The following is a 57,671-nucleotide window of genomic DNA, read 5'->3' as shown; positions in this document are numbered from 1 at the left end:
TCGTCGACGACGACGAAGCCGTTCGCGATTCAATGCGCGCCCTGCTCGAGTCCCACGGCATGATCGTGCGGGATTATGCGTCTGCACGCGCATTTCTGGCCGATGCAGACGACGCGCCGGTTGAATGTTTTCTGCTCGACCTTCACATGCCGGAAATGAGCGGCCTCGATCTCCTCGAAACGCTCCGGTTACGCCATATCGAAACGCCGGTCATCGTCATCACCGGGCGCAGCGACGTGACGCTGAGAGAGCGCGCCAGGCGCGCAGGCGTTCTTGCCTTCCTCGACAAGCCCGTCGATGAGGACGAGCTTATTCTTTCCATTTCGATGGCATTTCCAGACGCAAGGCCCTGATCGCCGGCGATGCAAACAGCTATGCCGCCGTGCCTGCGCTTTCAAAAAGCGCGCTGCTTGCCCGAAGCATCGTTTTCTTCGCCTGGGCGACAGACAGTCCCTGATCCAGCCTCAACCGCCGCCAGCTATCGAAACTCATCAACAGGTCCAGCGCCTCGAAAGTCGGCCCCGCCGGGCATTCCTTCAGGGAAAACACGTCACGCAATATCTTGCGTTGCATCGTGCCAAGACGGGCATGTTCATCGCGCAGGAATTCGGATCGATGCCGGTGGACATCGGCTGCGATCTTGAACGGCATCATTTTTTCAAAGACGCGGGCGCGCCGATCCACCAGTTCAGCCACAAGTTCGCGCCAATCGCCTTTCGGCAAGGGTGCCGCCGCTATCGGCATCAACTCGGTAGCCATCACTTCGGATATTTCGCGATAAAGGCTGTCCATATCGTCGAAATGCCGGAAGACCGTGCGCAAGCCCACATTGGCCTGCGCCGCGACCTCTTCCGCGCTTGGCGAAAGATTGCCCTCGCCTATCTGGCTGAGCATCGCCTCGACGATCCGGCGACGGCTTTCCTCGCCGCGCGCGCGGCGGCCATCCGATGGTTTCTCAGTCTTTTCAATCTGCGCCATTACGCTTCCAGAGCCAGAATTCCCGTGCAGTTATGACGCTTAACAGCAGGAAAGAAAACACCGCTCCATATTGCCCCGGCACAACGACCGGAAGCGGCTTCCAGACAAGGAAGAGGAACAGGCCCAGCGCCATTCCGACCAGATGGATGACCAGAAGCGGGCGCACCATCGCCCTGTGCCGGGCGATGACGTAAAGGTCGAGAATGCCGAGCGTAATTTGCCCCGCGCCGACAGCCGCGATGAAGAAGACGATGGTCTGGCGTGCGGTGGAAAGATCCAGCCCGGCAATCGAAGTCAGCCCGCCATCGGGCGCAAAGAAATGGATCGAGCCGCGCGCGAGATTGATCACTCCAAGCAGGCCGATGGCGAGAATGGCCAGTTTCGACGGGGCGGTTCGATCCATGATGTGTTTCCGTATCGTTGCTAGATTTCGGGACGCAATGTCGAGCGGATGAGAATCTGGCCCGCAAGCCCGGCTTCGCGATCCACGCCCGCTTCCATGACCTCCGGCGAGGTGGCGATGGCGAAAAACTCCGCGGCGGAGGGATATTCGACCATCGCAACGACGTCCCACATGTCTTCGACTTCGCCTATCACCACCCTGTTCAGCTCCGCCGAAATCAGGAAGCGCCCGCCTCTCGCCGTGACGATCGTCTGCATTTTCTCGCCATAGCGCATATAGGCTTCGCGGCCGCTGATCTTTTCCGCGCGGCCATCCTTGTATTCGGCGACATCGCGGAATTTCAGCAGGTTCAGCATGACGATGGGCGAGGGATCTTTCGACCCGGCAAGTTCCATCAGCTTTTCTTGCGTCGGGTAGACGGCAATTTCGTAGTTCATTGCGATTTCTCCCTCAGGATGTTTTGCGGATAAAGCCATCGATCAGGTCGACCAGTTCGCCGGGCTTGTCTTCCTGCAGAAAATGGCCGCCGCCTGCAATTGTCACATGCGCCTGGCCCTTCGCACCGGGGACACGCTCGTGGAAAACGCGCTCGCCGCCCTTGGATACGGGGTCGCCATCGCTGAATGCCGTGAGAACCGGCTTGTCGAAGCGTTCAAGCACTTTCCACGCCGCCTTGTTCTCAGCCACGGAGGCATGTTCCGGCGTGATCGGCACAAGCGTCGGAAACTGCCGCGCGCAGGCCTTGTAGCTTTCGTCGGGAAAGGGCGCGTCATAGGCGGCCTTTTCGGCGGCACTCAATCCACGCACAGTTCCCATACTGACGATTTCGCCGACCGGGAGCACCGACACGCTCTGGCTGAAATCGAGCCATTGCTTGAAGCCTTCGCTCCAGCCCGTGCCGATGGGAAGGCCGGTATTGGCGACGACGATGCGCGCGAAACGTTCGGGGAAAGCGGCAACAAGGCGCAAACCGATCAAACCGCCCCAGTCCTGGCAAAACAGCGTGATGCCGGTGAGGTCCATGGCGAGCAGCCACTCGCTCATCCATTTCACATGGCGCTCATAAGTATAGTCGGATTGTTCGGACGGCTTGTCCGACTTGCCAAAGCCGATGAGATCGGGCGCGACAACGCGATGGCCCTTGCCCGCAAGCCCCGTAATCATGTGGCGATAAAGATATGACCATGACGGTTCGCCATGCATCAGCAGCACGGGCGCTGCATCTCTCGGACCTTCGTCCACCGTGTGAAGACGCAAGAGCTGGCCGCCATCTGCCTTGATTTCGGTCCAATGCGGCGCGAATGGATAGTCGGCAATGCCGGCGAAACGCTCATCGGGCGTTCTCAACACTTTCATAATCACCTCTCCCTGATGCCATGCCCTCTTTCCATGTATTGACACTAATAGTGTCACTATATAGATTTGTGTCAAGAGCGATGGAGGGGATCGAAGATGAGGCAATTCATCCGACGGAGAGCGACTTCTCTTCTGACAGGGCGCGCGCTCCGCAATACGCGCCGTTTCATCCACACGCTGAAGCGCAAGGCGCGCGGCACGCGGCCAACCGTTCATTACTTCCATCAGCCTGACGACCCTTACAGCCATGTTGCTGCGCAGGTGTTGCAGTCATTGCAGCAACGATATGACATCGACCTCGTCCCGTGGATCGTTTCCGCGCCAGACGATGCCGCCGCGCCGGAGCGCGAAAAGCTGCGCCACTACGCATTGAGAGATGCCGCCCGGCTTGCGACTGAATATGGCCTCGAATTTCCCACAGGCGCGACGCTGCCCGATGCGAGCCTCGCTCTGGCTTGCGCGAGAGTTCTTGTGGCGGCACAAGGCGGCAAGAAATTCACCGAGGTAGCACCGGCGGCTGGCAAGGCGCTCTGGGCGCGCGACGTCAAAGCGCTCAACGCGATTGCGACGAGCCAGGGCGAGGCCTCGGCCACCGTCACTCAGGCGGCTACCGCCAATGGCGACAGGCAGCGCAAACGCCTCGGCCATTATCTCAGCGCGATGTTCTATTTCGAGGGCGAGTGGTATTGGGGCGTCGACCGCCTGAACCATCTTGAAGAGCGGCTCGCAAAGCTCGGGCTTGATAAGGCGCCTGCCGGAACCGCGCCCATCGCGCCCTATCGCGACATGAAGCTCGGACCACGCGCCGCCAACGGCGTGCGCCCGGTCATCGAATACTGGTTTTCCTTTCGCAGCCCCTATTCGTGGATTTCCTTTCCGCGCATGCGTCGCCTCGCAACGCATTACGATTGCGAATTGCAGTTGCGGTTCATCCTTCCGATGGTGATGCGCGGCCTTCCCGTGCCACTGGTCAAGCGGCTCTACATTATTCTCGACACGAAGCGAGAGGCGGAGCGTGCGGGGCTGCCATTTGGCACCATCATCGATCCGGTGGGTGCTGGCGCGGCGCGCGCTCTTGCCGTGCTGCATCATGCAATCAGGCTCGGACGCGGCGAGGATTTTGCCGAACTCGGCCTGCGCGCGGCCTTTGCCGATGGCATCGAGATCGCCTCCGACAAGGGAATGTTCGATGTCGCCAGACGGGCCGACCTCGGCGCCGATGGTGTGCGCGCGGCCCTGACCGATGAAAGCTGGCGGGACATTGCCGAAGAAAACCGGGTGGCGCTATTCGATGCAGGCCTATGGGGCGCGCCCTCTTTCCGCGTCAACGGCAGGCCCGCGCATTGGGGGCAGGATCGTTTCTGGGCGCTGGAGCAAGATATTCTCGATGTGATTGACGGCCGCAATGCCTGAAAGGACTGCCTCATGAGCAACTCAAAATCAGGCCTCATCGCTCCGTCGCGACGCCATGTGCTTGGCGGGGGCATTGCCGCATTGGCGGCAACGGCTGCCAGTCGCGCGATCGGCGCGCCTGCCATCGGGAAGGCAAAGCGGCCAAATATTCTCTTTGTAATGACGGATCAGGAGCGCTCGGCAAGCTGCCTGCCGTCCGGCCTCGATCTTCCTGCGCATGACTGGATGCAGGAGCGCGGCACCTTCTTCAGCAAATACAACGTCAATACGACGCCCTGCTCGCCGTCGCGGTCCACCATCTATTTCGGTCGCCACACGCAGCAGACCGGCATGGTTGTGAACGAAGGCGCGCCGCCCTTTCCCAAGCTCAACGGCAAGCTGCGCTCCATCGGCCACCATCTGCGCGATCTCGGCTACTACACCGCCTATAAGGGCAAATGGCATTTGAGCGACATGCCGTATGCGGCGCAGCTCGGCTATGGTCCCTATGCGAAGACCGACAAGTCGCTCGAAGCGTTCAGTTTCAGCGATTACAACATCGACGGCGATCCGCATGGCAAGGTCTGGGACGGCTATCGCTATGACGGCCCGACAGTCAGTTCCGCAATCCAGTGGCTCGACGAAGTGCCGCGCAAGTTGCCGGAGAACCAGCCGTGGTTCCTCGCCGTCAACATCGTCAATCCGCACGACATCTGCTTTTTTGAATCCTGGGACGGCCAGACCGCGACGCGCGGCAATCCCGATGCGCTATCGCCTCTGGCGCCTGCGCCCGCAAGCGACATTTACGACAAGGACTGGAGCCACATTCCGCTGCCCAAGAGCTTTCATCACACGCCGGATGAAAACGAACCTTGGGCGGTGCGTTCCTATCGCGAAGTCTGCGACGTCACCTATGGCAAGCTACCCGATGACGAAGCCATATGGCGCAAGAACCAGAGCTATTATTTCAACTGCATGCGCGACGCGAGCTACAAGATCCGTCGCCTCTTCTCCGCGCTGGAAACGCTGGGCCTCGCCGACAATACCATCGTCGTCTATACCGCCGATCACGGCGAGATGGCGGGCGCGCAACGCCTGCGGCAGAAGGGGCCGGTGATCTTCAAGGAGAACGTCGCCGTTCCGCTCTATATCAGCCACCCCGATGCGCGCACGTCACGCGTGGTCGAAAGCCTCGGCAACACGGTCGATCTTCTGCCGACGCTTTATGAATTTGCAGGCGGCAAGCTCGCCGATCTTCAGGACCCGCTGGGCAAGCTTCCCGGCGTGAGCCTTGCGGCTGCGATCACCGGCGGCAAGACCGAGCGCGATACGCGCGGCGCCTTCTACAATTACGGCGTGCCTTTCTATATCGATCCGCAGATGATCGAAGGCATGATGCGCAATGGCAGCACGCCGGGCATCGCCTCGATGTTCAAGCAGTCGCTGAAGCTCGGCCAGTTCGGCCCGTCGCGAACCAATCGCGGCCTGCATCGCGGCGTCTTTGACGGGCGCTACAAATTCGCGCGCTTCTTCGGTCTGGGCGAGCATCATATTCCCCGCGATTGGGAAACGCTGCTCGCGCATAACGACCTTGCGCTTTACGACACGGAAACCGACCCCGATGAGGTCGACAATCTGGCGCTGAAGCCGGAGGCGCATCGCGACCTCATCATGCGTCTCAACGCCCAGACGACGGCGCTGATCGAGACGGAGGTCGGGCATGATGACGGGCGGGAATTTGTCGGCCCCACATGGCTCTATGAGCTTTGAGGCCGACAGGTTTCCTCTGATTTCCGGTCGCCTTACGCGTCCATCAACAGCACGACCTTGACGCAATCGCCGTGATGCTGCTCGGCGATGGCGCGATTGATTTCGGAAAAGGGATAGGTGCGGATCAGCCTGTCGAAGGGGAAACGCCCGGCCTTATAGAGATCCATCATCTGCGGGATAAAGACATCCGGCTCGCTGTCGCCCTCGATGATGCCTTTGATCGTATGGCCGAAAGTCATCACGGTCGTCATATCGCCCGGCACAGGCGTTCCGGGCGGGCTGATGCCGACGATGCCGAATGTGCCATGCGGCGCAAGGCAGCCCATCGTCGCCTGTTGCAGCGGCGGGATGCCGGTCGTGTCGAAGGCATAGTCGACGCCATGCGGCAGGATCGCACGCAGCGCGGCGATGAGATCCGGTGCCGTAGCAGGATCGATCACATGAGTTGCGCCGAGTTCTATCGCAAGCTTGCGCCGCACCTCATGCGGCTCCAGAACGATGATGGTGGAGCAGCCCTGAATGACCGCACCCATCACCGCGCTCAGACCTACCGCACCGCCGCCAAGTATGAGCAGCGAGCTTCCAGGCTTGCAGGCCAGTGAGCGCATGATGCCGCCCGCGCCCGTCTGCACGCCGCAGCCGAGCGGGCCGACCAGTTCCAGCGGCACGTCATCTGGCACTTTCACGACGTTGCGCTCATAGGTCAGGCAATAGGTTGCGAATGAGGACTGGCCGAAGAAGTTGCTCGCCAATTGTTCGCCGCCGCTGCCGCGCAGCGCCTTGGTGCCATCGGGGCGCATGCCGATATAGTTGAGCATGGGCATGGTGAGGCAATAGGCAGGCTGGCCTTCCTTGCAACGCACGCATTCGCCGCAAGAGCGGAATGAAATCGCCACACGGTCGCCGGGCTTCACCTTGGTGACGGAGACCCCGACCTTGTCGACAATGCCCGATCCCTCATGGCCGAGGACAGCAGGCAGGCCGCCGATCGCGCCGGTCTTTGCAACCATATCCGTGTGACAGAGACCGACGCCCACGACCTTCACGAGAATTTCATCGGCGCGCGGCTCATCAATATCGACAGCCTCGAAGCTGAAATCGGCCTGGCCTTCGCGCGCCACGGCTGCGGTAATTTTCATAAGCGCTCTCTCGTCAAGGAAGGAGATGGGGGATCGGAACCGACAGGATTCCGCAAACACAATATGGCGATCTTAGCCTTGGGCATCGTTCGTCAAAGAAGAATTTCGGCTCAGTGCGAGTGCACCGCGCAAAGATTGTCAGTCCGGTTTTGGCATCGCGTGAAAGGATCTGAAAAGAGACTGGATAGACGTAATGCCTGTATCGACGATCTCGAAGCGCGTCGTGTCTTCCAGCCAGTCGCGAAAAAGACCAAGGCACAAAGATGAAACGACCTGCGCGGCGACGCGCGGCTTCCAGTGTGATGCGAGCGTACCTTCCGCTTCGGCGATTTCGAAAGCGCGGACCAGCCTTTCGAACATGACGGCGTTCGTCTCGCGCTGATGCTGCGGGATATCGATGACAACATCGCATCGCAGCATCGAGATCGTGAAAACACGCTGGCGCTGCGGATCGTCGTGCAGCAACCGAAGACAGCCGACGCATGCCTCTTCCAGCGTGGTCAGCGCGTCTTTCGCATTGTCAGGGGAAATCCCCGCCACGACATCTTCCTGCGGAAAGCGCACCCGTTCGAGCATGGCGTCGAGCACGTCCGGCTTGTTCTTGAAATGCCAATAGACGGCGCCGCGCGTCACATTGGCGGCCTGGGCAATATCCGCAAGCGAAGTGGCCGGAACGCCTTTCGCAAAGAAAACACGCTCCGCCGCGTCGAGGATGTCCTCCCGCGTCCGCTCTGCCTCAGCTTTGGTTCGTCTTGCCATAAGTTCGACTATACCTCCCCGATCGCCCCTTGCATACATTCACGAACGTATGTATATATATCTCGCTCCCGAGGTGCCGGTTGTCAGCTTTCGAACTGACTCCCCCCATCGGCGCTTCGGGAGTTCACAGCTTTAGCGGCCCGGCGGCGCATCAAGCCACCCTTAAATTGCCGGCCTGTTTTTCAGGCCGCGTCAGTCATTGCCGCCGCTACGTCAAGACCCCGACGCCGTATACGGAAAGAGAATTCAATGCGCCCTCACTACAACGTCCTTCAAACGGGCGCCGCCTGCGCTTTCATCCTTTTTGGACTTGCGGCCTGCGGCGAAGGCGAAAGCGAACAGAACTTTCCACCTTCTGAAGTGAGCGTAGTCACGGTCGCGCCGACAGCCGTCACGCTGGTGAATGAATTGCCAGGACGCATCAGCGCAGTACGTGTCGCCGAGGTACGTGCGCGTGTTCCCGGCGTGGTGCTGGAGCGTTTGTTTACCGAAGGTGCGGATGTGAAGGCGGGAGACGTTCTCTACCGCATCAATCCCGCGCCCTTTCAGGCCGACGTCGATAGCGCGAAAGCGGCGCTTGCAAAAGCCGACGCCAATGCCGCCAAGGCGCGCGTTTTCGCACAGCGCTACAAGGACCTTGTCGCGGTCAACGCCGTCAGCAAGCAGGAATATGACGACGCGGCATCGTCGCTGAAGCAGGCGCAAGCCGATGTTGCCTCCGCAAAGGCAAACCTCGAACGCGCTGAACTCAATCTGGGATATGCAACAGTCCGCGCGCCCATTTCAGGCCGCATAGGCCGGGCGCTCGTGACCGAGGGCGCGCTTGTCAGCGCAACCGAAGCGACGCCGCTTGCAACGATCCAGCAACTTCAAATCGTCTATGCGGATTTCACCCAGTCGTCGGCACAATTGATGGCGCTTAAAAAAGCTTTCGCGCAAGACAGGCTGCAAAGCGTTGCGCCGAACGTCGCAAAGGTCACGCTCAAGCTCGATGACGGTTCGGATTACGGGCAGCCCGGTCAGCTTCTCTTTTCCGACGTCTCCGTCGATGAGAGCACCGGCGAGATCATGCTGCGCGCAGCATTTCCAAATCCCGACGAGCAACTTCTTCCCGGCATGTATGTGCGCGTGCGCCTCGAACAGGGCATCGACAAAAAGGCCTTCGTTGTGCCGCAGCAGGCCGTGCAATACGGGCCGAGCGGCACAAGCCATGTGCTGATCGTCGGCGATAAAAACCAGCTCGAGACGCGCCCGGTGAAAGTCGGTCATGCCCAGGGTCACAACTGGGTCATTACCGATGGTTTGCAGACGGGCGAGAAAGTGATCGTCGAGGGATTTCAGCAGGCCGCCATGCCCGGCGCCAGCGTCATTCCCGTGCCGTGGAAGCAAGAAGCCAGCGACGCGCCGGCCGCTCAACCTTCGCAGAGCGAATAAAGGGGTCGTCGGTTCATGCCTAATTTCTTTATCGACAGGCCGATCTTTGCCTGGGTCGTCGCGCTCTTCATCATCATTGCCGGTGTGCTCGCAATTCCGCAATTGCCGGTCGCGCAATATCCGAGCATCGCGCCGCCCTCCGTCAATATCATGACGAGCTATCCGGGCGCGTCAGCCGAGACGCTTTACGAGAGCGTCACGAAGGTCATCGAGAATGAGCTCAATGGCGCCGACGGCTTGATGTATTACGAGTCGCAGAGCGACGCCTATGGCATCGTCCAGATCAATGCGACCTTCGAGCCCGGCACGAACGAGGATCTTGCCGCCGTCGATGTGCAGAACCGCATCAAACGCGTCGAGCCGCGCCTGCCGCAGTCGGTCAGCCAGCAAGGCATTCAGGTCGAGAAGGCAAGCTCGAACTTCCTGCTCGTCGTCAGCCTGATTTCCACCGATGGCAGCTTCGACCAGATCGCACTGGGCGATTATCTGTCGCGCAATGTCATCAACGAAGTGCGCCGCGTTTCCGGCGTCGGCAAAGCGCAGCTTTTTGCGACCGAGCGCGCCATGCGCATCTGGATCGACCCCGACAAGCTCGCTTCGCTGAAACTGTCGGCGCAAGACGTTTCAAACGCCATCGCCACGCAGAATGCGCAGGTCGCGTCAGGCACCATCGGCGCGCAACCGAGCCTGCCGGGCCAGCAGATCGCCGCGACCGTCATCGTGCAAGGTCAGCTCACATCGCCGGAGGAGTTCGGCAATATCATTCTGCGGGCAAATCCGAACGGATCGACCGTGCGGCTGCACGATGTCGCGAAGATCGAAGTCGGCGGCCAGGACTATCAGTTTTCAGCGCGCCTGAACGGCAAGCCGAGCGCGGCAATCGGCGTGCAGCTTGCGCCCAAGGCCAATGCGCTGCAAACAGCCAATGCCATTCGCGCAAAGCTGGATGAGTTGCAGACGAATTTCCCGGCAGGCATCCAGTATGCCATCCCCTATGACACCTCGACCTTCGTCGCGCTGTCCATCAAACAGGTTGTTTACACACTGCTCGAAGCCGTCGCCCTTGTCTTCCTGGTGATGCTGCTTTTCCTGCAAAATATCCGCTACACGCTGATCCCGACCATCGTCGTGCCCATCTCGCTGCTCGGCACATTCGCCGTCATGGGCGCGATGGGTTTCTCGATCAACGTGCTGACGATGTTCGGCATGGTTCTCGTGATCGGCATCATTGTCGACGACGCGATCGTCGTTGTCGAAAATGTCGAACGCATCATGAGCGAGGAAGGATTATCGCCACGCGATGCCACGCGGAAAGCCATGGGGCAGATCACGGGCGCTGTCATCGGCATCACCGTCGTTCTCACATCGGTCTTCATTCCGATGGCTTTCTTCAGCGGCTCTGTCGGCGTGATCTATCAGCAGTTCTCGCTGTCCATGGTCGTCTCCGTTCTGTTCTCCGCCTTCCTAGCGCTCACGCTGACGCCGGCACTTTGCGCCACTCTGCTGAAGCCGGTCGAAGCGGGCCACCATCACGAGAAGACGGGATTTTTCGGCTGGTTCAACAGGGTTTTCAATCGCACCGCAACCAACTATGAAGGCGCTGTCGCCAATGTTCTGGCGCGCACGGGCCGCTACGCATTGGTCTATGTGGCGCTCGTCGCCGTTCTTGGCTTCCTTTATATGCGGCTTCCCACGTCCTTCCTGCCCGTCGAAGATCAGGGCTATCTGATCACCGACGTACAGCTTCCCTCTGAAGCCACCACCGGCAGAACGCTGGACGTCATGAAGCAGCTCGAAGCGCATTTCGAAACGCAGAAGGGCATCGCCAACGTCACCAGCATTCTCGGCTTCAGCTTTTCCGGCACAGGCCAGAATGCGGGACTTTCCTTCGTGACGTTCGACGACTGGTCGGAACGCGGCGCAGATGAATCCGCCGACGCCATCTCCGAAAATGCGAACGGCGCCTTCCAGAAAATCCGTGACGGCGTCGCTTTCGCAATCGTGCCGCCGCCGATACCCGAACTCGGCAATGCGACGGGCTTTTCCTTCCGGCTTCAGGATCGCGGCCAGCTCGGCCACAAGGCGCTGATGGAGGCGCGCAACCAGCTCGTAGGCCTCGCCAATGCAAGCCCCGTCCTGCATCAGGTGCGCGTCGAGGGACTTGAAGATGCGGCGCAACTCGAGCTTCAGATCGACCGGCAGAAAGCCAATGCGCTGGGCGTGAGCTTCGATGCGATCAACAGCGCCTTGTCCCTCTCGATCGGCACGGCCTATGTCAACGATTTCCCCAATAGCGGCCGCATGCAGCGCGTGATCGTGCAGGCGGAAGCCGCACAGCGCATGCAGGCGAACGATCTGCTGAAGCTCCGCGTGCGCAATGCGCGCGGCAAGATGGTGCCCTTCTCGTCCTTCGCGACGACCGCGTGGACGTCCGGCCCCATTCAGCTTGTCGGCTATAATGGCTATCCGACCGTGAAGATCGGCGGCAATGCGGCGTCCGGATACAGCACGGGCGAGGCCATGGCCGAAATGGAAAAGCTGATGACGAAGCTTCCCGTCGGCTTTGGCTATGAATGGACAGGTCAATCGCTGCAGGAAAAACTCTCCGGCGCGCAGGCGCCCGCCCTGCTCGCCCTGTCGATCCTCGCGGTCTTCCTCTGCTTGGCAGCTCTCTATGAAAGCTGGTCGATCCCGCTTGCGGTGTTGCTGGTCATCCCGCTTGGCGTGATCGGCGTCGTCCTCGGCGTCACGCTGCGCGACATGCCCGACGACGTCTATTTCAAGGTCGGGCTCATCACCATCATCGGCCTGTCGGCGAAGAACGCCATTCTGATCATCGAGTTTGCCAAGGACCTGCAGGCTCAGGGCAAAGGCCTTGTCGAGGCGGCGCTCGAGGCGGCGCGCTTGCGCTTCCGTCCGATCATCATGACATCTCTTGCCTTTATCCTCGGCGTCCTGCCGCTGGCGATTGCAAGCGGCGCAAGCTCTGCAAGCCAGCGCGCCATCGGCACCGGCGTGATGGGCGGCATGATCACTGCGACAGTGCTGGCGGTCTTTCTCGTTCCACTCTTCTTCGTGGTGGTCCGGCGCCTATTCTCGCGCAAAGGGGCGCAGTGACATGAACCGCTTATTCCCGATCGTCATTTCCGCCGTTTTGCTCGCGGGCTGCACAATGGCGCCCGACTATGAACGTCCAGCCTCTCCGGTTGCGGCAAGCTGGCCCGACAAGACACCGGATGCGCAAACGCAATCTGCCGCCGATATCGGCTGGAAAAGCTTTTTCGGCGATGCGCGGCTGCAGAAGCTGATCGAACTCGCGCTCGCCAATAATCGCGACTTGCGGATTTCCGTACTCAACATCGAGCAGGCGCGCGCTCAGTACCGGATTCAGAGAGCGGACCTTCTGCCCACTCTGGAAGGAACCGCGAATGCCACGCGCCAGCGCCTGCCGTCGGATCTTTCCGGCACGGGCCAATCAGGCATGGCGGACCAATATAGCGTCGGCCTTGGCGCGACGGCTTTCGAGCTCGATCTGTTCGGTCGCGTCCGCAGCCTGAAGGATTCGGCGCTGTCGCAATATCTCTCAACAGTGGAAGCGAGACGAAGCGCACAGATCAGCCTGATCGGTGAGCTTGCCAATGCCTATCTGGTGGAGAGAGCCGCCGACGAACAACTGGAACTCGTGCGCCGGACGCTTGCGACCCGCGAGACATCCTACGACCTCATCAAGCGGCGTTATGCATCCGGCATCTCGTCGGAACTCGACTTGCGCCAATCGGAAACGCTCGTGCAATCGGCGCGCGCCGATCTCGCCGGTTTTGAGCGCCAGCGCAAACAGGCGCGAAATGCCCTGGAGTTGCTCGTCGGGCAGCCACTGTCCGCCGATCTCCCGAAGGCGCAACCGCTGCACGCCCAGTCGCTGCTGGCAGATATTTCTGCCGGCCTGCCCTCGCAATTGATTGAACGCCGCCCCGACATTCTTGCCGCCGAACAAAAGCTTCAGGCGGAGAACGCAAATATCGGCGCGGCGCGAGCAGCTTTCTTTCCACGCATTTCGCTCACCGGCGCATTCGGCACAGCCAGCACGGAGCTTTCCGGCCTTTTCGGCGCCGGTTCCTCCACCTGGTCCTTCATGCCGCAAATCTCGCTGCCGATTTTCGACATGGGCCGGAATGCGGCGAGCCTCGATGTTGCAGAGGTGCGCAAGAATATCGCGGTCGCCGAATATGAGAAGACGATCCAGAGCGCTTTCCGCGAAGTGGCCGACGGACTTGCGGCCCGCGCCACGCTTGACGGCCAGATCAAGGCGCAGGAAGCCGCGGTCGATGCGTCGCGGCGCAGCTTCGAGCTTTCCGATTATCGCTATCGCAAGGGTATCGACAATTACCTGGCATTGCTCGACGCGCAGCGTTCGCTTTTCAGCGCCGAACAGCTTTTGATCCAGGCGCGTCTGTTGCGACTGACAAGTCTCGTCGATCTCTATCGCGCGCTTGGCGGCGGCTGGCTTGAGCATGACGCGGCGTTGGCCTCCGGCGAAATCCCGCAACCGTGAGCGAGGCCGCGGCCGCCGATAAGCACGCATTGTCACGTCCGGACGGAACTTGTTGATATTCCCGGCAGCCGGTCCTTAAATGGGCATAATGAATGCCTGTTTATGGAGTGGCGCAAAATGAACGCTTCTCAAGTCGCGGGGATTTCACGCCCTGACCTGATCGAGGGTCTGCCCGCCGGATTGACCGCGTATAAGCGCACGCCCGTCTTTGACGAACAGAGCCTGCCTGCCGGGTTGAAGCGCAGCCACAGCACCAAGGCAGGCGTCTGGGGTGTGATCCATATTATCAGCGGCGAACTTCTCTACAGAATAATCGAGCCCTTCAGCGAACGGCGCGTGGACGCCGCCTCGCCAAAGGTCGTTATTCAGCCTCAGGAACTTCACGAAGTCGCTCCACTGGGCGCGGTGCGCTTTTACGTGGAGTTTCACGCGATACGGGATGTTTCATCATGACGAAGGATGTCCAGATCAAGCGGGTATACGAAGCCCCCGACAAGAGCGACGGAACACGCGTGCTCATTGACCGTTTGTGGCCTAGGGGGCTCAAGCGGGAAGACGCAGCGCTCGATGCGTGGATGAAGGACGCCGCGCCGACCAACGAATTGCGGAAATGGTTCAACCACGATCCGGAAAAATGGGCGGAGTTTCAGCGTCGCTATGAAGCCGAATTGCGAGCGAACGAAGAAGCCGTTCGCGCCATATCGGAAAAAGCGGGCAAGTCGCGATTGACGCTTCTCTACAGCGCACATGACGAGAAGCACAATAACGCTGTCGTTCTGGCGCGCCTCATTCGCAAAATGCATTGATCGCGGCAGCGCTTCCTAGAAGCGCGTCCAATTATCTGTATCGCCATTGAGCGCAATGCGCAGGCCTTGCCTTGCGATCTGCGTTGCGGGGCTATCTGAATGCGCCGACGACAGGGCGTAGATCGAAAAGGAAAACTCGGGCGCATTTGGAATACGGTGAAGCCTCCCGGTATCGAGATATGGCTTTGCCGCGCGCGTCCGGAAATAGCCGCTCCCGCCCACCGCCAGAATATATTGCAGCGCCAGCGGACCGAGGCCGACGAACATGCCCGCATCGCGCAAATGCGGAAAGACGATCGCATGATGGGCCTCGAAGTCCGGGCCCCAGTCCACATGGACATAATCCCCGCTGAGCAATTCTGCCGTGTCCGGCGAAGTGCTCACCGCGATCAGCTTTTCTTCCATCAGCAATTCGAACTGAATGCCCGGTCGCTGCGACGGCGCATACATGATGGCGATGTCGAGGACACCCGTTTGCACTTTTTCGATCAGGCGCTCGCCGAGATCGACATGGGTTCGCAGCGCAATTTCCGGTGCCTCGCGCCTCATCCAGATAAGCCAGTTGAGAAGAAGCGGATGGCCGAGACTGACCTCGCCGCCGACCGTGATCATGGCCTCACGCCCGGGGGGCAGCGCCACCTGCTGGCGCGCGCGCTCCCATATCTGAACGAGCGATGCGGCGTAGCGGATGAAGTCATTTCCTGCCGGGGTCAGCCGCGCGCCGCCCTTGTTTCTGACGAACAGGCTGCGCCCGATCTGCTCCTCCAGCGCCTTGATGCGCGCGCTGACCGCCGTCTGCGTGATGTTCAGCCGCTCTGCGGCACGCACGAAGCTTCCCGCCGCCGCCACGTCCAGAAAAGTCTTTGCCAGATCGATATTCATTTAAAACCAAAATATTTGCGTTTAAGCCCGAATAATATTCGTTTGTCGCGTCATAAGCCAAGTGTCACTTTCCAATTGGTGGCGGGACAGACCTCCTAACCCTGTCCGCTATGCCGCATGCCTCATAAATACATTATTTTTTTGTATATAAAGGCAATTCCGCAATCTTCGCGGAAAATTGGGGCATCTAGTCATTTTCGCCGTGATTTGTGCGTGAAGCCGAGAGCAGAGAGCCCATGAACATGTCCGTACCCGCCCTGCCCGGCATTGGCCTGAATGCCCCTGAACTTGCGCAACTCGAAGCCTTGTCGAGGGCCTTGCGGCCCGACCAGATGCTTTGGGCAAGTGGATATCTGGCGGGCATAGCGCATGCGCGCCTCGCTCAGGGCGATGGCAGCATGCTCAGTGCCTTGCCGCCAGCGGCCGCACCTTCAGCCGCCGCACAGGCGACCAGCACGACACTGAGCATTCTCTACGCCAGCGAGACAGGAAATGCGGCTGATGTTGCCCGTCGCGCCGAAGCCCATGCGCGCGGGCTTGGACTGACGGCAAACGCCTTCGACCTCGCAACCTACAAGCCGCGCAATCTGGCGAACGAACAGCTCGTCCTCATCGTGTCGAGCACGCATGGAGAAGGCGAGCCGCCGGAACCGGCCATCGGATTTTTTGAATTCATCGACAGCCGCAAGGCGCCGAAGCTTGAAGGCATCAAGTTCGCTGTGCTCGGCCTTGGCGATTCGACCTATGAATTTTTCTGCGAGGCGGCAAAGCGTCTCGATCGGCGCTTTGAAGAGCTTGGCGCAACGCGCTTTCATGACCGCATCGATTGCGATGTCGATTATGAAGAGCCTGCCGATGCGTGGCTCGATGCTGTGCTCGGAAAATTGAAAGCTGAACAGGCATCCACCGGCGCAGCGTCGAGCCAGCCCGTCGCGCAATTCAGCATCGCGCCTGTTTCCGCGCCCGAACATGACAAGCGCAACCCGCTTTCCGCGTCTGTCGTCGAGAACCTCGTCATCACGGGTCGCGGGTCGAGCAAGGAAACGCGGCATATCGAGTTTTCGCTGGAAGGCTCGAACCTTGTTTACGCGCCGGGCGACGCACTCGGCATTCTGCCCCGGAACGATCCTTCATTGATCGACGAGGTGATGGAGCGCGCGGGCCTGTCCGGCAGCGAACGCATCGCCACCAAGACCGGCGACATCGCCCTGTCCGACGCCCTGTCGCAAGATTATGAAATCACCGCGCTGACGCCTCGCTTTCTCCAGCATTGGGCGGAAATTTCATCCGCCGACGATCTGCGCGCCTTGACGGCTGAAGGGAACCGCAAGGAACTCGCCGCCTATATGCAGGCCAACCACATCATCGATGTCATGCGGCGCTACCCTGTGCAAAACCTCAATGCGAGTGATTTTGTCGGCGCGCTTCGGGGATTGCAGCCGCGCCTCTATTCCATCGCGTCGAGCCAGCTTGCAGCGCCCGATGAAGTCCATATCACCGTGTCGACCGTTCGTTACGAACTGCATGGCACGGAGCGGATGGGCGTTGCCTCTTGCCATCTGGCCGACAGGGTGAGGCCCGACGATATCTTGCCCGTCTATATCCAGCGCAACGACAATTTCAGGCTGCCCAATGATCCCTCGACGCCGATCATCATGATCGGTGCGGGCACGGGCGTTGCGCCCTTCCGCTCTTTCGTGCAGCAGCGCGAAGCGGAAGAAGCCGAGGGCAAGTCCTGGCTCATCTTCGGCGAACGCAATTTCCGCACGGACTTTCTCTACCAGACGGACTGGCAGGGCTGGCTCAAGGACGGCGCTCTCCATCGCATGGATGTCGCGTTTTCGCGCGACCAGGCGGAGAAGCGCTACGTCCAGCATGTCATCGCGGAGAACGGTGCCGATCTCTTCGCCTGGCTCGAAGAGGGCGCGCATTTCTACATGTGCGGCGATGCGGAGAAGCTGGCGCCTGACGTTCATGACGCACTTCTTTCCATCATCGAAGCGCAAGGCGCCGTGACGCGCGAGGGCGCAGAAGAATATCTGCGCAATCTACAGCGCGACGGCCGGTATCAACGCGACGTCTATTGAGGGCCATATCGTGAGTTCCCAGACAAAGACCCCTGAAGTCGACCGCAGCCACGACATTTCGCAGCCGCTGGAAAAACTGCATGACAATGAGCGCCTGAAAGACAGGAGCAATTATCTACGCGGAACGATCGAGGAAAGCCTGCGCGCGCCGCTGACCGGCGCGGTCACGCATGACGACACGAAGCTGATGAAGTTTCACGGCATCTATCAGCAGGACGACCGCGACCTGCGTGACGAGCGCCGCCGCCAGAAGCTCGAACCCGCCTATCAGTTCATGGTGCGTGTCCGCCTTGCAGGCGGCGTGTGCAGCACCGCGCAATGGCTGAAGATCGACGAACTGGCGCGTAATTATGGCGGCTCGACGCTTCGCATGACGACGCGCCAGACGTTTCAGTTTCACGGCATTCTGAAGCCGAACCTGAAGAACACCATCAAGGGCCTCAACGACGCTCTGCTGGATACGATTGCCGCCTGCGGCGACGATACGCGCGGCATCATGTGCTCGGTCAATCCGCATCTCTCCGCGCTGCATGCCGAGATTTACGATCTCGCAAAGCGCACATCGAACCACGTCATTCCCAAGACGCGCGCCTATCACGAGATCTGGCTCGACGGCGAGAAGATCGAAACATCGGCGTCCGAAGATCCGATGTATGGGCGCACCTATCTGCCACGCAAATTCAAATTCGGCTTCGTGATCCCGCCGATCAACGACATCGACGTTTATGCGCAGGATGTGGGTTTCATCGCCATTGCAGAGGGAGAGAAGCTCCTCGGCTTCAATATCTGTGTCGGCGGCGGCATGGGCAATACGGATAATTCGCCCGAAACTTATCCCCGCCTTGCCGACGTCATCGGCTTTTTCCCCGCCGACAAGGTTCTCGAAATCGCCGAAGCGGCAGCGACCATCCAGCGCGACTATGGCGACCGCGTGAATCGCGCACATGCCCGCTTCAAATATACGATCGACGACAAGGGGCTCGACTGGTTCAAGGCGGAACTCGAAAAGCGCGTCGGCTTCGCGCTCGAAAAAGCACGGCCCTATACGTTCAAGACCAATGGCGACGACTATGGCTGGACGCAGGGTTCGGACGGGCTGTGGCATTTCACGATGTTCGTCGAGAACGGACGCATCAGAAACACGACCGGCCATCAGATCATGACCGCGCTGCGCGAGATTGCCCGCGTTCATAAGGGCGAGTTCCGCCTGACGCCCAATCAGAACCTCATCGTCTCGAATGTGACCGAGGCCGACAAGCCGCATATAGCGGACATGCTGGCGGCTTACGGACTCGACACGTCGATCCATGCAAGCGCATTGCGGCTCAACTCCATGGCCTGCGTTGCGCTGCCGACATGCGGGCTCGCCATGGCGGAAAGCGAGCGCTATCTGCCGAGCCTCGTTACCAAGGTCGAGCATATTCTTGCCGAGAACGGTCTGGCGGATGAGCCGATCACCATGCGCATGACGGGTTGCCCCAACGGTTGCGCGCGGCCCTACATCGCAGAAATCGCGTTCACCGGGCGCGCACCGGGCAAATACAACCTCTATCTCGGCGGTGGATTTCACGGCCAGAGACTCAATCGGCTCTATCTCGAGAATATCGGCGAGGAGCGCATCCTGCAGGAGCTGGGAAAGATGATTGGCCACTTCGCCAAGGACCGGCTCGACAAGGAGCACTTCGGAGATTTCGTCATCCGTGCAGGTTATGTGCGCGAAGTGACGAGCGGAAAAGACTTCAGCAGTTGACGGCGTGGCCGTCGCAAGGAGGACCGGAATGAGTAGCTATATGCTGATTTCGTCGCGCGATCCGTTCGAGTGCGGCGATACGGAAGGCTTCTATCAAATAGCGATCGATCTGAAAGCGAAGGGGCGCGATGTCACGCTGTTTCTCGTTCAGAACGGCGTTCTGCCCGCGCGCAACAGCGCGGAAAGCAAGGCACTTCGTCACGCCATCGGCGCCGGCGTGAAGGTGCTGGCGGATGATTTTTCGCTTCGCGAACGCGCGCTCGACAAGGCAGCGCTTGCGGACGGCATCACGGAGGCTTCGCTTGAGCGCGTCGTCGATGCGCTTGCGGCGGGCACCAAGACACTCTGGCATTAGGAGAATTTCCATGGCCAACAAGACAACACTCGCTTTTGCGATCATGGACCCGCCCTATGAAAGCGCGCGGTCCACAACGTTCTTCCGCCTGCTCGAAATCGCGGCGGGGCGCGGCTACAACCTCAACGTCTTTGCCTATGAAGGCGGCGTGCACCTCTCGTTCGAGCAGCAGAAAGCGCATGGCAACGGCGTGCACGGCACGGACGTTGAAACCGAGCACCACCCGCTCCCCAAGATCTGGGTCAGCGAGATCATTGCCAAGGGAGCGAAAAACGGCGGCGTCGTGAACTGGGTGAATTGCGGTCTCTGCGCCGACGAACGCGGCATCGACAAGGTGGTGGAGGGCGTCCGCCGCGGCGGCCCTGCCGACTTCTGGAAACTGGCAGAGGCGTCCGACAACGCGCTTGTCATTGGCACGAGGTGAGCATCATGAAAGCACTTCAGATCATAGAGACTGCCTATCGCGGCACGCTTGAAGAGCAGGACGACACCATCATCTGGCTCACGCATTCCATGCGCGATGCCGGTGCGAACCTTTCGGTGCTCCTGACCGGCAATGCGGTCAACTATGCGGTGAGCGGGCAGAATGCGAGCGGCTTGCGCTTCGGCAACTGGGTACAGACCAATCCGCCGCGCATCGAGAGAGAGCTTGAGAAGCTGATCGCCAAGGGCGTTCCTGTTTACGTAGTGAGCGACGACCTCAAGCGCCGCGGCCTTGCCCAGGCCGAGACGATCAAAGGGGTCAGCTTCATCGCACGGAATGCCCTTGCCAATCTTCTCGATGAGCATGAGCGCGTCTGGCATTGGTGAAACGACAATGCAAAACGTAATGGATCTGGCAGCGTCCCGGTTTCGGACCAAAGCCTGCGACATACTTGGCTGCGACGTGCCCATCATTCTGGCTGGAATGGGGGGCGTCGCGCGCTCCGAGCTTGTGACTGCGGTCAGCGAAGCAGGCGGCTATGGCTTTCTCGGCATGGTCCGGGAGTCGCCGCGATTCATCGCCAGGCAGATCCGCGAAGTGCGGGCGGGTACGAAGCGGGAGTTCGGCGTCAACATCATTCCGGCCGCGACGCCGCCAGATCTTTTTCGTCGGCAGGTGGATGTCTGCATCGAGGAACATGTTCACTCGGTCTGTCTGTTCTGGGATGTCGATAAAGACGTGATCTCGCGATTGCGCGATAGTGGCATTCTCGTCGTCTGCCAGATTGGATCGGTGGCGGAAGCCAAAGAGGCGATCGACGCGGGCGCACAGATGCTCATCGCGCAGGGCGTCGAAGCGGGCGGACATGTTCGCGGACAGATAGCGCGCGCCACCTTGCTGAGAGATACCGTCGCCATTGCAGGCGACATACCCGTGCTTGCGGCGGGCGGCATTGCCTCGGGCGCGGATTTCGTAGCAGCGCTTGATCTTGGCGCATCCGGCGCAGTTCTCGGAACCGCCCTTCTTGCGACCAAGGAATCCTTCGCTCACGACTATCACAAGCAACGGATCGTTGACGGCTCCTCCGTCGACACGCTTCGCACGCAGGACTTCCACATCAACTGGCCTGAAGGTGCATTTGTCCGCGTGTTGAAAAACAGCGTGACGGATGGCGCACACGGCGACCCGTTCAAGAAGGCCTTTGACGTGATCGGGGAGGATTACGGCAGGTCGCTTTATCGCTTCAGCACGGACTCGCCCCTGCGCACGACGACCGGCGACCTTGAATCGATGGCGATTTATGCCGGCAAGGGCACGGACGCCATTCACGACGTCGTGTCGGCGGCAGAACGCATCGAGACTATCCTGAAGGACGCACTTGCCTTGCGTCCTGCCGACGACGGGGCACAGCATGCAGAAGAGCAGGCGCCGCCGCCTGAGCTTGCATCACCCAGTTGCTCGGCTTCTGAAGGCGATGACGCCTATATGGGATTTCTGTCGCATGCCGAAGTCATTGAGCTTCTGAACACGCTGCTCGAGGCGGAGCGCGCAGGCGCTCGCTCAGCCGCGCGGCTCGCCGTCGATCTCGCCGATCCCAAAGCTCGATCCGAGATGAAGAATCTTCATGCCGACGAGGTTTTCTGCTGTCGCCTGTTGCTCGACGAAATCGTCCGGCTGGGCGAAAGCCCTTCGCAGCGCACCGGGGACTTCTACGACAAGCTGATGGCTATCGAACCCGTCGCGGATCGCGTCGCCTTTCTCGCCAAGGGGCAGAGGTGGGTCGCAAGAAAGCTGCGCGAAGCATTGCCCAAAATCCGCTCCGACCAGCTTCATGCGCGATTGAGCGAGATGCTCGTGCTGCATGAAACGCCCGAAGCCTGATCGGCAGCGCGCTGCGGACTATGCGCGGGTGAAACCCGTCAGGGCTTCTTGACCCATTTGCCCGCCGCATCCTGAACGAACTGGCCCGATGCCGTTTTCCCGATGAGCTTTGCTGCCGCGAGCTTCTCGACGGCGCTCAGCGTTGCGCCGGGCGTTTGGGCGACCACATCCTTATAGGCGCTGCGGCGGCGCAGGTTGACGTCATCGACGAGAGCCTTGAGATCGGCGGCAGGGGTCGCCGTCACGATGCCGACATAGCCGTTCTGCTGTTCGCCGACGAGGCCTTGAGCCTTGGCTCCATCGAGATCAATCGCAAAGGCGGCGGAGGCAGCACCAAGCGCGAAAAGCAGCGTGAAGGCGGCAAGCAGGGATTTGAAGTGGCGCATGATCTGTCTTTCTCAGAAAAGGTCGGGATGCTTGGCAAGCACGTCGTCAAGCTGGCGATCGACCTTGACGCGAACTTCCTGCTCGATCTTGACGTTCAGGTTTATTTCAATCGGCTTGTCCGGCGCTTCGATCTTCACCGTGGGATTGCATGCGCCAAGGCCGAGCAGAAAGCCGATCCAGAGCGCTCCGCTCGCATAGGGACGACGCGTCGCCAGTCTGGATTCGATATGTGCAGTCATGGTTTTGCCTTCTTCGTCGGGGCGATTTCGCTTCGGATCAGTTCCAGGGGTCGCAGCCCAACGGTACCACGCCGAATGAGGTCCGCAAGCGAGCCTTGTAGATTGACGTTGAGGATGATCGGATATCCGTCATAAAGCGCCGGATTTGCGCCGCGCAGCCGGAGATGGAACAGAAGGTCGCCATTGGCATTGCCGCTCAATGTGCCAACTAGCTCCGTATAATGAAAATCCTTCAGCGCGTCCGTCAGCACCCTGGTCTGGTCATTTGTCGCTGCGGCATCGGCGGATGCGCTCTTGTAAATGATGACGCCGCCCTTTTCGGCATCGAGCATGCCGTTCTTGATAATCGGGTTTCCGTTTTCTATCGCGATTGGAATTGTGCCGTTGAGCGTTCCCGTGCCGCTCAGACCCGGCACGTCGGCAAGCGACAGAAGCTCCGCGACATCGACATTCTCCACCAGCAGTTCGAATTCGGTATTGCTGCCTTTGACGGAGGTAAGCGTGAGTCCGCCATCGGCGAAAGGCCACTTGGCATCGACCAGATGGGGAAGCGCCGCATTGGCGATCTCGAACCTCACCCGCCCATTCTGGAGCTGAATTCCTGCATCGAGCATAGCGACGGAGAGCGTCTGCGTCCCGCTGGTGCGCGGCGGCACAAGGCTTGAGAGCTTCGTCGTTCCGTTGAGCCCGGCGACCTTGGCGGAATAGGCGTCGAACCCGACCTGCGTCAATGCAAGCTGGCCGGAACTGCGCAAAGCGCCCTTGGCAATGGAGAAGTCCGCTTTATAGGCCGCCTTCCCCTGCACATTGGCCATCAGGCCCTTGAGCACAGGAAACAGGCTTTGAGGCTCCAGCTTGCCCGGAGAAAAAGCGAGATCGCCGGCAAGCTGCGCATTGCCGCTCGCTGCCTTCAGATCGTAACGACCGGAGATTTTCCCAAGCGGGACACCTTGCGCCTTCGCCGAAAGGCTCCGCCCCTCGGCTTCGACCGTCAATATGTCGCCGTCGAGTTGAATCGTTCCCGAAAAATCAATCGGCTCGAAGCGGACAGACGAAGCGCGGTCTGCAACACGCATGGAGGGAACCGAAATGCCGATCGGCGCTCCCGTTGCCGATTGCGAAATATCGATGCTGCCATCGAGCAAGAACGGACCTTGCGGCGTCGCGAGATGAACCGAGGCATTGGCGACATGAATTTCGGGCAGCACGCCCGCGCCACCGCCAGCGCCGCCCTCATTCAACAGGCTGCTCGCCGCGCCCAGCGACAATCCATGATCGTCGATCCGCGCATTGACCAGAAGATCGGCAATTTCAATCGACTGGACACGCCCCGACAGCAATTCACCAAGCTTGTATAGAACCGTGATCCGACCCGCTGATATGTCGGGCTGCTGCCCCTTCGTCGCATCCGACGGGCCGATCGTGAGTGCGGACACCTCAATGCTTCGCAAGCCCAGCATCGAAACCTGAAATGAAACCGGCGCAATGCCGCGCTTGGCCAGCGCATCGGCGATGACGCGCTCGGCGAGCCCCGTCCGCGTCTGCCACAGGGCGGCAAGCGCAACGGCAAGCAGCAGGAGACCCGCCGCCACTCCGGCCGCCCAGAACCGCGAGCGCCTGCTGAACCGGCTCTGGCTGTCGTTGGCTTTAATGTTTTTCACAATCTCTACTAGACATCATCAATGCGTCGAAACCTCGACACTCTGTCACAGTCCGAGAGTTGTGCGAAACCCGCCAGCCTGATTGCTGCGCGTCGATCGCCACCAATCCTCGACACGACAATCAGTTGATCCGGCGCGTCTTCCCGGCCCAGTAAGGCTCTCGCAATTCGCGACGAAGGATCTTGCCCGACGCATTGCGCGGCAGAGCTTCGATGAAGTCGATGCTCTTCGGCGTCTTGTAGGCGGCGATGCGCTCGCGCGCCCAGTTGATGATGCTTTCGGAGTCGGCCTCCATGCCCGGCTTCAACACCACAATCGCCTTCACCGCCTCGCCCCAGCGCTCGTCCGGCACGCCGATCACGGCGACGTCGGCGACCTGCGGATGCCCGAACACGGCATTTTCGACTTCAGCCGGATAGACGTTTTCGCCGCCGGAAATGATCATGTCCTTCACACGGTCATGCACATAGACGTAGCCGTCCTCATCGACATAGCCCGCGTCGCCGGTTCGCAGCCAGCCATCGGCGTCGATGGTCTTCGCTGTCGCCTCTTCCATGTGCCAGTAACCGACCATGTTCGCCGTCGAGCGGATGGCGATTTCGCCGACCTGATGGGGCGGCAGTGTTTCGCCATTCTCGCCGAAGATCGCTATATCGACGCCCGGCAGCGGCTTGCCAGCAGAGCGCATACGCGGCGACCCTTCGGGAACGTGATCATCCGGCGGCAGCGCGACGACCGTGCCGCAGGTTTCCGTCATGCCGTAATTCTGGACGAAGCCGCATTTGAAGACTTCCATGCCCTCGCGAAGCAGCTCGAGCGGGATAGGCGAAGCGCCGTAGAGAATATATTTGAGGCGCGAATAATCGACGTCGCGCGAGCGGGGATCACGCAGCACGATCTGCATCGCCGCAGGCACCAGAAAGAGTTTGCTGACCTTGTCATTGGCGATGAAATCGAGCACGGCGTTTGGATTGAATTCACGCGCCACGACATTTTTTGCGCCGTTGTAAATGCCCATTAGGCCCCAGCCCGTGCCGCCGATATGCGAGACCGGCATGGCGACGAGGCTCACATCGTCGTCGGACCACTGATCCCACGGCAATCCGGCCTTCGCATTCGACTCGCGCATGCCGAGCAGATTGCGGTGCGCGAGCATCGCCCCTTTCGGGCGGCCGGTCGTGCCTGACGTATAGAGCTGTAACGCTACGTCATCGGCCGTCGTCACAGGCAATTCGCGAATAGTCTGCGCATGGCGCCAGGTCGCGAATATCGGCCATTCGGGCTCGCCACTTTCCATGGCGATGATTTCGCGCACTTTCGGCAGTTCGGCTTTAAGCTTCTTGATGACGCCGTAAAATTCCGGTCCGACGAACAGGAGCGGTGCTTCCGCATCGTCAACGATATAGGCGATCTCCGGTGGCGCGAGCCGCCAGTTGACGGGCACCATCACCGCGCCTGCCTTGGTCGCCCCAATGAACAGCTCGAAATAGTGGTCGCTGTTCTTGCCGAGAAAGGCGACACGGTCGCCGGGCTTCACGCCGGAGGCAATCAATCCGGACGCCACGAGGTCGGTGTTCCGGTCGAATTCAGCGTAAGTCACCGTCCGGCCTTCGAAGGTGAAGGCAACGGCATCGGGCCTTTCCGCAGCGTGATAGCGAGGAATGGCGCCCAACGTGCGCATACGCGAATGATCAACCACTTAACACTCCCCTTGATTCTTATATTTCGACGCCTGAGCAGCGGCCGCTGGCGCGCAGGCTGGGCGCAATGCCCGCCGTCGCTCGCCCTGAACCGCATTTCAACGCGCCGCCCACTCTAATCATGTCGGCATCGAGATCAACAATGAAGGGGGCTTGCGGTGGGGAGCCGACGCCGCAATATCGCCGGGTTAGGCGACCTCGGCGTCCAGGCTCAGAAGCCGTCGCATGCGCCGCATACGCCCGGGGTTCTGGATGAGATCAGCGAGGCTGTAACGGTCGAGGACATCGAGGAAAGCGGCAAGCGCTTCCTCCAGCGGGCCACGCAATCCGCAAACGGATGAAATCAGGCAGGTGTTGTCTTCCGCCGTAAAGCACTCGACAAGATTGAACCCGTCCTCCGTCGCCCGAACGACCGTGCCGACATTGATGTCCTCGGGGCGCTGGCGCAGACGTAGCCCCCCGCTCCGCCCGCGCACGCTTTCGACAAAGCCATACTGCACGAGGGTCTGGGCGACTTTTTTCAGGTGATTGCGCGAGATGTCGTAACGGGTCGAGATTTCCTCGATCGTGTGCAACTGATCGGGCTCCATCGCCAGGAGCATAAGCATCCGGAGCGCATAATCTGTATGCAGGGTTACGCGCACCTCATTCGTCTCCGCATTCAGCCTCTTGCATCGCCTTCGTCAGACCCGCCCGGAAATGAGAAGCCGGATCGCGTCTCGCCGCGACGTCGCGACTATAAAGAGTATACTATATGCATCTATAATTGGCGAGCTTTGCACTTTCCGCAGGAGTGAACGATGCCCCGCATCATCTTTGTCGAGCCCGATGGGAGCGAACATCCGGTTCTGATTGGCTCGGGCATGACGGCCATGGAGGCGGCTATTTCGCGCTCGGTTCCCGGCATCGACGCCGATTGCGGCGGAAGCTGCAGTTGCTCGACATGCCATGTTCACGTCGATCCAGCATGGATCGATATTGTCGGCCGCGCCACGGGCATGGAGGAAGATATTCTGGACTTCGCCGTCAATGCAGGCGAGTGCAGCCGCCTGTCCTGCCAGATACGCATTACGGCGGAACTCGATGGCTTGCGCCTCATCATTCCCGAATGGCAGCGATAGGCGCGGCGAAACAAGATCGGCGCGAGCTGGCGAGGGGAAGAACGCCCGCTCGCGCCGATAACCGCCGATACTCAGGCAGCCGATTTCCTGCCGATGCGCACGCGCCAGGTCGCGGGGCCAGATTCCAGATAGTCCCATGTGAACTGGCCGGAATGCTCGGCGTCGAACTGGTAGTAAAGCGGCTTGGGGTCGTGATCGTTCACCAGCACAAAGCCCTTGCCCGGCTCCAGATGATGCCAGGTCTCGAAGATCAGCCTGTGTCGCTCCGCCGGGATGAGCGTGCGGACGTCGAGGTTTTCATTGTCGTTCATTTGTCTCTATGTCTCCTTCTTGTTGAGGCGTCAGGACGTGTCAGGTAATGCAGAACGCCGTTCAGGCGCTGCGCGTCTTGAGGGTGTTCGCTGCGCAGCAACGACCAGCCTTTCGCCGCCAACCTGCAGGCGGCGTCGGTCTCGCCCGTCTCGCCAAGGCGCTTGAGCGCCAGAATGAAGAGGCGGTTGAGTTCAGGAATTACGGTTGCGGATTCCATATCGTCGTCACGCAGCAATGCCGAAATGTGCCTTTGCTGCCGGGCTCATCGCCTCGGCGCTCCATCGCGGCTCCCATACGAGATGCACGTCGACGTCGGTTACGCCGTCAATCGCCCATATGCGCTGATAGACGCCGCCCTGGATCATCTCGGAGGCCGGGCAGCCCGGCGTCGTCAATGTCATCGTCACGACGACAGCGCCGTCTGTGACCGCGATGTCATAAACAAGCCCGAGATCGACGATGTTGTATCCAAGTTCGGGATCGAACACGTCCTTCAGCGCCTCGCGAAGTGCTTCGTCTGACAGCGGGTTCATGATGCCTCTCCCTGCCCGCTGCCCTTGAGGATCAGCACGCGATAGCCTTCCGAGCCGCGTATGTCGCGATGCGCGAGATGGCCGCGCGCTTCAAGCTCGGGATAGAGAAACTGGGGATCGCGATCGTTCCAGATTTCCAGAACCTCACCGCCGTCAAGCCCCTCGATCGCCTCAAGCGTTCGGACCATCGGCTCGGGCGGCAGGAGTCCGCGATTGTCGAGCGTCAGGCTCGCCACAGGCCAGTCCGTTGCATCCGCCTCGCCCGGCTTCGTGGACGGTGCCTGACGCGCGCGAGCAGGCGGCGATGCGGGCGCGGCAGAGGGAAGGTTCCTGTCGGTGGTAGTGCCATCCTGCGGCGTGAAGACAACCTCCCAATTGCCTTCGGACAATTCACGTTCGCTGTGTCCGAAACCGCTCTTTGCCATCACCGAGAAAAGCGGCACGGGCCGAAACGTCGCGATCAACTTCAGTCCTTGTCCTGGCGTGAGGCTGGAAACCGCCTTCATAATCTCGGCAAAAGGTTCGCCGCCTGCGCGAAGAATTGGCCGGACATCGAGCGTCAATAATGGAACAGGCATGGCATCAATCTCCATGGGTTCGGGTGATGTGAGGTGATTTGGCAAAGGGAAGACCGGCACCCGGCACAAGCGGCTTGGGTGCCGCGTCGGGATCGGGGTGCCGGGCATGCCACAACTCGAATCCGACAAGGATCGTCGCCACGAGTTGCGCGAGGCTTGCCACATGGAACAGCGGCGCATTGGCGAAGGCGATGGCGACCGCACCGATCGGAACCGATCCGAAGAAAAGGACGAACCAATATCGCGCGCGATGCTCGTTAACGAGATCCTGCACACGCGGCACAGGCCCTTTGCCGAGGCGTCTCCCGAATACTTCGAGCCAGGTCATGAACGGCACGATCTTGTAGAGCTGACTAAGCCCCAGACCCGACAGCCAACCGAAGACGAAAAGATATCCGAGCGCGGCTGAAAACCGGGTGAGCGTTCCCGTTATCGCGGCAATGGTCGTCGACGCTATGGCGAAGGCCAGAAAGCCGAGCGCAACCGCCGCCGCGATACTGTTGAGTTCGAGATCGCGACGCTTGCGCTGGCGAAAGAGATGAACGATATCGGCGAGATAAAAACCGATGCCGAGCGCGGCAAGGAAAGCGCCTGCGAAGGCGACACTCTGCGAGTTGTCGCCTGCAAACAGGATCGCGCCCATGAGCAACAACAGCCCGCCGGATGTCAGCGCAAGTGCGGCATAGCTGGTCCATCGCGCTTCTTCCGGCGCGAGCATGAACATCGAGAGCAGGCGGTAGCTCACCCCCATCGCCGTCAGCGTAAACCATCCACCAAGTCCGCCCGCGACATGCGCGGCAAGCCCGTCGCGAATGAACCCCACCAGCATGGCCGGCGGCTCGGGCAGCGATAGGGCAAGCGCAAAGCAGATCCCGATCAATCCGGTCAACACAAGGAATCCAAGACCGGCCGCAACGAATAGCGCCTGCATGGGAAGCGGGCGCGCGCGCCAGAGCGTCGCTGCAATGTTGAAGGCGCCGATCCCCAGCCCGCTCAGCACGAGGACACCGCCAACGGGCAGACAGGCGAGCGGCAGGAATTCATTGCCGCCGAGCGCGGCAAACCCCGCGATCATTCCCGCGAGCCCGACGACGATTGCAACGAAGCCGATGATCGGCAGCCGCTGGCTGAAGAGTTGCGAGTTGGTAATGACGGGCACGAATTGAAAGAGCGCGCCGAGCATCAGAAGACTCAGCCAACCGACCGTGAGCAGATGAACGGCAATCAGCGTCTCAGGCGCCCGCAACCCTTCTATCAGATCGGTATAGCCTGAGACCAGAAGCACCTCGGCGATGAGCAGCGCCACGACCGCCGCGCCCAGATGCAGCATCGTCCAGCGCGAAACTCCGGCCGCGATCATCATGACGAACTCCGTTTGCTCGCCTTAAAAGAGGTGTTGGAAATACCTTATTTAAAAGATCGAAACAAAGCAATATACAAAATACCTCTTTTGCGGGCCGCGCCACCGAAGGGTAATCGGCATGGACCGCTTTTCATGGGAGATGGAATTATGACCTTCGTCGTCACCGACAACTGCATTCGATGCAAATATATGGACTGCGTTGAGGTCTGCCCGGTCGATTGCTTCTATGAGGATGAGAACATGCTGGTCATTCACCCTGACGAATGCATCGACTGCGGCGTCTGCGTGCCCGAATGCCCCGCCGAGGCGATCTTTCCCGATACCGACAAAGCCGCAACCGACGACTGGCTAGCACTCAATCACAAATATGCGCAAATCTGGCCGAACATCACGCAGAAGCGCGATCCGCCAACCGATGCCGACGAGATGAACGGCATCAAGGAAAAGCTGTCTCAGTTCAGCGAGAAACCCGGCATTGGTGACTAGTCCCGCTGTGCCCCTTTCGATGGCGGCAAGAAGGCGTCGGTGACTTATCCGCGGCCGCCATCCTGCTCCAGCTTTTCTCCCAGAACGATTTTAAGTTGATGGCTCGCCCCGTCATCGACCAGCGGGATCAAGTTCGATTTTTCAGACAGCAACTCGCCATCGAGTTCGATCGTCAGAATGCCGCGGCAAATTCCGAGCGGATTGTCGACGCTGATCTCGTAGAGCGCGCTGCCGTGGCGGAATGAAATTTCGTAGCCGGGCCAGTTTTTGGGAATGCAGGGGTCCATGAACAGCTTATTGCCCCGCAACTGAAATCCGAGAACAGCCTCGAGCGCCCCGCGATATGTCCATCCCGCAGAGCCGGTGTACCAGGTCCACCCACCCCGCCCGACATGCGGCGGTCTGGAATAAATATCGGCACTGACGACATAGGGCTCCACCTTGTAGCGATGCACCCTCGTCGGCGAGTCGGCGTGATTGATCGGATTGATCAAGGACAATAATTCGAACGCCTTGTCGCCATCGCCGAGTTTGGCGAATGCGAATACCGACCAGACGGCGGCATGTGTGTATTGCCCGCCATTTTCACGAATGCCCGCCGGGTAGCCTTTAATATAGCCGGGGTCTGGAACCGCGTGTTCGAAAGGCGGCGTGAACAGCAGCGCTATCCGATCGTCGCGGCGCACAAGGTATTTGTCGACCGCCGCCATCGCGCGTTTCGCACGTTGCGCCTCGGCACCGCCCGAGATCACGCTCCATGATTGCGCAATGGAATCGATGCGGCATTCGCTGTTCGATGCCGAGCCGAGCGGTGTTCCGTCATCGAAATATGCACGGCGATACCAGTCGCCATCCCATGCCTGCTCCTCCAGAGAAGTGTTCAGGGTGCGCGTGTATTCCATCCATTCCTTCGCGTGGGTGGCATCGCCACGACGCTCGGCGATTTGCGCGAATGTTTGAAGCGTCGAATAGAGGAACCAGCCGAGCCAAACACTTTCGCCCTTGCCGCCGCCACCGACACGATCCATGCCGTCGTTCCAATCGCCGGTTCCCATGAGCGGCAATCCATGCACACCCGTGGCGAGGCTTTGGTCGAGCGCCAAGGTGCAATGCTCGAAGAGGGTGACTTCCTTTACGGAAATCGTCGGCTTGAAAAACGCATCATGCTCGCCTTCGAGCAGGAGCGGCCCTTCCAGGAAGGGCACCATTTCGTCGAGCACGGACAGATCGCCGGTCACCTCGACATAATGCGCGGTGACATAAGCAAGCCATACCCGATCATCGGCGACGCGGGTGCGAATGCCCTGTCCACCTTCAGGCAACCACCAGTGTTGAACATCGCCTTCGGGAAATTGTCGTGCGGCTGCGCGAAGCAAGTGAGCGCGCGTCAGGTCGGGGCGCGATATGCAAAGCGCCATGACATCCTGAAGCTGATCGCGAAATCCGTATGCGCCGCTGGCCTGATAAAATCCCGTGCGCGCCCAAACCCGGCAGGCGAGCGTCTGGTAAGGCAACCAGCGGTTCACCAATATGTCCAGCGCACGGTCTGGCGTCTTGATCTGCACAGCACCCGTTATGTCATCCCATTGCGCCGCCACGGCGGCAAAAATCGCATCGAGATCGGCAGCGCGATATTTGGCGACCAGCGCCTGCGCGTCGGGCCTGTTTGCCGTCTCGCCGAGGAAGCAGATCACCTCGACGACGCCCGATGCATCGAGCACGACAGATGTTTGCAAGGCAGCGCAGGGATCGAGGCCCGCGCCGACGCGGTTGGAAAGCTCTGCGTCTTGAGCCAATCCGACGGGGCGGGCGAGCGTGCCATCGCGGCCGACGAACTCGGCGCGGTCCCCGGTCCATGCCGTCTGCTGTCCGGCGAGATCGGCGAATGCTATGCGTTCACCGAAATCGTTGCTCCATGGATTTTGCGCAAACATCGCGCCGGTCTGAGAATCGATTTCAGTGATAATGAAAGGCGCAGACGCTGACCGCGAGGCACCGAGCACCCATTCTATGTAAGCCGTGATCGAAAGGCGGCGGGTGCGTCGCGATTGATTGGTGATTTTCAGTCGCGAAATTTTTATCGAGTCATCGACAGGAACGAACTGAAGAAGCTCAAGCGTCACGCCGTGTCCGCTATGCTCAAAGCGGCTATAACCCTGACCATGCGCGACGATATAGGGGGGTGCTTCCTCGCGGATCGGAAGCGCGGTGGGGCTCCAGACCTCGCCCGTATCGTCGTCGCGTATATAGAACACCTCGCCCGGCGCATCGCCGACAGCATCGTTCGACCAAGGCGTAAGCTGGTTTTGCTGGCTGTTAAGCGCCCAGGTAAAACCGCCACCCTCGGTGGAAACCTGAAAGCCGAAAGACGGGTTGGCAATCACATTGATCCACGGCGCGGGCGTACAGTTCGTCCCCTCGAGGATCGTCACATATTCACGCCCGTCTGCGCCGAAACCGCCAAAGCCATTGAAGAATTCAAGCGGTGGATGCGGCCGCGAACGCTCGGGCACGACCTTCGCGCTGACAGGCCAGGGCTGCGGAGCAACCGGCGGCTTGAAATCTCGGGCGCGGTTGATCTGCTCCCCGAGAGTGCCGCGACCGCCAGTCAATACGGCGCGCGCCGTGCTGCGCAGCAAATCGAGTATTTCTTTCGACACGAGATCGCCGCGCAAGACAAATATCATACCCGCCGCGCTATCGCTCTTCACCTTGGGTGCCGAGCGATTCATGCGCACCAAGGCATCCAGAGAATTCTGCAGATCCTGCACATAAGACGGTGCATGCTTGTTCACGATCACGAGATCGACGGTCAGTTGCTTGAGCTTCCAATATTCATGGGCGCGGAGCAGTTGGCGGACGAGGTCGAGATCATCTTCTTCCGCGACCTCCAGAAGAACGATTGGAAAGTCGCCCGATATGCCCTGCGCCCAGAGGGTAGATGCCTTGCCCGCGCCGCGCGCGAGGATGTTCGGCGCGGGGCGCAAGGCGGGGTCTGAATAAAGTATGTGGTTGGCGAGCCGCTGAAAGAGATGGGCTTCATCGGAAGTAATTCCCAGATGATGAAGCTGCATCTGCGCTTGCGTCCAGGCGAGCATGGTCGCCCGCTCAAACGCCATCGCATCATGATGCTTGTCGGCAAGGTCGAGCACCGCTTCTCGCGTCGGCGCCGCGATGGTCCAGAAGGCCAACCGCGCCGTGGCGCCGCGCGGAATCCGCACATGTCGACGCAGGCTGAAAACCGGATCGAGAACCGGGCCGGCAGTATTCGACAAAGGCCAGCCGTCGCAAACCGCGACAGGCGTTCGGGTGGTTTGGCCACGCCCCAGAAAGCGCGCGCGATCCGTTTCAAACTGAACATCACCTGACGTCTCGCCTTCAACGACAACCAGATGCGCCGCCCAGACTTTCGGGTCGCTGTCCGAACGCCTCCGCCTTGTGGCGAGAATCGCACCGAGGCTCGGCACGAATTCCGTTTCAACGAATAGTTTGGCGAAGGCGGGATGCATCAAATCGTCTGATTGCCGCGCCAGCGCGATTTCGGCGTAGGAGGTCAGTTCGATCTCGCGCTCTCGCGTACCGTGATTAGTGATCGAAACACGCCGGACCTCCGCGTCGTCCTCCGGCGAAACGGCGATCTCGAGTTTGACGTCGAGCGTGCCATCCTGTCTGACGATCTCAGCGTGATCTTCCGAAAAGGCTACCGCGTAGGTATCGGGCGCCACGCCGCTCGGCTGGTAACCGGCGGACCAGACATTGCCATTCTTCACATCACGCAGAAAGATGTAAGCGCCCCAGCCGTCGCCGGTCGTATCCTCGCGCCAGCGCGTGATCGCAATGTCGCGCCAGCGGCTGTACCCCGAACCCGCAGCAGTCACCATCACCGAATAGCGGCCATTCGAAAGAAGTTGTGTCCGCGGCACGCGCGAATAGGCGCGCGTATAGCGGCGCTGAACCTCAGGCACGAGGCTTTCAGCCTCGCTCGCCTCCGTCGTATGTTCGGGCGGCTGACGAGCAAGCGCGATATCGCGGGGCATGCGTTCCTGCAGCAGCAGCTCTGCCGCCTGGACGAATGTCTCGGCATGGAAGTGGCCGCGCATTGCGCCGTCCTGAAGCGCATTGGCAATGGCGACCACGGCCATTGCCTGGTGATGCGCCATATAGGCCCGCACGATCGCGAATTGCACGCCGTCGGGCACGCGCGAATGCGTGTAGTCGAGGGCCTCGTACCAGCCATATTGACCGCGCGCGCCCAGACTTGTGAGGCGGACGAAATTTCGAACCGCAGCGACAGGGTCGATCATCGCGGCCAGCGCCGCTGCATAGGGCGCTATGACGGTATTTTCAGCCAATGCGCGCTTGTAGCCGAGATCGGGAACGCCAAAGCTCGAATATTGGTAGGTCTGCTCGATGTCGCGCGCGTTATATTGAGATTCTGACATGCCCCATGGAATGCCGAGAGATCTGCCATAATCTATCTGCCTACGCACAATCAGACGGTTGGTATGTTCGAGCAGGCTGCCTGCAGGCGCGCGCATGACGAGCGAGGGCATCAGATATTCAAACATCGATCCCGACCATGAGATCAAGCCCGATCCGCCGCTGATTGGCGTCATGGTCCGCCCGAGCCGGAACCAGTGTTGCGCCGGTATGTCGCCCTTCGCAATGGCGACGAAACTTGCGAGCCGCGCTTCCGAGGCAAGAAGATCATAGAAATTGGAATCGAGACTGCCATCTTCAGCGCGGTAACCGATGGACAGAAGTTGGCGGACGGAATCGTACAAGAAGCCGAATTCCATGGAGATCGCCATCGTCTTGAAAGTTTCAGCGAGCGCCGACAGGCGATTCAGGAGCTGACGCGCCGTTTCCGCGGATTTTTCGAGTGCGCGGATCAGCATCGTGAAATCGGGGCTCTCATCCAGCGTCTCCGCCATTCCTGCCTCGATGTCGCTTATCACCGTCTCGCAAAGCTGCGGCAGACGCTCAAGCGTGGGTATCTCGGAAAGGCCGAAGACGGTTGTGCTGTCTCCAAGCAAGGTCGAGTTTCTCGCGACAATGCCGATCCACGGCATCAGAGTTTCGAGGTCGCGCCTATGCGCCTGAACCGTGGCGCGCAGGCTTTCGGCCCAGATCGAAACTTCCTGATATCCCTGATTTGCGGCTTCCCCTGCAATCGCGTTGGCGCAAGGAAGCAGGTCGTCCAGAAGCAACCCGATGTGAAATGCGGTGTCCACGGGCCGCTCAAGGAGCTGAGAGAAATCCTCAATAGCGGCCACCAGCCTGGATGAGCGCTCTGATTTTGAATCGACGCCCAAAGATTCGACCACGAGATCGCGGCCATCTTTCAATCCGTCGATCCAGCTGGGACTAAACGCCGGCTGCCTGGCCATCTCTTCGCAGGCATTTGCGAGCGCTATCAGATGACCCGCCATATTTCCGCTGTCGACAGAGGAAATATATTTCGGCTCCAGCGCCCTCAGGTCCTGCGTATCGTACCAATTGTAGAAATGGCCGCGAAAACGCTCGAGCTTGTTCATGGTGGCAAGCGTCGCTTCGAGCCTGCCAAGCGTGTTCAGAAGATTTTGCCAGCCGAAATTCCGCGCGGCGACGACGGCAAGCAGATAGAGGCCGATATTTGTCGGTGAAGTTCGATGCGCCACCACCGGATGGGGCGTCTCCTGAAAATTGTCAGGCGGAAGCATATTGTCTTCCACCGTCACGAAAGTTTCGAAATAACGCCATGTGCGCCGCGCGATCAGACGCAGCGCCCTCGTATCGGAGGCAGTCACGGAGAGATGCCCCGCCGCAGGTGGCGGCAGGCTCGCCAGCCGCGCAACCACAGGCGATAAAACCCACAGGACGCCAAACGGGACGGCGATCGGCCAGGCGTGATGCCCGGCAAACGCAATGACCACACCGACCACGAATGCGAAAGCGGCGCTCGCGGCGATCTGTATCCAGAGCGCACGTGTATCGAACTGCGCCTCTTCGTTCACTTGCGCCGCCGTGGTCCATTCGAGCAGCCGGCGACCGGAGATGATCTGCCGGTACAATGTTCGCGCCACGGCATCGACCGTCAACCACGCCTGATGCGCAAGAAAAGTGACGAAAAACCCGCTTTGCAGGAAACCGAGCGCGAAATCCCTGCCGAGGCATTTCAGATGATTGCTCATCGAGACGCTTGCGCGCTTGGGAACAATGCCCGCGATGGCGGGGAGGAGCGGCGGAAACGCGATCGTGAAGAGCAGGAAGATGGTCCATGCGAGTGCCGCATGGAGCGGCAGGAGCCAACCAATGATGAGCGCGAGAAGGCCAGCAGGTGCAGAGAGCGAGCGACGCAGATTGTCGAGCAGCTTCCAGCGTCCGATCAGCGGAATGGCGCATCTTTCGGACTTGCCGCCAGCATCGCGTCCACGACCGAAAATCCAGGGCAGCAACTGCCAGTCTCCGCGGGTCCAGCGGTGCTGGCGCGCTGCTGCAACGTCGTAACGCGAGGGAAATTCCTCAACGACCTCAATATCGGACGCAAGACCCGCACGCGTGAATATCCCTTCCAGCAGATCGTGGCTCAAGACCATGCATTCGGGAATGCGTCCGGCCATCGCGCGTTCAACGATGTCGATATCGTAGATTCCCTTGCCGACATATGAGCCTTCCTCGAACAGATCCTGATAGACGTCGGAAGCGGCAAAGGCATATGGATCAAGGCCGGTGGGACCGGAAAAGGCCCGCTGGAACAGCGATCCTTCGCGCCCGACAGGCAGCGAGGGCGTCACGCGCGGCTGAAGAATTCCATGTCCCTCCACGACACGGCCCAGACGCGGATCGAAAAGCGGACGCATGAGGGGATGCGCCATTTTGCCAATCAGCCGATTGGCCACGCCGATCGGCATGCGTGTATCCGCGTCGAGCGTGATGACATAGCGGATGTCGGGCGGCAACGTGGTGAGCTTCCCACCCACATTCAGGAAGGTGGTGTCCGTTGCGCCACGCAGCAGCCGGTTCAGCTCATGCAGCTTGCCGCGCTTTCGCTCCCAGCCGATCCACTTTCCTTCGCCCTCGTTCCACAGACGTCGACGATGGAGCAGAAAGAAGCGATCGCCCGCATTCGCCGGTCCGTGTTGCTGATTGAGGCGAGCGATCCCTTCGGCGGCATAGGCAACCAACATTTCGTCGGCGGCGGAATTTTGCTCGGTGGAATCCGAATAATCCGACAGCATCGCGAAATGCAGATTGTCGTCGGCATTCGACAGATAGTGAACTTCCAATCGTTCGAGCTGACTTTCGACCGCCTCCTGACTGGTCAGCAGCGATGGCACAACGACGATAGTGCGCAGTTCCGCCGGTACACCCTGCCGAAGTCCGAGGCCCGGCAAGAGCACGGCGCCCACATTTTGTGTGATGAGACGATTGACCAGCGCTACCGCCACATCGGATGCGGGGATTAGCCCCACAATCGCGAGCACCAAAGCTATCCAGCCATTGAGCGTGCCCGCGCCCGCGCCGATCAGCCCGAGAGCGAGAACGACGGCGGTGATGAACGCGATCATTCCGACATAGCCGTATATGCCGCCCATGGTGACGCGCAATGCGCGCCTCCACAGCGGAACGCGATAGCCGAACTGTTGCTGGAAAGCGCGGCGGCCTTTCGAAATGAGGTAATAGCCGGGGTCGCGTTCATGGTCGGTGGCCGTCGCCGCCTGTGCCGCAGCTATCGCCTTCTGGGCGACCTCGATCTCGGAACGTCCCGACTTGCGCGCGATATCCTCGATGGCGCGGCGGTAAAGATCGCGGGTCGGAAAATCCATGTCAGCAAAATCACTGCCCTCGCGCAGCGTCTCGTCGACGAGACTCACGGATTCGAACCATTCCGCCCAGCTGATTGTCGAGATCAGCCGCATGCTCGTGATGACGTTTCGGACGGTCACGTTCATCGCACTCTGGCGCTGGACCTCGTCGCGCACGATCCGGTCCGTGGTCGTCCCCTCCTGCGCGAGTTTTTCGTTCAGCCATCGCAGCGCGGGCGTGACATCGGGATCGCGGTCGCGCAACCGCTGGGACAGTTGGACGCCAAATGCGGTGGACCAGGGGACAAGATCAAGGTCGCGCAATATGGCTGCATTGGCCTCTGCGCTGCCCGGCTCCGCCGCCAGAGCCCGGTCGGCAAGAGCATCGGCCTGCTGGCTTGCCTCCAGACGCACGACGATCGCCTCGGCCAGGCGGCGCAAATTCTCCACAAGTGTGATGCGCAAGGTGATCGCAACGGCCCATAGCTCGCCGATGGTGAGAGGCTGAACGCGCTGATAGGCCACCACGAGGCGCGTGAGCTTGGGAATGTCGAACGCACTATCGGTATGCGCAACAAGCGCCCAGGCAACACCGAAGACGCGCGGGAAGCCTGCCAGCGGCCCATCGATCAGCTTCGGCAACATGCGATAGAAGCCCGGCGGCAAGTCGTCCTCGATCTTGCGGATCTGCTCGTTCACAATATGAAAATTGTCGAGCAGCCATTCTGCTGCCGGTGTAATCGGTCGATGGGCGCGCGTCGCCCCGACGATCACGCGATAGGCGGCGATCAGAACCTGGGCGTTGGCATAGAGTCGTGGCGTGTGCTGCTTTACAACGGCGTCCTGAGATACGCGCTGCGCGGCAGCGAGGCTTTCGGCATGTTGCTCCAGCCGCTCGATGCTGAAGAGTTCGGCGCGAATGGGCTCTTCGGGCGAGGTAAACGATGCGCCTCGTCGCGGCATCAGCCGATCAACAAAAGCCGTGAAGTCCCGCATTATCGCGGGGCGCGTCGATCCATTTTGTCTGGCTTCATCCGTCATGATGGCGTGTCCCCGGCTGCGGCGACATCGGCAAACACACACAAGGCGCCGGTTGGGTGAAAGCGCGCCGCTGGCAAATCGCTATCGCCGCGCCAATAGCGGCCAAGGATCGTTTTCTTTTGCTCGCCATCGACCAGAAAGACGGCGTGCCTTGCGCTTTCGAGTGCGGGATAAGTCAATGTGATGCGCGTGTCGCCGCCCGGCCCGACAACCGCGCCGACCCACCGGCTTTGCTCCTCGAGTTCTGGCGATCCGGGGAACAAAGATGCCGTGTGGCCGTCTGCACCCAATCCCAGAAAGACCACGTCGAAGAGCGGAGACGCCGGATCGAGGTGCCCCGTGCCGTAGAAAGATCTGAGTTCCGCTTCATAGGCCGATGCGGCCGCCGCCGCGCTCATATGCTCAGTCGGGATCGCATGAATATTGGCTTTGGGGACAGGCACATGCGACAGCAATGCTTCGCGCACCATGCGGTAATTGCTCGAGGTATCGTCAGGCGGCACGAAGCGCTCATCGCCCCAGAACCAATGCGCACGCGACCAGGGAAACGCATCGCGATAAGGCGCCTGCGCCAAGCGCTCATAAAGACCACGCGGTGTTGAGCCTCCAGACAACGCAACGGCGAAGACGCCCTGCTTTTCTGTTGCCGCGGCGAGCAACCAATCCGCCGCGTAATGCGCCAGCGCTTCGGGGTCGGCAAGAATTTTCAGCTTGGCTTTTGAAGTATGCGTCATGGGTGCTCCTTTTCGATCGGCGTTCAAGATGACGCCTCGATTTCGGTGCCGAGCACATATCGCTCTACCGCCTTGGCAAATCCGTCTTCCTCATGGGACGCAGTGACGAACTGCGCTTGTCTCTGCACCTCGGCGTCAGCATTGCCCATTGCGATACTGAGGCCGCTCTTGCGGAACATCAGAACGTCGTTCGGCATGTCGCCAATGGTGGCTATTTCTGCGTGGGGGATAGACAAGAGCCTCGACAGGGTCGTGACGACCATCCCCTTGTTGGCATCGGGATGCGTGATGTCGAGATAGTAGGATTGCGAACATGTCGCCGAAGCCCGAGAGCCCAATATGCTTTGCGCTTCTCTTTCGCAGCGAGCCATCAGATCAGGATCGTCGCTGACACCGACAATCTTGGCCGCGCGGTCGAGGACCATCTCGAAATTGTCAACGACGGTCGGTGTAAACTGGACCGCCTTTTCTTCACTCGCGACATGCGCGGCCGCCTTGTCGCGGACCAGCCAGTCCTCGCCGCTATAGACCCAGACATCCAGGCCGCGATCGAGGATAAGTTTCACCGCGCGCCGCGCGACATCGGCGGCGAGAAGATGCTCTTCAATCGGCGTCAGGTCGGGAGCAACGAGCACCCCTCCGTTGAAACCGGCGATAGGTGTCCTGAGCGCCAGCGGCTCGATCAGCATTTCCATGCCGCGCGGCGGCCGACCGCTGGTGATGGCAAATGCGATACCGGCGGCAGCCAACGCTTGCACGGCGGCGCGGGCGCGCGGCGTCAGCACCTTGTCCGCCGTGACAAGCGTGCCATCGACATCCGCGATGAGAGCCGAAATCTTGGTTCTTGGAATCCGTTCGTTCGCTGTCATGGCAGTTTGCTCTCCCGCTTGCCATTGAACGGGCGCCAGTGCCGCCCATCGCGCGCGAGCAATGCTTCCGCCTCTTTGGGGCCGGTGCTGCCTGCGGGATAGATCGACAATGGCGAGCGATCCGCCGCCCAGGCATCGAGCACAGGTTGCACAACCTGCCATCCGCCTTCGATATTATCGGCGCGCTGGAACAAGGTGCCGTCGCCGATCATGCAATCGTAAAGCAGCGTTTCGTAACCCGTTCTCGGTGCCGCCTTGAAATAGTCCTCATAGTCGAATGTCATCTCGACGCCGCGCACATGCATGTTCGGCCCCGGCACCTTCGCGCTGAACCGCAAGGTCGCGCCCTCGTAGGGCTGGATATGAAGCGTGAGATCGTTGGGCGTCAGGTGCTCGACCGGCGTGTCGCGAAAGAGCGCCAATGGCGCCTGCTTGAACTGGATGACAATTTCGGTTTGCCGCTCGGAAAGCGCCTTGCCGGTCCGCAGATAGAACGGCACATCCGCCCAGCGCCAATTGTCGATCATGAATTTCAGCGCGACATAGGTTTCCGTCGTCGAATCCGGCGCGACGTCGGGAGCCTTCCGATAAGGCTCGATCTCCCTGTCCCCGATTTTTCCCGCGTCATATTGCGCGCTCACGACATTCGTCCGCACGTCCTCGCGAGAGAAGCGACGGACGGCGTCGAGCACCTTGGCTTTTTCGCTGCGCAAAGCCTCGACGTCGAAGCAGCTCGGCGGCTCCATCGCAATGAGCGTCAGAAGCTGAAAGAGATGGTTCGGCACCATGTCGCGCAACGCTCCGGTTGCATCATAGAACTTGCCGCGTCGCTCGACGTCGACGGTCTCGGCCACAGTGATCTGCACATGATCGATGTGGTCGCGATTCCAGAGCGGTTCGAAAAGACCATTGGCGAACCGGAACACCATGATGTTCTGAACGGTTTCCTTTCCGAGATAATGATCGATCCGATAGACCTGCTGTTCGCTGAGCACACTGAGGATGTCGCGATCAAGAGCTTTGGCCGACAGAAGATCGTGCCCAAAGGGCTTTTCGACAATCACTCTGCGCCATTGATCGTCCGCCTCTTTGACGAGGCCGGACTGGCCGAGATGGTGGACGATAGGCGCGAATGCTTCGGGTGGCGTTGCAAGATAAAAGAGGACATTGCCGCCGGTATCATCGGCTTTTCTGATTTCCGCCAGACGTTGCGCCAGTGCTTCGTAGGCCGCCGGATCGTCGAACTCGCCGCGCAGATAATGCACGCGTTTCATCAACCATTGCAGATCGTCCTGCGTCACGCTGTCGTCGATAAATTCGTGAAGCGCTGCGCCGAGTTCGTTGCGGAAACTTTCGTCATTCTTGCCGGCCCGGGCAACGGCAATCACGGCGAATTGTTCCGGCAGGAGCTTTGCCCGGCGAAGGTTGCACAGAGCGGGCATGAGCAGGCGTTTGGTAAGATCCCCCGCGCCTCCGAAGATGACGAAGGTGCAAGGCGGTGCGAGGTTTTGCCTCTCCGCCACTTCAGGCACCTGCCTTTGGTTCGACATGGCCGCCGAACTCGTGCCGCATGGCCGAGAGCAGCTTGTCGGCGAGACTGTCCTTCTCGCGCGAGCGGAAACGGGCATAAAGCGCCGCGGACAATACGTTGGCCGGTACCGCCTCTTCGATGGCGGCCATGATTGTCCAGCGCCCCTCGCCGGAATCGTCGACGAAGCCAGTATAGCCTGCGAGCTTCGGGTCTTCGGCAAAGGCCATCGCCGTCAGATCGAGAAGCCACGAGCCGATGACGCTGCCGCGTCGCCAGACTTCAGCGATGTCGGGCAGATCGAGCGTATAGCGTCGCTCTTCGGGCACTTCTGCCCCTGCCCCTTCTTGCAGGATTTCGAAGCCCTCTGCATAGGCTTGCATCAGCCCGTATTCGATCCCGTTATGCACCATCTTGACGAAGCGCCCGGCACCGCTGGGGCCGCAATGGACGTAGCCGCGCTCCACACGCGGGTCGCGCCCTTCGCGCCCTGCCGTTTGCGGAATGTCGCCGCGTCCCGGTGCCAGATCGCTGAAGATCGGATCGAGGGCATCGACTGGCTCCTTGTCACCACCGATCATCAGGCAATAGCCGCGCTCCAGCCCCCAGACGCCGCCGCTGGTGCCGCAATCGACATAGTGGATGCCCTTCACCTTGAGGGCTTTCGCGCGACGAACGTCGTCTTTGTAGAAAGAGTTTCCGCCGTCGATAATCGTGTCTCCAGCCTCGAGCATGTCGCCAAGCTGTGTCACGGCATTCTCGGTAATTTCGCCGGATGGCAGCATCACCCAAACGGCACGCGGCTTTTCGAGACGGTGCACAAGATCTTCGAGACCGGCGCTTCCTGTTATGCCCCTGCCTGCCAGCGCCTCAATCGCCGATTTGTTCTGATCGAAGACAACGCATTGATGCCCGCGCTGCGTCAGGCGACGAACGATATTGCCGCCCATGCGCCCCAAACCGATCATGCCGAGTTGCATTCTCTTTCTCCATTTTGTGCGCGTACCAGCACCTTCCGAACGGGTCGCCTCAGAACGGCGACCTCACCCGGTCACGTCGCCTTTGTTGCGGCTTTCGAAAGTTGTTGCTTCGCCGCCGCCAGAACTTTTTGAAATGTGAAGCCAAACCTGGGGAGAAGATCCTTGAGGGGCGCCGACGAGCCGAATGTGTGCATACCGATCCGGGCACCGTTCATACCGACATAGCGGTCCCAACCAAGCACGGAACCCGCTTCGACCGAGACGCGAGCGCGCACATGCGGCGGCAAGACATCGTCGCGATAGGCCTGATCCTGTTGCTCGAAGAGTTCCCACGACGGCATGCTGACGACGCGCGCGGCCACGCCTTCTTTCCTGAGCGCCTCATATGCTTCGATGCATAGGGCGACTTCGCTGCCTGTGCCGATGAGCAAGACATCGGGCCTGCCATCTGCCGCATCAGCCAGCACGTAGGCGCCACGCGCAAGGCCCGAGGCCGAGGCATAGCGGGCGCGGTCGAAGGTGGGGATAGGCTGACGGCTCAGAATGAGGCTGACCGGCCGATCCTTCAGCGCGGCAATAACGCGCCATGCTTCTGTCACTTCATTGGCGTCGGCGGGCCGCAGCGTGATCATGCCGGGAATGGCGCGCAGCGCGATGAGCTGCTCAATCGGCTGGTGCGTCGGCCCGTCTTCGCCGACGCCGATGGAGTCATGCGAGAAAATGTAGATGACGGGCAATTCCATCACCGCACTCAACCGCAATGCGGGCTTCAGATAGTCACTGAAGATGAGATAGGTCGAGACGAAGGCGCGGATATTGGACAGCGCGAGCCCGTTGGCAATCGCGGCCATGGCGTGTTCGCGAATTCCGAAATGGAAATTGCGGCCGCCATATGTCTCCGCCTCGAAATCCCCAGCCTTCTCGAAAGTGAGTGTGGTCTTGGTTGATGAGCCGAGATCGGCGGCGCCGCCGATAAGCCAGGGAAAATGCGGCGCTATGGCGTTCAACACATCGCCGGATGCAGTGCGGCTCGGAAGCCCTTTCGCATCGGCAGGAAAACTCGGCAGCGCCGCATCCCAGCCGTCTGGAAGTTCGCGCTTTTGCATAAGCTCAAGCTCGATGGCCAGCTCTGGATATTTTTCGCGATAGGCACTGAGTTGCTTCAACCAGGCGTTTCGAAGAGTCCGCCCATGCTCTCCGATACCGGCCTGAAAATGCTCCGGCACGCCGTCTGGCACAAGAAAGCTTGAATCCTCGGGCCAGCCATAGTTGCGCTTGGTAAGGCGAACTTCTTCCGCACCAAGAGGCTCTCCATGCGCTGCGCTCGTGTCGTGCTTGTGGGGGGAGCCGTAACCGATGTGGCTATCCACGACGATCAATGTCGGCACGGCGCTGGTGCGCCCGAAACGCTCGAAGGCCTGCGCGAGCCTTTCCAGGTCGTTTGCGTCGCCCACATGCTCCACGTTCCAGCCATAGGCCAGAAAACGCGCCGCGACATCTTCGCTGAAGGCAAGATCGGTATGGCCTTCAATCGTCACGCGATTATTGTCGTAGATCCAGCACAGGTTGCCGAGCATGAGATGCCCGGCCAGTGAGGCCGCTTCGCTGGCCACACCTTCCATCATGTCGCCATCGCTGCAGAGCACGTAGACGTTGTAATCGAATATCGGGAAGTCAGGCCGGTTGAAGCGATGCCCGATCCACTTGGCCGCCACGGCCATGCCGACGCTCGTCGCACAGCCCTGCCCGAGCGGACCTGTCGTCGTCTCGACGCCGGGCGTCAGGCGATATTCAGGGTGACCCGTGCATTTGCTATCAAGCTGACGGAACCTCTTGATATCGTCGAGCGTGACGGAAAGTTCGTCCCGCCGCTCATGGTCGGCGCTTACCGCTTTCACCCTCGTCAGATGCAGCAGCGAATAGAGCAGCATCGAGGCATGGCCCGCAGACAGCACAAAGCGGTCGCGGTTCAGCCAGAGCGGATCTTCGGGATCAAAACGCAGAAAATTTTGCCAGAGCGTATAGGCAACGGGCGCCATCGCCATGGGCGTACCCGGGTGGCCCGAATTGGCCGCCTGAACGGCGTCGATGGACAATGTTCGAATGGTATTTATGCAGAGTTGATCGATGGACGCCGGGCCATCTGAATTTCTCTCTGGAAAATCTTCTTTTGAAGGGCTCGACTTCCCCGGAAAAGTTTCCAGTGGCGATATGACCTTCTCACCCTCCGCCCCCTTGGAAATGCGAGCATCCCAAGCGCGCTTTTGATCCGTCATCGCTCTTCCTCGCCGTTCCCGAAGCCGGAAAATCGGCTTTCAGTCGAACATCAGCGACAAGAATTCCCACGACAGCAGCGCTATCGAGGGCTAATGAGCCAATCGGAGTGGTCAGTTGTCGCGAGGGCAGCCGGCTTAACTTCCAGCTTGGCTGTGCAGAACTCTCAACAGAAACGAGGGCGGGGATATTTGGTTCCCTCGGCGTCATGATAAAAGCCGCCCTGCCGCCAGCCCCTTCTCACGCGGGGTTTTGCATGAGCTCGTCGCGGAAAACACCTTTGGCGATCGCGGTCAGAAAGCACGCGCGGACTGGCGCTATGGCAACCCCTGAACTAACATTCCACCCGGACCACCCGACGGGTCGATCAGCCTGCCATCGTTAAAAAAGGAAACATTTCCGGGGATGTCGCATCAAGCTGCCCTCATCGCCCTGCTCGTGCTTCCTTTTGCCGGCAGTCTTGCCGCCGCGCTGGTTCCCACCAATGCCCGCAACGTTGAGGCGGGGCTATGCGCCCTGATCGCGCTCACCGGTTTTGCCCTCGTTATTTCGCTTTATCCGGCGGTCGATAATGGCGACATCATTCGCCATGAGATCGCCTGGATACCGCAATTCGGGCTGAGCTTCGTCTTGCGCATGGACGGTTTTGCCTGGCTGATGTCCTTGCTGATAACCGGAATCGGGCTGCTGGTGGTGCTTTATGCGCGCTACTACATGTCGCCTTCCGATCCGGCTGCGCGCTTTTACTCGTTCTTGCTGGCCTTCATGGGCGCAATGCTCGGGATCGTACTCGCGGGCAATCTGATCCAGCTCGTGTTCTTCTGGGAATTGACCACCCTCGTCTCTTTTCTCCTGATCGGATATTGGCACCACAATGCCAGCGCACGCGACGGCGCGCGCATGGCCCTGATCGTTACGGGCACGGGCGGGCTCTGCATGTTCGCCGGTGTTCTCATCATCGGTCACATTGTCGGCAGCTACGATCTGGATCGGGTGCTCGCGGCTGGCGATCTGATCAGGGCGCACTTCCTATATCGACCGGTACTGATCCTCGTCCTGCTTGGCGCGCTGACCAAGAGTGCGCAGTTTCCGTTTCATTTCTGGTTGCCGAACGCCATGGCGGCGCCGACACCCGTCTCGGCCTACCTGCATTCCGCCACGCTGGTGAAAGCCGGCGTATTTCTTCTCGTGCGCCTCTGGCCCGCATTGGGCGGGACGGATGATTGGCTCTTCCTCGTCGGCACCGCGGGCCTGATCACATTCGTACTCGGCGCCTATCTCGCGATTTTCCAGCAAGACCTCAAAGGCGTATTGGCCTATTCGACGATCAGCCATCTCGGCCTGATTACATTGCTGATCGGACTCGACAGTCCGCTCGCTCTGATCGCGGCTATTTTTCACATCATGAACCACGCCATGTTCAAGGCCTCGCTGTTCATGGCCGCAGGCATCATCGACCATGAGACAGGCACGCGCGATATTCGCCGCCTGAGCGGGCTGTGGAGCTTCATGCCCATCACAGCAACGCTTGCCATGGTCGCCGCTGCCGCCATGGCGGGGGTTCCGCTGCTCAACGGATTCCTCTCCAAGGAAATGTTCTTCGCGGAAACCATCGAGACCCACAGCGGATCGTTCGTCGACAACGCGCTCCCCTATATCGCAACCGTCGCCGCCGTTTTCAGCGTCGCCTATTCGCTGCGCTTCATCCGCGACGTGTTTTTCGGCCCCGACCCGGTGGACCTGCCGCATGCGCCGCATGAGCCGCCCATCTGGATGCGCCTGCCGGTCGCGCTCCTTGTCCTTGCCTGCGTCGTCGTCGGGATCGTTCCGGCAATGACGGCGGGACCGTTGCTGGACACGGCGGCGCGTTCCGTGCTCGGCGCCGGAATGCCGACCTACAGCCTTGCGGTCTGGCACGGCTTCACATTTCCGCTGCTGATGAGCGTGATCGCATTGGCGGGAGGCATCGCCCTCTATTTCAGCCTGCATAGCTATCTGACAACCAGCGAGGCCGGTTCACCGTTACTCCGCAATATCAAAGGCCAGCGGATATTCGACCGCGTGATGGTCACGGTTTCATGGCGCTGGGCACGATCACTCGAAGCCTTTCTCGGCACCCGCCGCCTGCAACCACAATTGAGGATTCTGGTTTGCGCCGCGATCATTGCTGCTGCATGGCCGCTTGCGACGCATGGGCTCAAGGCCGGCGACGTTGATCCCTCCATCGTCAATCCGGCCTTTGCCCTACTCTGGGTGGTCGGCATTGGCTGCGCCATTGCCGCCGCTTATCTGGCCAAATATCACCGGCTGGCCGCGTTGATCCTTGCCGGTGGCGCCGGTCTCGTCACATGCATCACTTTCGTCTGGCTGTCGGCGCCTGACCTTGCCTTGACGCAGTTGCTTGTCGAAGTCGTCACCACGGTGCTCATTCTGCTTGGCCTGCGCTGGCTGCCCAAGCGGATCGAGGAGATAGACCTCGAGGCTCCCGCTTCACCATCAGTGGTCGGCCGCCGCATTCGCGACATCGCTATTGCCGTCATCGGCGGCGCCGGTTTGTCGGCGATCGTTTATTCGGTGATGACGCGCGGAAGCCCCGACGGCATCGCCGCATATTTTCTGGAAAACGCCTATACGCAAGGCGGCGGCAAGAATGTCGTCAATGTCATCCTTGTCGATTTCCGCGGCTTCGACACCATCGGAGAAATCACCGTTCTCGGCACCGTCGCGCTGACCGTCTTTGCTCTGTTGCGCCGTTTCCGCCCGGCACCCGACAGCATCGAACTCCCCGAGCAGCAACGCTTGCAGAACACCAATGACGATGCCGATGCCGAGCGCAGCATCGGCGACACCATTGCCGATTATCTGACGGTTCCTGCGGTGATCATGCAGCTCCTTTTCCCATTCATCGCCATGCTGGCCATATATCTGTTCATGCGGGGCCACGACCTTCCGGGCGGCGGCTTCGTGGCGGGCATAACAATGGCGGCGGGGCTTATCCTGCAATATATGGCCGGTGGCGTTCGTTGGGTGGAAACGCGGCTATATGTGCAGCCCGTTCGCTGGATGGCGATAGGGCTTCTTCTGGTGGCCGCCGCCGGGGCAGGCTCGTGGCTGTTTTCCTATCCGTTCCTGACCTCGCATACGGCCCATCCCGATTTGCCCGTCATAGGCATGGTGCCGCTTGCAAGCGCCATGATCTTCGATCTCGGCGTGTTCCTGCTGGTCGTGGGAGCGACGGCCCTCATTCTGATCGCGCTCGCCCACCAGAGCGGCCGCACGCACAGGGTGCCGCAGATGCGGGCGCGCCCTGCTGCCGCCAGGGAGGGCTGATGGAAATCATTCTGTCACTGGGGATTGGGGCGCTTGCGGGCTCGGGCATCTGGCTTGTGCTTCGTCCGCGCACCTTTCAGGTCATCATCGGCCTGACGCTGCTGTCCTATGCCATCAATCTTTTCATCTTCTCCATGGGACGGCTGCAAACCGGCATGCCACCCATTCTGACGAGCGGCGAGGCTGGCGATCCGGCGCAATATGCCGATCCGCTGCCGCAGGCGCTTGTGCTCACCGCTATCGTGATCGGCTTTGCCACGACGGCGCTTTTCCTCGTCGTTCTTCTTGCTTCGCGCGGATTGACCGGCACCGACCATGTTGACGGCACAGGGCGAAACACGTGATCGACTGGATCAACCATCTGATCGTCGCGCCGATCATTATCCCGCTCGTCGCCGGCGCCTCGATGATGCTCATCGACGAACGCCAGCGCGCGGTGAAAGCCGCAATCGGCATGGCGTCGATACTCTCGCTGATCGCAGTGGCGACGACCTTGCTGTATCTGGCGGATCACCCGACGGGCGATGCGGCCGCCGCGCATGTGGGCGTCTATCGCATCGGCAACTGGCCTGCCCCGTTCGGGATCGTGCTGGTCGTCGATCGCCTCTCCGCGCTCATGGTGTTACTAACCAGCGTTCTGGCGCTAGCCGCCGCGGTGTTCGCGCTCGCCCGCTGGCACCGGGCCGGTCCGTATTTTCATGCCCTGCTGCAGTTTCTGCTCATGGGGCTCAACGGTGCGTTTCTCACCGGCGATCTTTTCAATCTGTTCGTCTTTTTCGAGCTTCTGCTGGTCGCTTCCTACGGCCTGGCCTTGCATGGCTCAGGCCTCGCACGCGTCAAGGCAGGGCTGCACTATATCGCGGTCAATCTCGTCGCATCGCTACTGTTTCTCATCGGCGTGAGCCTGATCTATGGCGTAACCGGCACGCTCAACATGGCCGATCTGGCCGTTCGCATCCCGCTGATACCTGCCGAGAACAGGGCACTCTTCGAGATCGGCGCCGCCGTTCTGGGAACTGCGTTTCTGACCAAGGCAGGCATGTGGCCTCTGAGTTTCTGGCTGCCGACCACCTATGGCGCAGCCGCGCCGCCGGTGGCGGCCATGTTCGCGATCATGAGCAAGGTCGGCATCTATGTCGTGCTTCGGCTCTCGCTGCTTCTGTTCGGCGCGGAAAGCGGCGCATCGGCGCAGTTCGGCCGCGAATGGCTGCTGTTCGGCGGAATGGCCACGATCGTATTTGGTACGATCGGTGTTCTCGCGTCGCAGGATCTGCGACGGCTCGCAGGATTTTCTGTGCTGGTGTCGTCCGGCACGATACTCACAGCCATCGGCATCGGCGGCATTGGCGTCATCAGCGGCGCTCTGTTCTATCTGCTCAGTTCAACCCTTGCCATTGCGGCGTTCTTCTTGCTGATCGAACTCGTCGAGCGCGGACGCGAAGCGGGCGCCGACGTTCTCGCCGTAACCATTGAGGCCTATGGCGGTGACGGCGAGGAAGAGGCCGAGGATGCAGAGGAAGGGATCGCCGTGCCAGCGATCCTTGCGGTGCTCGGCGTCAGTTTCCTCGGTTGCGCGCTTCTGCTCGCAGGGCTGCCCCCCCTGTCGGGCTTTGTCGCCAAATTTATATTGCTTTCAGCCCTTCTCAATCCTTCAGGACTCGAGGCCGACACCGCTATAGCAGCCGTCTCGTGGGCGTTCCTGATTTTGCTGATAGCCTCCGGCCTGACGACATTTATCGGCATGATCCGCGCGGGGATGCGCGTATTCTGGACACCGTTCGAGCGCACGCAGCCTCGTGTACGCATCATTGAATTTGTGCCCGTCGCATTTCTTCTGCTTGGCAGCCTGGGGCTCACAATAGCGGCGGGACCGGTCTTGCGTTACACGGAGGCGACGGCGCAATCCATCTATGCATCGCCGGATTATATCCGCAGTGTGCTGACGCCTTCCGCCGGACAGCGCCCCATCGACGGGAGCGGCTCATGACGCGCTGGTTGCCATTTCCGCTTTTGTTCGTCGCTCTTCTGGCGATGTGGCTCTTGCTCAACCAGACATTGGCGCTCGGTCATATTCTGCTCGGGGGCGCGCTCGCACTGTGCCTTTCCTGGGCCATGGTGGCACTGCAGCCGGACAGGGTCAAAATCCGGCATCCGCTGACCATCATCCGTCTCATTTTCTCGGTGCTGATCGACATCGTGCGATCCAACCTGGCGGTCGCACGAATAGTCCTCAGCCCGCGACTGCGCAAACACCCGTCCGCCTTCGTCAATATTCCGCTCGAGCTGCGGCATCCATATGGATTGGCGGTGCTTGCATGCATCATCACCGCCACGCCCGGCACGCTTTGGGTCGGGTTCAATTCCGCAACGGGAATACTCACCATCCATGTGCTTGATCTTGTAGACGAGAATTCATGGATCGACACCATCAAGAGCCGCTACGAGCGGCGCTTGCGGGAGATATTTGAATGACCATGGCGGTGTTGAACTGGTCCCTGACTATCAGCCAGATTCTCGTATCGCTCGCGTTGATATGCGCGGCATTCAGGATGCTTCGGGGACCGCGCGCGCAGGACCGCGTGCTCGGCCTTGATGCGGCCTATCTGAACGGAATGCTCTTGCTGCTACTATTCGGCATCCGCTCCGGCGATACGGTTTATTTCGAGGCGGCGCTGATCATTGCCGTGCTGGGCTTCATCGGAACTGCCGCCCTTGCCAAATTCCTGATGCGCGGCGAGGTGATCGAATGAATTCCGCGGCCGAACTGCCCGGTTGGGTGGCGCTCCTCACCTCGCTCCTCATTCTGCTCGGGGCGGGGTTTACATTCGTCGGCGCGATAGGACTGCTCCGACTCAAAAGCTTCTACGACCGGGTTCATGCCCCGACTTTGGGCACGACACTTGGCATGGCCTGCATCGTCATAGCTTCCATGATCTTCTTTTCGGCAACGCAAACCCGGCCCGCGGTACATGAGCTGCTGATCGTCGTATTCATCACGATCACCACACCCGTCACGCTGATGCTTCTGGTACGGGCCGCGCTCTTCCGAGACCACGCCGAAAACGGCACGCAAGAGGCGGAACAGGACGCTGCACCCGACAGGGACAACGCGCACTGAGCTTGGCCAGCGGTTGCGCCCGGTTTCCGAACCTGCAACAGCGTTCAGACGGGCGTCGCCGTCAAATCTATCTACTTCAAAGGATGGGTGGTGCACCGGGAAGGATTCGAACCTCCGACCCTCAGATTCGTAGTCTGATGCTCTATCCAGCTGAGCTACCGGTGCGGGCGCCTGCGTGAGGGCGGCTGGAGGCCGCCGTCTTCAGGGCGGGCAACTCTTAAAGGGAAGCGCCGCTTATGGCAAGGGCTGAGAGAGGTCAAATATGCCTTCTCTCATCCGCCATGCCGGGAGCGGTAACTCACGGCGTCTCCTAGGGTTTCCGCCTCGTAAACGCCACGGGCGACGGCCCGGGCGACGCAGTCTGCGGCGATACTGCCCAACTCCAGCACGAGGGCCGGGCGACGCTCGGTTCCCAGTGCCCGCGTTCCCGTGGCGAGAACGAAAAGCACGTCCCCGTCAAAGGGTGCGTGAACGGGCCTGATCGCGCGGGCAAGCCCGTCCTGGGCCATGATGGCGACGCGGTGCGCTTCGGCGGGCGTGAGGTCGGCATTGACCGCGATGCAGCCGATGGTGGTGTTGCTCCCCGCCTGCGCTGCCGCCTCGCCCTTGGTGCCGGTGAGCGGGTCGAGGGTTGAGAAGGCGCGCATATCGGAGGGCCAGCCGCGCCCGCCGAACTCGCCGTCAAGCTCATAAGGGGCCGCCCAGAAGGACGAACTGCCGGGCATAAGTACCGAACCGTAAGGATTTACGGCGATGAGCGCGCCGATCTGGAAGCCGCCGGAGGTGACGGCGGAGGCGGAGCCGAGGCCGCCCTTGAGCTGCCCTGCCCGCGCGCCGAGGCCCGCGCCCGCATTGCCCAATGCAAAGCTACGGCCCGCATTGTCGCAGGCGCGGCGGCCCAGATCATTATAGGGCGGGTTCTCGCCCCACTCCTTGTCCCCGCCATTTGTGAGGTCGAAAAGGATGGCGGCGGGCACGACCGGCGCGACTTTTGTGGAATTGGCAAGGCCATAGCCGCGGCCGCGCGCGCCGAGCCAGGCGGTGGCGCCGGAGGCGGCGTCGAGGCCGTAGACGGAGCCACCCGACAGCACCACGGCATCAACGGAATCGACGAGACAGGCGGCATCGAGCGCATCGGTTTCGCGCGTGCCGGGCGCACCGCCACGCGCATCGACGGCGGCGACAGCGCGCGCGTCGGGAAGGATAACCGTCGATCCTGAAAGGGCTTTCTCATCTTCCGCATTGCCGACGCTTATGCCGTCGACATCGGTAATGAGGTTGAGAGGCCCCTTGCGGATGGTGCCGATGTTCATAAGCTGTACCCTGAAGTTGCGCGGGAGACGGCGTCGGGGGAAACCGGGCTGCACCCCTTCAGCAGAGCCTGAGTGAAGAGGAGTGCGGCATGCCGCTCAAGCGATTTTTGCCCGTTATAGGCGCGGCGCTGATTGTTGTCGTCATCGCCCTGTGGCTGACCGTCGGCCAGGGCGAGCACGACGCCTATATGGTGGCCGCGGCAAACCCCTATGCGAGCGAAGCGGGCGGGGACATTCTGAAAAAAGGCGGCAGCGCCGTCGATGCGGCCATCGCCGTACAGGCTGTGCTGACGCTGGTGGAGCCGGAATCCTCGGGTCTCGCGGGCGGGGCCTTCATGCTCTATCGCAAACCGGGAAGCGAAAAGCTCGACGCCTATGACGGGCGCGAGACGGCGCCGGCGGGCGCACGGCCCGATATGTTTCTGGATGAGGATAAAAAGCCGCTCGGCATTATCCCCGCCATCCTGAGCGGTCGCTCGGTCGGCGCGCCGGGGGCGGTGGCGCTGCTGGCGCTCGCGCATAAGGAGCATGGCAAGCTCGAATGGGCGAGCCTTTTCGAGCGCGCGATTGAGCTTTCCGAGCGAGGGTTTGAGGTCTCGCCGAAGCTCGCCGCTGCGATCGCGCGCGACCCGGCGCTGGCGACGATGCCGGTGACGCAAGACTATTTTTTCACCAGGGACGCGAGCGGGAACCGGGTGCCGGTGGCAGCCGGAACCATATTAAAAAATCCCCGGCTTGCGCAGACGCTGCGAACCATCGCGAAAGAAGGGCCTGAGGGTTTCTACAAGGGGCCGGTCGCGCAGGAGATCGTCGATGCGGTCGCCCATGCGCCGTCAATGCCCGGAACGCTCTCGCTTGCCGATCTTGCGGGATATGAGGCCAAGCACCGCGACCCGCTTTGCCGTCCATATCGGGACTATCGCGTCTGCACCATGCCGCCGCCGACATCGGGCGGGATCGCGACGCTGCAAATCCTCGGCATTCTTGAAAACTTCGATATGGGGCGGATCGAGCCCATGTCGCTCGTCGCCGTGCATTTCATCGCGGAGGCCGAAAAGCTCGCCTATGCGGACCGGGGAAAATTTCTCGGCGATCCCGATTTCGTGCATGTGCCGGTCGACGCGCTGCTCGACGCGACCTATTTGCGCAAGCGCGCGGACCTCATCGACCCGAGCCTTTCAATGAAAGTCGCAAAGCCCGGCGACCTCGGCGACAAGCGCGCCGATGGTTATGGCAGCAATGTCTCGCTCGCCTACCCCTCGACCAGCCATTTCGCCATTGTCGATGCGGATGGCGGCGTCGTCTCGATGACGACATCGGTCGAAGCGCCATTCGGCAGCCACCTCATGGCGGGCGGCATGATCCTGAATAATCAGTTGACGGACTTTTCATTCCTGCCGGAGGAAGACGGCAAGCCGGTCGCCAATGCGGTCGCGCCGGGAAAGCGCCCCATGTCGGCGATGGACCCCGTCATCGTCTTCGACAAGCAGGGCGATTTCTTCGCCGCCATCGGCTCGCCCGGCGGCAGCCGCATCATCGGCTATGTGACGCAATCGCTGATCGCGCTGCTCGACTGGAACATGGACATGCAAACCGCCGTCTCGCTACCGCGCTTCCTCGACCGCAACGGGCCGCTTGAAATCGAGCAAGGCACGGAGCTGGAAAAACTCGTGCCGCAACTCAAGCAACTCGGTCATGAGATAAAGCTGCAAGCCATGAATAGCGGCTTGCACGGCATCCGCGCCACGGCGAAGGGGCTGGATGGCGGCGCGGACCCGAGGCGCGAGGGGAAGGTTGTGGAGGGGGTGAGGTAGCGGGTGCCTGACGTTACACGAAGCAATATCAGTGACTGAGGATCCACCTATATGGAGATCATCGCTGTCGCTCGCTCACGGCTTCGCGCAATCGATTTGAAACATCCCCGGGCGTATTATCTGAAGCCGCGAAGGTCTCAATGGCCATCCACACCCCATAAATTCGACTGCTGATCTCGGAATGCTGGGAATCTCTAAACTATTCTCATCAAAACACGTGCGCGACGACGAACACTACCGAGACTTCCGGGCCATTCAAAACCCGAGATCAGGCCGCTAAACACCTGGAAATTGTCGGTCGATACTATTTTTCACCACACAAACATTCCGTTAAGAAACTAATCTTTAATCACTGTACTGATACTCAGTATGAAGAGATAAGCTGGCACGAGCCAACGCGAGCCAACCAAGTTGTCAGTGATCTTAGGATTCGTCGCTCAGAGGATTTGAGCATTATGCGCAAAGCCCGAAGCGCGATGACAAACGACGCAGACCAGAGCGAGCTTCTGAACGGGAGTGCAGAGGCCGACGAGAATTATGTCGGCGACAAAACCCGCAAGGAGACTGCAGCGAGGGGACAAGCCCAACAAGCTGAGGCACGGCAATTCAGCTTGGTATGATTGAGCGCGGAGGAGGGGAATGGTGGACTCTGCAGGAAAATGCGACTTCAGCGGAATTCTGGCGGCGATAGTGGGCACATGAAACCCGCGAAGCACAAGCCGGAAAACCACCTCTATTACGGCGACAATCTGTCAATCATGCAGCACATGCCAAAGCATTGTGTTGACCTGATCTATCTTGATCCTCCGTTTAATTCAAAACAGAACTACAACCTTATTTACAAAAACATGACGGGCAAGCCAGTGCCCGATCAGGCTGATGCCTTCTGTGACACGTGGGAGATGGATGCAGAGAAAGAAGAGTTAGCGAAGGCAATGCCCGTTCTCATGCGCAAGATGGGCGTTGAGGACTATTATGTCCAATTCTGGACATTATGGATTACGGCACTTCGTCAAACGCAACCACATTTGCTCGCTTATCTGATTTATATGGTGCAGCGCCTTCTGCACATGAAAAGCATCTTGCGACCGACGGGTTCAATCTATCTGCACTGCGACCCTACCGCGAGTCACTACATCAAAGTGATGATGGATGGCATATTCGGTCACAAGAATTTTCAGAATGAGATTATCTGGAAGCGCACCAGCGCGCATAATTCCGCGAAGCGTTGGGGGCCGGTGCATGATGTGGTCCTATTCTACACGGCATCAGAAAAGTACGTATGGAACAAGGTTTTTCAGAAATACGATGAAGGCTATACGGATGCTTTCTATCGGCATAAGGCCGAAGATGGTCGTATGTATCGCATCGGCGATCTGACTGGAGCCGGCATTCGCAACGGCGAGTCAGGGGCCGCGTGGCGGGGCGTTGATCCAACCGCCAAAGGGCGACATTGGGCGCCCTCACGTAAGTTTCCGGGCGGCGAACTTGTGCCGAAGACGACAATTGCCGCGCTGGACTATCTCGATAGTATTGGTCGCATCCACTGGCCAAAGAAGGGCGGCGTTCCGGGCTTTATCCGTTACCTGGATGATATGGAGGGCGTCCAGATTCAGGATGTGATCGACGATATTGCGCCGGTATCAGCACACGGCAAGGAACGTCTAGGTTATCCGACTCAAAAACCCGTTACGCTGCTTGATCGCATCATCCGCGCGTCTAGCAATAAGGGGGACGTTGTGTTCGACCCATTCTGTGGCTGCGGCACAACGATTTATGCCGCCGAAAGGAGCGAGCGCAAATGGATCGGTTGCGATATTGCCATTCTATCGATCAAGTTGGTCCGCGAGATTTTGACCGGCTCTGAATACCGCCGTGTTGAGGACGTCCATTTCGATGTCAGCGGAATCCCCGTTGGCGTCGAGCAGGCCCAAGAACTTTTTAAGCGCGACCCCTTCCAGTTTGAACATTGGATTGTTGAACGTATTGGCGGATTTCCAACGAAAAAGACCGGTGACAAGGGAATTGATGGCCGGATGTATTTCGAGACGACACTTGGCCTAAAGGCGATGGTATTATCCGTAAAGGGCGGCAATCTGCGACCTACGGATGTTCGCGACTTAGTCGGCGTCCTAGCGCACGAACCGGACACAGAGATGGCCGGTTTTTTGTCTCTCCAAGAACCCAGTAAGGCCATGCGGGAGGCCGCCGCCAAGGCAGGCCAATATACCTATCAAGGGATCAAATACGATCGTGTGCAGTTTTTGACGGCCAAAAACATTCTTGAAGATAAGCGCGAATTTCATACCCCCACCAAATTGGGGTCTCGGATTTCAACCGGCCAGCAATCTTTAGCCATTTAATCCCTTCGAGCCCACAAACTGGGCGGCATGCTCTATCGCGCGGTTTCCACCGTCGCCCACGCCAGCCCCAGCAGCGCTGGGTCGTCTCGCATGATGACGTTGACGGGGATCGTTGCGAGGTAGGTTTTGAATCTGCCTTTGGCTTCGAAGCGGTGGCGGAAGAGGGTGGGGT

Annotated in this window: 49 protein-coding genes and 1 tRNA gene (1 of these 50 running past the window's edge); 24 read left to right on the top strand and 26 right to left on the bottom strand. The window is 60.2% G+C overall.

Features of this window, described 5'->3' with window-relative positions; all coding sequences use genetic code 11:
* On the top strand, window positions 1–353 hold the 3' portion of the coding sequence (locus tag WA943_RS05195) for a response regulator transcription factor (RefSeq protein WP_424468785.1). Its footprint begins 31 nt before the window's first position; only the last 353 of its 384 coding nucleotides appear in the window; its start codon lies off the left edge, out of view; it ends in the stop codon at window positions 351–353.
* Window positions 354–372: 19 nt separating this feature from the next.
* Here WA943_RS05195 and WA943_RS05190 read toward each other — a convergent pair whose 3' ends face one another.
* The 4 genes from WA943_RS05190 to WA943_RS05175 are packed head-to-tail and all read right to left on the bottom strand — an operon-like array spanning window position 373 to window position 2,737.
* Window positions 373–978, bottom strand: coding sequence for a TetR/AcrR family transcriptional regulator (locus WA943_RS05190; protein WP_424468784.1), 606 nt, complete (start codon window positions 976–978; stop codon window positions 373–375).
* Complete coding sequence (locus WA943_RS05185; RefSeq protein ID WP_424468783.1) at window positions 965–1,381, bottom strand: hypothetical protein; 417 nt, start codon at window positions 1,379–1,381, stop codon at window positions 965–967. The genes WA943_RS05190 and WA943_RS05185 overlap by 14 nt, the downstream gene beginning before the upstream one ends.
* Before the next feature lie 20 nt (window positions 1,382–1,401).
* Entirely contained in the window at window positions 1,402–1,818 is a 417-nt protein-coding gene (locus WA943_RS05180) for a DUF1330 domain-containing protein (protein WP_424468782.1), read from the bottom strand.
* Window positions 1,819–1,831: 13 nt separating this feature from the next.
* Entirely contained in the window at window positions 1,832–2,737 is a 906-nt protein-coding gene (locus tag WA943_RS05175; RefSeq protein WP_424468781.1) for a haloalkane dehalogenase, read from the bottom strand.
* A gap of 96 nt (window positions 2,738–2,833) precedes the next feature.
* On the opposite strand from WA943_RS05175, the gene WA943_RS05170 reads away from it, so the two are divergent.
* Entirely contained in the window at window positions 2,834–4,150 is a 1,317-nt protein-coding gene (locus WA943_RS05170; protein ID WP_424468780.1) for a DsbA family protein, read from the top strand.
* Between the two features lie 12 nt (window positions 4,151–4,162).
* A complete protein-coding gene (locus WA943_RS05165; protein ID WP_424468779.1) occupies window positions 4,163–5,899 on the top strand; it encodes a sulfatase-like hydrolase/transferase in 1,737 nt (578 codons plus the stop codon).
* A gap of 32 nt (window positions 5,900–5,931) precedes the next feature.
* Here the strand turns inward: WA943_RS05165 and WA943_RS05160 are convergent, their stop codons facing one another.
* Complete coding sequence (locus tag WA943_RS05160; RefSeq protein WP_424468778.1) at window positions 5,932–7,038, bottom strand: NAD(P)-dependent alcohol dehydrogenase; 1,107 nt, start codon at window positions 7,036–7,038, stop codon at window positions 5,932–5,934.
* Between the two features lie 138 nt (window positions 7,039–7,176).
* Complete coding sequence (locus WA943_RS05155) at window positions 7,177–7,797, bottom strand: TetR family transcriptional regulator (RefSeq protein WP_424468777.1); 621 nt, start codon at window positions 7,795–7,797, stop codon at window positions 7,177–7,179.
* 249 nt (window positions 7,798–8,046) lie between these two features.
* Here WA943_RS05155 and WA943_RS05150 point away from each other — a divergent pair, with 249 nt between their 5' ends.
* The 5 genes from WA943_RS05150 to WA943_RS05130 all read left to right on the top strand — a co-directional run bounded on the left by WA943_RS05150 (window position 8,047) and on the right by WA943_RS05130 (window position 14,589).
* Complete coding sequence (locus tag WA943_RS05150) at window positions 8,047–9,231, top strand: efflux RND transporter periplasmic adaptor subunit (protein WP_424468776.1); 1,185 nt, start codon at window positions 8,047–8,049, stop codon at window positions 9,229–9,231.
* Window positions 9,232–9,246: 15 nt separating this feature from the next.
* On the top strand, window positions 9,247–12,348 hold the full coding sequence (locus WA943_RS05145; protein ID WP_424468775.1) for an efflux RND transporter permease subunit: 3,102 nt from the start codon (window positions 9,247–9,249) through the stop codon (window positions 12,346–12,348).
* A 1-nt stretch (window position 12,349) separates the two neighbouring features.
* Window positions 12,350–13,783, top strand: a complete 1,434-nt coding sequence (gene adeC, locus WA943_RS05140; protein ID WP_424468774.1) for an AdeC/AdeK/OprM family multidrug efflux complex outer membrane factor — start codon at window positions 12,350–12,352, stop codon at window positions 13,781–13,783.
* A gap of 117 nt (window positions 13,784–13,900) precedes the next feature.
* The gene (locus WA943_RS05135; protein ID WP_424468773.1) at window positions 13,901–14,236 is read left to right on the top strand and encodes a DUF1971 domain-containing protein; all 336 of its coding nucleotides are present in this window, start codon (window positions 13,901–13,903) and stop codon (window positions 14,234–14,236) included.
* Window positions 14,233–14,589 carry a DUF488 domain-containing protein gene (locus WA943_RS05130; RefSeq protein WP_424468772.1) on the top strand — a complete coding sequence of 119 codons (357 nt, stop codon included), beginning with the start codon at window positions 14,233–14,235 and terminating at the stop codon, window positions 14,587–14,589. The genes WA943_RS05135 and WA943_RS05130 overlap by 4 nt, the downstream gene beginning before the upstream one ends.
* Before the next feature lie 15 nt (window positions 14,590–14,604).
* Here the strand turns inward: WA943_RS05130 and WA943_RS05125 are convergent, their stop codons facing one another.
* Entirely contained in the window at window positions 14,605–15,471 is an 867-nt protein-coding gene (locus WA943_RS05125; protein ID WP_424468771.1) for a LysR family transcriptional regulator, read from the bottom strand.
* Between the two features lie 236 nt (window positions 15,472–15,707).
* Here WA943_RS05125 and WA943_RS05120 point away from each other — a divergent pair, with 236 nt between their 5' ends.
* The 6 genes from WA943_RS05120 to WA943_RS05095 are packed head-to-tail and all read left to right on the top strand — an operon-like array spanning window position 15,708 to window position 21,968.
* Window positions 15,708–17,558 carry an assimilatory sulfite reductase (NADPH) flavoprotein subunit gene (locus WA943_RS05120; protein ID WP_424468770.1) on the top strand — a complete coding sequence of 617 codons (1,851 nt, stop codon included), beginning with the start codon at window positions 15,708–15,710 and terminating at the stop codon, window positions 17,556–17,558.
* A gap of 10 nt (window positions 17,559–17,568) precedes the next feature.
* Complete coding sequence (gene cysI / locus WA943_RS05115) at window positions 17,569–19,308, top strand: assimilatory sulfite reductase (NADPH) hemoprotein subunit (protein WP_424468769.1); 1,740 nt, start codon at window positions 17,569–17,571, stop codon at window positions 19,306–19,308.
* Between the two features lie 28 nt (window positions 19,309–19,336).
* Window positions 19,337–19,663, top strand: coding sequence for a hypothetical protein (locus tag WA943_RS05110; protein ID WP_424468768.1), 327 nt, complete (start codon window positions 19,337–19,339; stop codon window positions 19,661–19,663).
* Window positions 19,664–19,673: 10 nt separating this feature from the next.
* Window positions 19,674–20,087, top strand: a complete 414-nt coding sequence (locus WA943_RS05105) for a DsrE family protein (protein ID WP_424468767.1) — start codon at window positions 19,674–19,676, stop codon at window positions 20,085–20,087.
* Between the two features lie 5 nt (window positions 20,088–20,092).
* Complete coding sequence (locus WA943_RS05100) at window positions 20,093–20,473, top strand: DsrE family protein (RefSeq protein ID WP_424468766.1); 381 nt, start codon at window positions 20,093–20,095, stop codon at window positions 20,471–20,473.
* A gap of 7 nt (window positions 20,474–20,480) precedes the next feature.
* Window positions 20,481–21,968, top strand: coding sequence for a nitronate monooxygenase (locus WA943_RS05095; protein ID WP_424468765.1), 1,488 nt, complete (start codon window positions 20,481–20,483; stop codon window positions 21,966–21,968).
* A gap of 38 nt (window positions 21,969–22,006) precedes the next feature.
* Here the strand turns inward: WA943_RS05095 and WA943_RS05090 are convergent, their stop codons facing one another.
* The 5 genes from WA943_RS05090 to WA943_RS05070 form a co-directional block, all read right to left on the bottom strand.
* The gene (locus WA943_RS05090; protein ID WP_424468764.1) at window positions 22,007–22,354 is read right to left on the bottom strand and encodes a YdbL family protein; all 348 of its coding nucleotides are present in this window, start codon (window positions 22,352–22,354) and stop codon (window positions 22,007–22,009) included.
* A 12-nt stretch (window positions 22,355–22,366) separates the two neighbouring features.
* Complete coding sequence (locus WA943_RS05085) at window positions 22,367–22,594, bottom strand: YnbE family lipoprotein (RefSeq protein WP_424468763.1); 228 nt, start codon at window positions 22,592–22,594, stop codon at window positions 22,367–22,369.
* Window positions 22,591–24,255, bottom strand: coding sequence for an intermembrane phospholipid transport protein YdbH family protein (locus tag WA943_RS05080; protein WP_424468762.1), 1,665 nt, complete (start codon window positions 24,253–24,255; stop codon window positions 22,591–22,593). The genes WA943_RS05085 and WA943_RS05080 overlap by 4 nt, the downstream gene beginning before the upstream one ends.
* A gap of 121 nt (window positions 24,256–24,376) precedes the next feature.
* Entirely contained in the window at window positions 24,377–25,936 is a 1,560-nt protein-coding gene (locus WA943_RS05075) for a fatty acid--CoA ligase (protein ID WP_424468801.1), read from the bottom strand.
* Between the two features lie 207 nt (window positions 25,937–26,143).
* Window positions 26,144–26,599, bottom strand: a complete 456-nt coding sequence (locus WA943_RS05070; RefSeq protein WP_424468761.1) for an RrF2 family transcriptional regulator — start codon at window positions 26,597–26,599, stop codon at window positions 26,144–26,146.
* A 156-nt stretch (window positions 26,600–26,755) separates the two neighbouring features.
* On the opposite strand from WA943_RS05070, the gene WA943_RS05065 reads away from it, so the two are divergent.
* Window positions 26,756–27,076 (top strand): 2Fe-2S iron-sulfur cluster-binding protein, encoded by a 321-nt coding sequence (locus tag WA943_RS05065; protein WP_424468760.1) that lies wholly within the window; start codon window positions 26,756–26,758, stop codon window positions 27,074–27,076.
* Window positions 27,077–27,147: 71 nt separating this feature from the next.
* Here WA943_RS05065 and WA943_RS05060 read toward each other — a convergent pair whose 3' ends face one another.
* The 5 genes from WA943_RS05060 to WA943_RS05040 are packed head-to-tail and all read right to left on the bottom strand — an operon-like array spanning window position 27,148 to window position 29,862.
* The gene (locus WA943_RS05060; RefSeq protein WP_424468759.1) at window positions 27,148–27,387 is read right to left on the bottom strand and encodes a DUF2249 domain-containing protein; all 240 of its coding nucleotides are present in this window, start codon (window positions 27,385–27,387) and stop codon (window positions 27,148–27,150) included.
* Complete coding sequence (locus tag WA943_RS05055; RefSeq protein ID WP_424468758.1) at window positions 27,384–27,623, bottom strand: hypothetical protein; 240 nt, start codon at window positions 27,621–27,623, stop codon at window positions 27,384–27,386. The genes WA943_RS05060 and WA943_RS05055 overlap by 4 nt, the downstream gene beginning before the upstream one ends.
* Window positions 27,613–27,921, bottom strand: coding sequence for a metal-sulfur cluster assembly factor (locus tag WA943_RS05050; protein WP_424468757.1), 309 nt, complete (start codon window positions 27,919–27,921; stop codon window positions 27,613–27,615). Before WA943_RS05050 ends, WA943_RS05055 begins: the two co-directional genes overlap by 11 nt.
* Window positions 27,918–28,499 (bottom strand): DUF2249 domain-containing protein, encoded by a 582-nt coding sequence (locus tag WA943_RS05045; protein WP_424468756.1) that lies wholly within the window; start codon window positions 28,497–28,499, stop codon window positions 27,918–27,920. The genes WA943_RS05050 and WA943_RS05045 overlap by 4 nt, the downstream gene beginning before the upstream one ends.
* A gap of 4 nt (window positions 28,500–28,503) precedes the next feature.
* On the bottom strand, window positions 28,504–29,862 hold the full coding sequence (locus WA943_RS05040) for a hypothetical protein (RefSeq protein ID WP_424468755.1): 1,359 nt from the start codon (window positions 29,860–29,862) through the stop codon (window positions 28,504–28,506).
* 147 nt (window positions 29,863–30,009) lie between these two features.
* On the opposite strand from WA943_RS05040, the gene fdxA reads away from it, so the two are divergent.
* Complete coding sequence (gene fdxA / locus WA943_RS05035) at window positions 30,010–30,348, top strand: ferredoxin FdxA (protein ID WP_424468754.1); 339 nt, start codon at window positions 30,010–30,012, stop codon at window positions 30,346–30,348.
* Between the two features lie 44 nt (window positions 30,349–30,392).
* On the opposite strand, the gene WA943_RS05030 is transcribed toward fdxA, so the two are convergent.
* The 6 genes from WA943_RS05030 to tkt form a co-directional block, all read right to left on the bottom strand.
* A complete protein-coding gene (locus WA943_RS05030; RefSeq protein WP_424468753.1) occupies window positions 30,393–39,098 on the bottom strand; it encodes a GH36-type glycosyl hydrolase domain-containing protein in 8,706 nt (2,901 codons plus the stop codon).
* Between the two features lie 74 nt (window positions 39,099–39,172).
* Complete coding sequence (pgl, locus tag WA943_RS05025) at window positions 39,173–39,910, bottom strand: 6-phosphogluconolactonase (protein WP_424468752.1); 738 nt, start codon at window positions 39,908–39,910, stop codon at window positions 39,173–39,175.
* 23 nt (window positions 39,911–39,933) lie between these two features.
* On the bottom strand, window positions 39,934–40,779 hold the full coding sequence (locus WA943_RS05020) for a Cof-type HAD-IIB family hydrolase (RefSeq protein ID WP_424468751.1): 846 nt from the start codon (window positions 40,777–40,779) through the stop codon (window positions 39,934–39,936).
* Entirely contained in the window at window positions 40,776–42,329 is a 1,554-nt protein-coding gene (zwf, locus tag WA943_RS05015; protein ID WP_424468750.1) for a glucose-6-phosphate dehydrogenase, read from the bottom strand. The genes WA943_RS05020 and zwf overlap by 4 nt, the downstream gene beginning before the upstream one ends.
* Window positions 42,304–43,287: a phosphogluconate dehydrogenase (NAD(+)-dependent, decarboxylating) gene (gene gnd / locus WA943_RS05010; protein ID WP_424468749.1), complete on the bottom strand. Its 984-nt coding sequence runs from the start codon at window positions 43,285–43,287 to the stop codon at window positions 42,304–42,306. The genes zwf and gnd overlap by 26 nt, the downstream gene beginning before the upstream one ends.
* Before the next feature lie 71 nt (window positions 43,288–43,358).
* On the bottom strand, window positions 43,359–45,416 hold the full coding sequence (gene tkt, locus WA943_RS05005; RefSeq protein ID WP_424468800.1) for a transketolase: 2,058 nt from the start codon (window positions 45,414–45,416) through the stop codon (window positions 43,359–43,361).
* A gap of 550 nt (window positions 45,417–45,966) precedes the next feature.
* Here tkt and WA943_RS05000 point away from each other — a divergent pair.
* Genes WA943_RS05000 through mnhG form a run of 6 tightly spaced genes read left to right on the top strand, consistent with a single transcriptional unit; the run spans window position 45,967 to window position 52,009 of the window.
* Window positions 45,967–48,891 carry a monovalent cation/H+ antiporter subunit A gene (locus tag WA943_RS05000; protein ID WP_424468748.1) on the top strand — a complete coding sequence of 975 codons (2,925 nt, stop codon included), beginning with the start codon at window positions 45,967–45,969 and terminating at the stop codon, window positions 48,889–48,891.
* Window positions 48,891–49,235, top strand: a complete 345-nt coding sequence (locus tag WA943_RS04995) for a Na+/H+ antiporter subunit C (protein ID WP_424468747.1) — start codon at window positions 48,891–48,893, stop codon at window positions 49,233–49,235. The genes WA943_RS05000 and WA943_RS04995 overlap by 1 nt, the downstream gene beginning before the upstream one ends.
* A complete protein-coding gene (locus WA943_RS04990; RefSeq protein WP_424468746.1) occupies window positions 49,232–50,878 on the top strand; it encodes a monovalent cation/H+ antiporter subunit D in 1,647 nt (548 codons plus the stop codon). Before WA943_RS04995 ends, WA943_RS04990 begins: the two co-directional genes overlap by 4 nt.
* Window positions 50,875–51,363, top strand: a complete 489-nt coding sequence (locus tag WA943_RS04985) for a Na+/H+ antiporter subunit E (protein ID WP_424468745.1) — start codon at window positions 50,875–50,877, stop codon at window positions 51,361–51,363. The genes WA943_RS04990 and WA943_RS04985 overlap by 4 nt, the downstream gene beginning before the upstream one ends.
* Complete coding sequence (locus WA943_RS04980; RefSeq protein WP_424468744.1) at window positions 51,360–51,641, top strand: K+/H+ antiporter subunit F; 282 nt, start codon at window positions 51,360–51,362, stop codon at window positions 51,639–51,641. The genes WA943_RS04985 and WA943_RS04980 overlap by 4 nt, the downstream gene beginning before the upstream one ends.
* Entirely contained in the window at window positions 51,638–52,009 is a 372-nt protein-coding gene (gene mnhG, locus WA943_RS04975; protein ID WP_424468743.1) for a monovalent cation/H(+) antiporter subunit G, read from the top strand. Before WA943_RS04980 ends, mnhG begins: the two co-directional genes overlap by 4 nt.
* A gap of 88 nt (window positions 52,010–52,097) precedes the next feature.
* Here mnhG and WA943_RS04970 read toward each other — a convergent pair.
* Together WA943_RS04970 and WA943_RS04965 are read right to left on the bottom strand one after the other, a co-directional pair.
* Window positions 52,098–52,174, bottom strand: a tRNA-Arg gene (locus tag WA943_RS04970).
* Window positions 52,175–52,281: 107 nt separating this feature from the next.
* Window positions 52,282–53,322: a P1 family peptidase gene (locus tag WA943_RS04965; protein ID WP_424468742.1), complete on the bottom strand. Its 1,041-nt coding sequence runs from the start codon at window positions 53,320–53,322 to the stop codon at window positions 52,282–52,284.
* An 89-nt stretch (window positions 53,323–53,411) separates the two neighbouring features.
* Here WA943_RS04965 and ggt point away from each other — a divergent pair, with 89 nt between their 5' ends.
* Both ggt and WA943_RS04955 read left to right on the top strand, forming a co-directional pair.
* A complete protein-coding gene (ggt, locus tag WA943_RS04960) occupies window positions 53,412–55,136 on the top strand; it encodes a gamma-glutamyltransferase (protein WP_424468741.1) in 1,725 nt (574 codons plus the stop codon).
* Between the two features lie 698 nt (window positions 55,137–55,834).
* Window positions 55,835–57,499, top strand: a complete 1,665-nt coding sequence (locus WA943_RS04955) for a DNA methyltransferase (RefSeq protein ID WP_424468740.1) — start codon at window positions 55,835–55,837, stop codon at window positions 57,497–57,499.
* A gap of 32 nt (window positions 57,500–57,531) precedes the next feature.
* Here the strand turns inward: WA943_RS04955 and WA943_RS04950 are convergent.
* A partial coding sequence (locus WA943_RS04950) for a glucokinase (protein ID WP_424468799.1) occupies window positions 57,532–57,671 on the bottom strand: 140 nt, incomplete at its 5' end.

Origin of the sequence: Parvibaculum sp. (assembly GCF_049651025.1) — a bacterium.
GTDB lineage: Bacteria > Pseudomonadota > Alphaproteobacteria > Parvibaculales > Parvibaculaceae > Parvibaculum.
Note: the sequence above shows the minus strand (reverse complement) of the source record. Positions and strands in the feature narration are given on the sequence as shown.

Excerpts from the sequence above, each read along its gene's own strand:
- WA943_RS05150 (WP_424468776.1), top strand. The coding sequence starts at position 8,047 with ATGCGCCCTCACTACAACGTCCTTCAAACGGGCGCCGCCTGCGCTTTC.
- WA943_RS05075 (WP_424468801.1), bottom strand. The coding sequence starts at position 25,936 with ATGCGCACGTTGGGCGCCATTCCTCGCTATCACGCTGCGGAAAGGCCC.
- WA943_RS05110 (WP_424468768.1), top strand. The coding sequence starts at position 19,337 with ATGAGTAGCTATATGCTGATTTCGTCGCGCGATCCGTTCGAGTGCGGC.
- WA943_RS05020 (WP_424468751.1), bottom strand. The coding sequence starts at position 40,779 with ATGACAGCGAACGAACGGATTCCAAGAACCAAGATTTCGGCTCTCATC.
- WA943_RS05120 (WP_424468770.1), top strand. The coding sequence starts at position 15,708 with ATGAACATGTCCGTACCCGCCCTGCCCGGCATTGGCCTGAATGCCCCT.
- WA943_RS05060 (WP_424468759.1), bottom strand. The coding sequence starts at position 27,387 with ATGAACGACAATGAAAACCTCGACGTCCGCACGCTCATCCCGGCGGAG.
- WA943_RS04965 (WP_424468742.1), bottom strand. The coding sequence starts at position 53,322 with ATGAACATCGGCACCATCCGCAAGGGGCCTCTCAACCTCATTACCGAT.
- WA943_RS05165 (WP_424468779.1), top strand. The coding sequence starts at position 4,163 with ATGAGCAACTCAAAATCAGGCCTCATCGCTCCGTCGCGACGCCATGTG.
- WA943_RS05050 (WP_424468757.1), bottom strand. The coding sequence starts at position 27,921 with ATGAACCCGCTGTCAGACGAAGCACTTCGCGAGGCGCTGAAGGACGTG.
- WA943_RS05065 (WP_424468760.1), top strand. The coding sequence starts at position 26,756 with ATGCCCCGCATCATCTTTGTCGAGCCCGATGGGAGCGAACATCCGGTT.
- zwf (WP_424468750.1), bottom strand. The coding sequence starts at position 42,329 with ATGTCGAACCAAAGGCAGGTGCCTGAAGTGGCGGAGAGGCAAAACCTC.
- WA943_RS05105 (WP_424468767.1), top strand. The coding sequence starts at position 19,674 with ATGGCCAACAAGACAACACTCGCTTTTGCGATCATGGACCCGCCCTAT.
- adeC (WP_424468774.1), top strand. The coding sequence starts at position 12,350 with ATGAACCGCTTATTCCCGATCGTCATTTCCGCCGTTTTGCTCGCGGGC.
- WA943_RS05180 (WP_424468782.1), bottom strand. The coding sequence starts at position 1,818 with ATGAACTACGAAATTGCCGTCTACCCGACGCAAGAAAAGCTGATGGAA.
- WA943_RS05095 (WP_424468765.1), top strand. The coding sequence starts at position 20,481 with ATGCAAAACGTAATGGATCTGGCAGCGTCCCGGTTTCGGACCAAAGCC.
- WA943_RS05085 (WP_424468763.1), bottom strand. The coding sequence starts at position 22,594 with ATGACTGCACATATCGAATCCAGACTGGCGACGCGTCGTCCCTATGCG.
- WA943_RS05040 (WP_424468755.1), bottom strand. The coding sequence starts at position 29,862 with ATGATGATCGCGGCCGGAGTTTCGCGCTGGACGATGCTGCATCTGGGC.
- WA943_RS04980 (WP_424468744.1), top strand. The coding sequence starts at position 51,360 with ATGACCATGGCGGTGTTGAACTGGTCCCTGACTATCAGCCAGATTCTC.
- WA943_RS05185 (WP_424468783.1), bottom strand. The coding sequence starts at position 1,381 with ATGGATCGAACCGCCCCGTCGAAACTGGCCATTCTCGCCATCGGCCTG.
- WA943_RS05030 (WP_424468753.1), bottom strand. The coding sequence starts at position 39,098 with ATGCCGCGACGAGGCGCATCGTTTACCTCGCCCGAAGAGCCCATTCGC.
- WA943_RS05160 (WP_424468778.1), bottom strand. The coding sequence starts at position 7,038 with ATGAAAATTACCGCAGCCGTGGCGCGCGAAGGCCAGGCCGATTTCAGC.
- fdxA (WP_424468754.1), top strand. The coding sequence starts at position 30,010 with ATGACCTTCGTCGTCACCGACAACTGCATTCGATGCAAATATATGGAC.
- WA943_RS05175 (WP_424468781.1), bottom strand. The coding sequence starts at position 2,737 with ATGAAAGTGTTGAGAACGCCCGATGAGCGTTTCGCCGGCATTGCCGAC.
- WA943_RS05125 (WP_424468771.1), bottom strand. The coding sequence starts at position 15,471 with ATGAATATCGATCTGGCAAAGACTTTTCTGGACGTGGCGGCGGCGGGA.
- WA943_RS05045 (WP_424468756.1), bottom strand. The coding sequence starts at position 28,499 with ATGCCTGTTCCATTATTGACGCTCGATGTCCGGCCAATTCTTCGCGCA.
- WA943_RS05155 (WP_424468777.1), bottom strand. The coding sequence starts at position 7,797 with ATGGCAAGACGAACCAAAGCTGAGGCAGAGCGGACGCGGGAGGACATC.
- WA943_RS05170 (WP_424468780.1), top strand. The coding sequence starts at position 2,834 with ATGAGGCAATTCATCCGACGGAGAGCGACTTCTCTTCTGACAGGGCGC.
- mnhG (WP_424468743.1), top strand. The coding sequence starts at position 51,638 with ATGAATTCCGCGGCCGAACTGCCCGGTTGGGTGGCGCTCCTCACCTCG.
- WA943_RS05000 (WP_424468748.1), top strand. The coding sequence starts at position 45,967 with ATGTCGCATCAAGCTGCCCTCATCGCCCTGCTCGTGCTTCCTTTTGCC.
- WA943_RS05100 (WP_424468766.1), top strand. The coding sequence starts at position 20,093 with ATGAAAGCACTTCAGATCATAGAGACTGCCTATCGCGGCACGCTTGAA.
- WA943_RS05145 (WP_424468775.1), top strand. The coding sequence starts at position 9,247 with ATGCCTAATTTCTTTATCGACAGGCCGATCTTTGCCTGGGTCGTCGCG.
- pgl (WP_424468752.1), bottom strand. The coding sequence starts at position 39,910 with ATGACGCATACTTCAAAAGCCAAGCTGAAAATTCTTGCCGACCCCGAA.
- WA943_RS05190 (WP_424468784.1), bottom strand. The coding sequence starts at position 978 with ATGGCGCAGATTGAAAAGACTGAGAAACCATCGGATGGCCGCCGCGCG.
- WA943_RS05130 (WP_424468772.1), top strand. The coding sequence starts at position 14,233 with ATGACGAAGGATGTCCAGATCAAGCGGGTATACGAAGCCCCCGACAAG.
- WA943_RS04955 (WP_424468740.1), top strand. The coding sequence starts at position 55,835 with ATGAAACCCGCGAAGCACAAGCCGGAAAACCACCTCTATTACGGCGAC.
- gnd (WP_424468749.1), bottom strand. The coding sequence starts at position 43,287 with ATGCAACTCGGCATGATCGGTTTGGGGCGCATGGGCGGCAATATCGTT.
- WA943_RS04995 (WP_424468747.1), top strand. The coding sequence starts at position 48,891 with ATGGAAATCATTCTGTCACTGGGGATTGGGGCGCTTGCGGGCTCGGGC.
- WA943_RS04985 (WP_424468745.1), top strand. The coding sequence starts at position 50,875 with ATGACGCGCTGGTTGCCATTTCCGCTTTTGTTCGTCGCTCTTCTGGCG.
- ggt (WP_424468741.1), top strand. The coding sequence starts at position 53,412 with ATGCCGCTCAAGCGATTTTTGCCCGTTATAGGCGCGGCGCTGATTGTT.
- WA943_RS05135 (WP_424468773.1), top strand. The coding sequence starts at position 13,901 with ATGAACGCTTCTCAAGTCGCGGGGATTTCACGCCCTGACCTGATCGAG.
- WA943_RS05090 (WP_424468764.1), bottom strand. The coding sequence starts at position 22,354 with ATGCGCCACTTCAAATCCCTGCTTGCCGCCTTCACGCTGCTTTTCGCG.